At 50.1% G+C, this 48,299-nt stretch carries 34 protein-coding genes and 1 pseudogene (1 of these 35 only partly in view); 15 read left to right on the top strand and 20 right to left on the bottom strand.

The window, feature by feature from the left end:
- The first annotated feature begins 428 nt into the window (after window positions 1–428).
- Window positions 429–1,034 carry a recombinase family protein gene (locus GJR95_RS37955; RefSeq protein WP_162390823.1) on the top strand — a complete coding sequence of 202 codons (606 nt, stop codon included), beginning with the start codon at window positions 429–431 and terminating at the stop codon, window positions 1,032–1,034.
- A 148-nt stretch (window positions 1,035–1,182) separates the two neighbouring features.
- A complete protein-coding gene (locus GJR95_RS37950; protein WP_162390822.1) occupies window positions 1,183–2,226 on the top strand; it encodes a PDDEXK nuclease domain-containing protein in 1,044 nt (347 codons plus the stop codon).
- Window positions 2,227–2,581: 355 nt separating this feature from the next.
- On the opposite strand, the gene GJR95_RS37945 is transcribed toward GJR95_RS37950, so the two are convergent.
- On the bottom strand, window positions 2,582–3,364 hold the full coding sequence (locus tag GJR95_RS37945) for an NUDIX hydrolase (RefSeq protein ID WP_162390821.1): 783 nt from the start codon (window positions 3,362–3,364) through the stop codon (window positions 2,582–2,584).
- A 202-nt stretch (window positions 3,365–3,566) separates the two neighbouring features.
- Window positions 3,567–5,429, bottom strand: coding sequence for a beta-glucuronidase (gene uidA / locus GJR95_RS37940; RefSeq protein ID WP_162390820.1), 1,863 nt, complete (start codon window positions 5,427–5,429; stop codon window positions 3,567–3,569).
- 145 nt (window positions 5,430–5,574) lie between these two features.
- Here uidA and GJR95_RS37935 point away from each other — a divergent pair, with 145 nt between their 5' ends.
- From GJR95_RS37935 to GJR95_RS37910, 6 genes are all read left to right on the top strand, one after another.
- A complete protein-coding gene (locus GJR95_RS37935) occupies window positions 5,575–9,063 on the top strand; it encodes a ThuA domain-containing protein (RefSeq protein ID WP_162390819.1) in 3,489 nt (1,162 codons plus the stop codon).
- 100 nt (window positions 9,064–9,163) lie between these two features.
- Window positions 9,164–12,505 carry a glycosyl hydrolase gene (locus GJR95_RS37930; RefSeq protein ID WP_162390818.1) on the top strand — a complete coding sequence of 1,114 codons (3,342 nt, stop codon included), beginning with the start codon at window positions 9,164–9,166 and terminating at the stop codon, window positions 12,503–12,505.
- A gap of 112 nt (window positions 12,506–12,617) precedes the next feature.
- Window positions 12,618–13,865 (top strand): ABC transporter ATP-binding protein, encoded by a 1,248-nt coding sequence (locus GJR95_RS37925; RefSeq protein WP_162390817.1) that lies wholly within the window; start codon window positions 12,618–12,620, stop codon window positions 13,863–13,865.
- 935 nt (window positions 13,866–14,800) lie between these two features.
- Window positions 14,801–17,689 (top strand): TonB-dependent receptor, encoded by a 2,889-nt coding sequence (locus GJR95_RS37920; RefSeq protein WP_162390816.1) that lies wholly within the window; start codon window positions 14,801–14,803, stop codon window positions 17,687–17,689.
- A 77-nt stretch (window positions 17,690–17,766) separates the two neighbouring features.
- A complete protein-coding gene (locus GJR95_RS37915; RefSeq protein WP_162390815.1) occupies window positions 17,767–19,461 on the top strand; it encodes a TolB family protein in 1,695 nt (564 codons plus the stop codon).
- Between the two features lie 140 nt (window positions 19,462–19,601).
- Window positions 19,602–20,405: an SDR family NAD(P)-dependent oxidoreductase gene (locus GJR95_RS37910; RefSeq protein ID WP_162390814.1), complete on the top strand. Its 804-nt coding sequence runs from the start codon at window positions 19,602–19,604 to the stop codon at window positions 20,403–20,405.
- Window positions 20,406–20,656: 251 nt separating this feature from the next.
- Here the strand turns inward: GJR95_RS37910 and GJR95_RS37905 are convergent, their stop codons facing one another.
- The 12 genes and pseudogenes from GJR95_RS37905 to GJR95_RS37850 form a co-directional block, all read right to left on the bottom strand.
- On the bottom strand, window positions 20,657–21,070 hold the full coding sequence (locus GJR95_RS37905) for a cupin domain-containing protein (RefSeq protein WP_162390813.1): 414 nt from the start codon (window positions 21,068–21,070) through the stop codon (window positions 20,657–20,659).
- 17 nt (window positions 21,071–21,087) lie between these two features.
- On the bottom strand, window positions 21,088–21,837 hold the full coding sequence (locus tag GJR95_RS37900; protein ID WP_162390812.1) for an SDR family oxidoreductase: 750 nt from the start codon (window positions 21,835–21,837) through the stop codon (window positions 21,088–21,090).
- Between the two features lie 339 nt (window positions 21,838–22,176).
- Window positions 22,177–22,950 (bottom strand): carboxymuconolactone decarboxylase family protein, encoded by a 774-nt coding sequence (locus GJR95_RS37895; RefSeq protein WP_162390811.1) that lies wholly within the window; start codon window positions 22,948–22,950, stop codon window positions 22,177–22,179.
- 219 nt (window positions 22,951–23,169) lie between these two features.
- Entirely contained in the window at window positions 23,170–23,724 is a 555-nt protein-coding gene (locus tag GJR95_RS37890; protein WP_232540993.1) for a (R)-mandelonitrile lyase, read from the bottom strand.
- A gap of 8 nt (window positions 23,725–23,732) precedes the next feature.
- Entirely contained in the window at window positions 23,733–24,308 is a 576-nt protein-coding gene (locus GJR95_RS37885) for a DapH/DapD/GlmU-related protein (RefSeq protein WP_162390810.1), read from the bottom strand.
- A gap of 109 nt (window positions 24,309–24,417) precedes the next feature.
- A complete protein-coding gene (locus GJR95_RS37880) occupies window positions 24,418–26,655 on the bottom strand; it encodes a xanthine dehydrogenase family protein molybdopterin-binding subunit (RefSeq protein WP_162390809.1) in 2,238 nt (745 codons plus the stop codon).
- Window positions 26,656–26,657: 2 nt separating this feature from the next.
- Window positions 26,658–27,677, bottom strand: a complete 1,020-nt coding sequence (locus tag GJR95_RS37875) for an FAD binding domain-containing protein (RefSeq protein ID WP_162390808.1) — start codon at window positions 27,675–27,677, stop codon at window positions 26,658–26,660.
- Complete coding sequence (locus GJR95_RS37870) at window positions 27,674–28,321, bottom strand: (2Fe-2S)-binding protein (RefSeq protein ID WP_162390807.1); 648 nt, start codon at window positions 28,319–28,321, stop codon at window positions 27,674–27,676. Before GJR95_RS37870 ends, GJR95_RS37875 begins: the two co-directional genes overlap by 4 nt.
- A gap of 78 nt (window positions 28,322–28,399) precedes the next feature.
- Window positions 28,400–28,918, bottom strand: coding sequence for a cyclophilin-like fold protein (locus GJR95_RS37865; RefSeq protein ID WP_162390806.1), 519 nt, complete (start codon window positions 28,916–28,918; stop codon window positions 28,400–28,402).
- Window positions 28,919–29,440: 522 nt separating this feature from the next.
- Window positions 29,441–29,794, bottom strand: a complete 354-nt coding sequence (locus GJR95_RS37860; protein WP_162390805.1) for a hypothetical protein — start codon at window positions 29,792–29,794, stop codon at window positions 29,441–29,443.
- A gap of 67 nt (window positions 29,795–29,861) precedes the next feature.
- A pseudogene (locus GJR95_RS37855) lies at window positions 29,862–29,999 on the bottom strand (PQQ-dependent sugar dehydrogenase); the annotation flags it as partial.
- 154 nt (window positions 30,000–30,153) lie between these two features.
- Entirely contained in the window at window positions 30,154–31,287 is a 1,134-nt protein-coding gene (locus GJR95_RS37850; protein WP_162390804.1) for an XdhC family protein, read from the bottom strand.
- Window positions 31,288–31,760: 473 nt separating this feature from the next.
- Between GJR95_RS37850 and GJR95_RS37845 the strand changes: the two genes are divergently transcribed.
- On the top strand, window positions 31,761–32,708 hold the full coding sequence (locus tag GJR95_RS37845) for a helix-turn-helix domain-containing protein (protein WP_162390803.1): 948 nt from the start codon (window positions 31,761–31,763) through the stop codon (window positions 32,706–32,708).
- A 73-nt stretch (window positions 32,709–32,781) separates the two neighbouring features.
- Here GJR95_RS37845 and paoC read toward each other — a convergent pair whose 3' ends face one another.
- The 5 genes from paoC to GJR95_RS37820 all read right to left on the bottom strand — a co-directional run bounded on the left by paoC (window position 32,782) and on the right by GJR95_RS37820 (window position 41,087).
- Window positions 32,782–34,992, bottom strand: coding sequence for an aldehyde oxidoreductase molybdenum-binding subunit PaoC (gene paoC / locus GJR95_RS37840; RefSeq protein ID WP_162390802.1), 2,211 nt, complete (start codon window positions 34,990–34,992; stop codon window positions 32,782–32,784).
- Window position 34,993: 1 nt separating this feature from the next.
- A complete protein-coding gene (locus GJR95_RS37835) occupies window positions 34,994–35,944 on the bottom strand; it encodes an FAD binding domain-containing protein (protein WP_162390801.1) in 951 nt (316 codons plus the stop codon).
- 13 nt (window positions 35,945–35,957) lie between these two features.
- On the bottom strand, window positions 35,958–36,596 hold the full coding sequence (gene paoA, locus GJR95_RS37830) for an aldehyde dehydrogenase iron-sulfur subunit PaoA (protein ID WP_162390800.1): 639 nt from the start codon (window positions 36,594–36,596) through the stop codon (window positions 35,958–35,960).
- A gap of 374 nt (window positions 36,597–36,970) precedes the next feature.
- On the bottom strand, window positions 36,971–39,409 hold the full coding sequence (locus GJR95_RS37825; RefSeq protein ID WP_162390799.1) for an alpha-L-rhamnosidase-related protein: 2,439 nt from the start codon (window positions 39,407–39,409) through the stop codon (window positions 36,971–36,973).
- 16 nt (window positions 39,410–39,425) lie between these two features.
- On the bottom strand, window positions 39,426–41,087 hold the full coding sequence (locus tag GJR95_RS37820; protein ID WP_162390798.1) for a carboxylesterase/lipase family protein: 1,662 nt from the start codon (window positions 41,085–41,087) through the stop codon (window positions 39,426–39,428).
- A 148-nt stretch (window positions 41,088–41,235) separates the two neighbouring features.
- On the opposite strand from GJR95_RS37820, the gene GJR95_RS37815 reads away from it, so the two are divergent.
- The gene (locus tag GJR95_RS37815; RefSeq protein WP_162390797.1) at window positions 41,236–42,165 is read left to right on the top strand and encodes a LysR family transcriptional regulator; all 930 of its coding nucleotides are present in this window, start codon (window positions 41,236–41,238) and stop codon (window positions 42,163–42,165) included.
- A 284-nt stretch (window positions 42,166–42,449) separates the two neighbouring features.
- Here GJR95_RS37815 and GJR95_RS37810 read toward each other — a convergent pair whose 3' ends face one another.
- Window positions 42,450–43,160, bottom strand: coding sequence for a TetR/AcrR family transcriptional regulator (locus GJR95_RS37810; RefSeq protein WP_162390796.1), 711 nt, complete (start codon window positions 43,158–43,160; stop codon window positions 42,450–42,452).
- A gap of 120 nt (window positions 43,161–43,280) precedes the next feature.
- Between GJR95_RS37810 and GJR95_RS37805 the strand changes: the two genes are divergently transcribed.
- The 5 genes from GJR95_RS37805 to GJR95_RS37785 form a co-directional block, all read left to right on the top strand.
- Window positions 43,281–44,279, top strand: a complete 999-nt coding sequence (locus GJR95_RS37805; RefSeq protein ID WP_162390795.1) for an ABC transporter transmembrane domain-containing protein — start codon at window positions 43,281–43,283, stop codon at window positions 44,277–44,279.
- Complete coding sequence (locus tag GJR95_RS37800; protein WP_162390794.1) at window positions 44,272–45,624, top strand: HlyD family secretion protein; 1,353 nt, start codon at window positions 44,272–44,274, stop codon at window positions 45,622–45,624. The genes GJR95_RS37805 and GJR95_RS37800 overlap by 8 nt, the downstream gene beginning before the upstream one ends.
- Window positions 45,558–47,096 carry a TolC family protein gene (locus GJR95_RS37795; RefSeq protein WP_232540992.1) on the top strand — a complete coding sequence of 513 codons (1,539 nt, stop codon included), beginning with the start codon at window positions 45,558–45,560 and terminating at the stop codon, window positions 47,094–47,096. The genes GJR95_RS37800 and GJR95_RS37795 overlap by 67 nt, the downstream gene beginning before the upstream one ends.
- A gap of 74 nt (window positions 47,097–47,170) precedes the next feature.
- On the top strand, window positions 47,171–47,917 hold the full coding sequence (locus GJR95_RS37790) for a leucine-rich repeat domain-containing protein (RefSeq protein ID WP_162390793.1): 747 nt from the start codon (window positions 47,171–47,173) through the stop codon (window positions 47,915–47,917).
- A 335-nt stretch (window positions 47,918–48,252) separates the two neighbouring features.
- Window positions 48,253–48,299: the 5' end (the start) of a hypothetical protein gene (locus tag GJR95_RS37785; protein ID WP_162390792.1), read on the top strand. Its footprint extends 223 nt past the window's final position; the window shows 47 of its 270 coding nt (coding positions 1–47); the start codon lies at window positions 48,253–48,255; its stop codon lies off the right edge, out of view.

Here is a 48,299-nt window from a genome sequence, read left to right as displayed (position 1 = left end):
GCTTCCAGAGCCACTTTGGCTTTAAAGGCAGGCGAGTGCTGCTTGCGTTTTGCTTTCATTTTGAACCACTATTTACAGCTTGTTTTTCAACTTAGCTAGTGGTCCTAATTTGGGGGAGTACTATATTTTACCATTAATTTGGCGTAGAATAAACTGTCTTCTACCCTCATAAAATTTTGTACTTTTTATAGAAGGCGTTCAGGAAACGTAACCTTTTCGTGGACGGTTTCTGACGTGAATGATGACTGATCGGCTAGAACAATTATTTAAAGGCGATCCCCCCTCATTTAAGAGCTTAGGAGTATCCATATTTTTGTTAGCCTTAAAACCTGATAATTCTGTATATTCAACACCAACAACCTGCTTCCTAGATCGACAATAGATTTCTCACACTCACGGCAAGTACGTGAGATAGATACTACTACATCATGAAGTTAGGTTACGCCCGCGTCTCTACGCAAGATCAAAACCTGGCGCTTCAGCTAGATGCCCTTGATGCAGCCGGCTGCTCGAAAATCTTTCAGGAGAAAGCCAGTGGGTCCAAAACCGAACGGCCTGAATTAAACAGGCTACTCGAAATCATCCGGGAGGGGGATACTTTGATGATTTGGAAGCTGGATCTACTGGGCCGATCCCTAAATCACTTGATCGAGATTGTCACTCAGCTCGAAGGCCAACACGTTGGGTTAGTCAGTTTGAACGACCCGATCGACACCACTACAGCGCAAGGTCGGCTCGTTTTTCGTATTTTTGCCAGTCTAGCTGAGTTTGAGAGGGAAGTCATTCGGGAAAGGACTTTGGCAGGTTTGGCCTCCGCCCGTCGACGGGGTCAACTCTTAGGCCGTCGCAAAGGGCTATCCAAAGCCGGTGAGCAGAAAGCCCGCCTTGGTGAAAGTCTCTACAAAGAAGCCAAGTACCCGGTTGAACAAATCGCCCGCGAGTTACACATCTCCAAAACCACCCTGTATAAGTATCTCCGTCTACGCGGGGTCGAAATTGGCGCTTCAGTTGAAATCCCAATTGCCACATCGTAGAAAATTGTAGCTGTAGACTACTTAACATTTTTTAAACGACGTTTAGATTGATTAGTGTATTCGATTGCTAGTTGTCTACAATACCCTTATTTGATTCTTTACGTTTGTTGAAGACAAGGTGTCTTTCTAGGACGCCATTATTCAGTTTATGAATCCTATAGTACCTACCTCTGATCCGCTGCTTAATGATTTACGTAGTCTCATTGCTCAGTCACGTCAACAAATAGCCTCGGTTATTAATGCTGAAATCACCCGGTTGTATTGGGCTATTGGGAAACGAATCCATGAGGACATATTAAATCAGGGTCGAGCGGAATATGGTAAGCAAACGATCCGTCGACTCAGTGAGCAGTTGATCACTGAATTCGGCCGAGGATTTAGCGTCGCTAATTTGACCAATGCCGTTGAATTAGCCCGATTATATCCCGATGCGCAGATTCTTCAGACACTGTCTGAACAATTCACTTGGTCCCATTTTGTCACGTTTGTTACCATCAAAGATGAGTTGAAACGAGACTTTTATATGCAGATGGCGCGGTTGGAGCGCTGGAGTGTACGGACGCTCCAGAAGAAGATAGATGGTATGCTGTATGAACGTACGGCGATTTCACGGTTACCTGAAGAAACGATCAGACAAGAATTAGCCCAATTGCGGGAAGATAATCAACTCTCACCCGACTTAGTTTTTCGAGATCCCTATGTACTGGACTTTTTAGGACTAGAGAATAACTACTCTGAACAGGAGCTGGAAGATGCAATCTTGTCAGAACTTCAGAAATTTATAATCGAGTTGGGAAGCGACTTTGCCTTTATGGCCAGGCAGAAGCGCATTGTCATCGACGGAGAAGATCACCGAATTGACTTATTGTTCTATCATCGTCGATTGCGTAGACTCGTAGCTATCGACCTGAAGTTAGGTCGCTTCAAAGCTGCGTATAAGGGACAAATGGAGCTTTATTTAGGGTGGTTAAAACAGTATGAAATGCTTGAAAGTGAGGCCTCTCCGATTGGCCTAATTTTGTGCGCTGAGAAAACACGGGAGCACATTGAACTGATGCAATTGGACAAAGGTGATATCCGAGTTGCTGAATATTTAACTCATCAATTACCAACCACCGTATTGGAGCAAAAACTGCACTTAGCTATTGAACAAGCTCGTCTGCGATTAGACTTTCCGAAAGATGAGGAGTAGAATCAATCAATAGCAACATTGACTAATAGCAGAGAGCAAACGACTACTAAAGCAGCTAGCGCGACAAAATTCGTTCAGAAAAAGCTTGAAGCGAGTCAAAACCCTGAACTATTAAACTGAACGAGTTTATTGAACGCAAAAAGGGCCGTTTCTAACCCATTCCCTCCTACCCGACTACCGTTCAGAAAAACGTCCGAATAAAATCAGGACAAGACAAACCTTTAAATCGTTTTGGGAAGTCTAACTTGATGCAAAATCCTTAGCTCGGGGGATTGTTGGACCAGTATACACGCTGAAAGCAGACCCATGACTGCAAAAAAGTAGTAAGCAAATTTTATAATAGAGTTTATTTAGTCTAGTAATCAGCCAGTAAAGCTTCCTCAGAGGATAGCTGATTGTAATGCTCTTTATTGAAGCGGTATAAATAAGGGGCTTTGTTGGCGGCACCGGTGTACTTTTTCTCCAGCCGTTCCAATACGTTCAGGCGCAGAATTTTCTTGGGAAAGTTGTTTTGCGCAAAGCGTTTGTTGAAAATGGCTTCGTAGAGGTCCTGCACTTCCTGCATCGTGAAGGTGTCGGGAAGCAGGTTAAAGGCACTGAGCTTTTGGTCAAGGGTAAGTCGAAGCGTTTTCAGCGCTTCTTTAACCATCTCGTTATAATCCATGATCATCTTTGGTACTTGCTTGACAGGATACCATTCTATGGACTCATCGAGATTCGTTTTATGCGGAATGACTTTACTGATGTCCACCAAAGCGTAATATCCAATGGTTATAAACCGTCGGGTATACCAGTCATAGTCCTTTTGGCGCAACTCCCTATCAAATAGCAAGAGCGGATTGTCGGCATTCAGCTCAACAAGCCGGTCCAGAAAAGTACGACTGCTTCGATTGGCCTTACCCATGACCTGAAATTGCTCCAGAAACACATCGGTGATGCCCGTACGGTCGTAGAGTATACGCTTGGCTGCCGCATCTATGTCTTCGTCCTGATGAATAAAACCACCGGGAAGCCCCCAAAAATCACCTTTATAGGCGAGTTTAGGCACTAATACCTTTAGCTGCCGATTCTGATAACCAAAAATGACGCAGTCAATCGAAACCTGCTGGATATAGTTCTTATCACTAATTGAATTCATATCAGTAGTTAGTATTCTTTAAAGACATTCGGTTTACAGGGTCCGATTCACAGGAGATAGGAGTGGCCTACCAGTGTTAAAAAAGTGGGGCGGTATTGCCGTAGCACACCAGCTCAAATGAAGACGGTGTGCTACGGCAATCTTAAAACTACAACTTTTGCTTCATCCTAGAAATCCTTAGGTAGGTTTTCCAACGATCTCTTCATTTAGTCCAACGTGACCGTAAGTAGTGGGCTGCCGCCTTTGGTTTGCGGTCACGGGTGAATACTCCTTTGTAATTCATGCCGCCAAATCGGATGATCCCCTGTCCGGTTTTGAAATCCGAGAAGGCCCATACGTGCATACCCGTAATGTAATCGCGCGACTGGGCGAAGTCGAGGTACATCTTCAAAAAGTTGGCCTGGAACTCCTCGGTGAACATCTCGGGGTCATCCGCGTGCATACCCGGGTAGGTATCGGCTCCAAACTCCGTATAAATTATAGGCTTGTTATAGCGTTTGTGCAGGGCGTCAGCCTCCAGCCCTAGGATACGAGCGGCCCCCGCCATATCGCCTGCGTGGGAATACCATCCATAATAGCGGTTGATACACATGACGTCGCCCAATCCTACCCATTCCAGGGGTCCTCCCATTGCTCCTACCAGTGTAGCCAGCCGGGTGTTATCTTTCTGTTTGACTAATGCGAAAAGCTCTTTAAAGAGGTCAATGCTTTTCGGGGTAGCCGAGCGGTCAGCCGAACTGCCAGCCAAGGTTACCTCCTTTGGGAACGGTTCGTTGGCTACGCACCACATAATGACCGAAGGGTGGTTTTTGTCGCGGGTTATCAGTTCGTTAATGTACTGTTTGCACATCGCCTGCCGGGCGGCCAGATCGGTCGTATCGCCATGGAAATAAAGCCCCACCGCCGGAATTTCGTCGATAACCAGAAACCCTTCCCGATCCGCCAGGCGCATATACTCCTCGTCGTAAGGATAATGCGACGTACGGAATGAATTGGCACCCACCCATTTCATGAGCGAATAATCCTTGACGATAACCGGATTGGCTGTACCCCGGCCAAAAATCGGGAAATCTTCGTGCTTACCAAAGCCCTTCAGGAAGATGGGTTTCCCGTTGAGCAGCAACTGCTTGTCGTTGGCACTGATCGTACGTACGCCCGTTTCAAGCGTATAGTGATCGAGTGTTGTTTTGGTATCGCCAATGTTTACGTCAACCTGATACAAATAGGGGTCTTCGGGTGACCAGAGCCGAACATCAGGAATAGAAAGGGTTGTCGTAGCGGCATTGCCAGTAAAGCGGATCGGCGCTTCGTATTTCTTCCCATTTCCGGTAATGAGAATTGTACCCCGGCTGGCTTTGCCTTCGGTCAATACGCTGATCTCCACACTGCCAGTCGTACCCGTAAAGGTAGTTTTAACCGTGATGTCTTTAATGACCGTTACGGCAGGCACTGAATACAACCACACATCGCGATGCAAACCGGCGAACGGAAAGAAGTCATAGTTTGATTTGGGATAGTTCGTAAAGGGACTCCCGGGTACGTTACCCGTTGGTACCCGGGAGGGTTTAAGCATATTCTCAAGCTGAACCGTAATGCGGTTAGGGGCTCCCCAGTTTACGGCAGAACTAATGTCAAAGGCAAACGGCAGATTGCCTCCTTCGTGCTGGCCGACCGGCTTACCGTTAATCCACAGTTTAGCGGCATAGGTAGCTGAGCCCAAACGAATAAAGATACGCTGCCCTTTCCAGCTACTAGGTACGTAGGTTTCTTTCTGATACCAAACCATACCTAGGTAATCTCGGCTGTCGGTAAATTGCTCATTCCAACTACCTGGTACGGCAATGGAGCGAGTAGCCGTCAGGCCATTCTGCCAGCCTTCTTTTTCGCCCACCTCCATCGAGTCTTTTTTGAACTGCCACATGCCCGACAGGCTCAACGTATTTCGAAACTCATTCTGATGGGGAAATAGGGCAATATGTGCCGGATCGGCGTTAGCAAACGACTGAGCCAGTCCCGGGCTCCAACCAAAGAGGGCGAGCAGTACAAGTAGGTATCTTGAGATCATGTTGAAAAAATTAACGAATGGAACCGACTAGATGAACATTGCACTGCAAAGATATAGAATTGAAAAAAAATATTATCTACCAAGGTAGATAATAATGGAATTTTTTTTATACGTTTGTTGTGTCATTATCATATCTTCTGTTTATATGCAAGCTAAACGATTGTCTGTCAACTTTTTAATGGCTATGTTATGGCTACTTCTACAGGTTACCTTTGCCCAGACGCCAAAGACAAATGTGTTAGTCTTTAGTAAGACGGTCGAATTCCGGCATGAGTCCATCGAAACGGGAAAAAAAGCGCTGGCAAAAATGGCTTCTGAGAAAAGCTTTGGTGTAGTTTTTACCGAAGATGCGGGCCAGTTTAACGAGTCAAGTCTGAAAAAGTACAATACGGTCGTTTTCCTCAATACAACGGGTGATGTGCTGAACTCGGACCAACAGGTTGCTTTTGAACGGTATATTCAGGCCGGTGGCGGCTATGTGGGCGTACACGCGGCAACGGATACCGAGTACGGTTGGCCCTGGTACGGGAAGTTGGCGGGCGCGTATTTTCTGGATCACCCCACGCCCGATAACGTGCAGAAAGGGAAGTTTATCGTGGCCATGAAGAATCAATGGTCTACCAAAGGCATGCCCGATTCCTTTGAACGGGCCGAGGAGATCTATAATTTTAAAGACATTTCGCCAAAAATCAATGTTGTACTCACTGTCGACGAGACGAGTTACCGAGGGGGGAAAAACTCGAATTTTCATCCCATAAGCTGGTATCAGGAATACGACGGGGGGCGCTCATTCTACACGGCGATGGGTCATACGAACGAAGCCTTTACTGACCCGCTGTTTCTGGGTCATCTTTGGGCGGGCATTCGCTATACGACTGGTGGAGATGCACCCCAACCACCCGATTATTCGAAGGCTCGGCCCGAAGAGAACCGTTTTAGTAAAGTTATTTTAGCTGAAAAGCTGGACGAACCGATGGAACTGAGCGTACTGAATGATGGTAGAGTTCTATTCATTCAGCGGAAAGGGGACGTAAAGCTGTACAATACCAAAACCAACCAGCTTAAAACCATTGCTACAATTCCAGTCAGCTTAAACTATGTCAGTAAAGAAGGAAAGGAATCTACAGCCGAAGATGGGCTCTTAGGCCTCAATAAAGATCCAAACTTCGCTCAAAACCATTGGATTTATCTTTATTACTCACCGGCTGGCTCTGAACCCAAGAACGTATTGGCCCGATTTGAACTAAAGGGTGATGAGTTGGTCCTGGCGTCGAAGAAGATTCTCTTGGAAATAGCGACCCAGCGCGAAGAGTGCTGCCACACGGGCGGTTCAATTGCCTGGGACAAAGCCGGTAATCTGTACTTATCAACGGGTGACAACACCAATCCGCATGCCTCCAATGGGTATAGCCCAAGCGATGAGGGTGTAGGTCGAAGTGCCTGGGATGCCCAAAAATCATCGGCGAATACGGCTGACTTACGCGGTAAAATCATCCGCATTAAACCACAGCCCGATGGGACCTATACGATTCCTGACGGAAATCTCTTTCCAAAGGGTACGCCCCAAACACGCCCCGAAATATATACCATGGGCCACCGTAACCCCTTCCGCATTTCGATTGACCAGAAAACAGGTTACGTATACTGGGGAGAGGTAGGTCCTGACGCATCCAAACCAGATTCGACCCGAGGCCCTGCTGGTCAGGACGAAGTCGGACAAGCCCGAACAGCTGGCAACTTCGGTTGGCCCCATTTTGTCGGGGATAATAAAGCCTATACAAAATTCGATTTTGGGGCTGGTAAAGCCGGAGCTAAATGGGATGCCAACAAGCCAACGAATACGTCACCTAATAATACGGGTTTGACGGAGCTTCCTCTGGCTCAAAAAGCCTTTACCTGGTATCCGTACAGTACTTCTACCGAATTTCCACTGGTGGGAAGTGGGGGCAGGAATGCCATGGCTGGGCCTGTCTATTACGCCGATGAAGTCAAAAACACACCTCATGCTTTTCCTGCCTATTACAATGGAAAACTCCTGATTTACGATTGGATGCGGGGCTGGATTATGGCCGTAACGATGGATAAGCTTGGAAATTACCAGTCCATGGAGCGGTTCATGCCCAGTTATACCTTTTCCAACCCAATGGATATGGAATTTGCCGCTGACGGGGATCTGTACATGCTTGAATACGGATCAGGCTGGTTTACCCAAAACGATGATGCGCGCCTGATTCGGATTGAATACAACCCAGGCAATCGGAAGCCAAACGTACAGATGACGGCAAATAAACTGGGTGGGTCGGCTCCGCTGAATCTAAAACTCAGCGCCAAAGGAACCACTGATACGGACGGTGATCCGCTAACCTATTCCTGGCAAATTACTTCCCGGACTGGAGGGTCCAGGCGGTCAGCCGGTTATGTTGGAGGAGGCAAAACCGGCTTTGTTAAAGTAGCCAAAACATCCGATGTAAGCCTGACCCTTGCTAAAAAAGGCTTATACAAAGCCACGCTGACCGTCAACGACGGTAAGGGCGGCATTTCATCCCAATCGATGGATATTACTGTGGGGAACGAAGCTCCCCTACTGACCGTCAATATGCCCAGTGGCAATAATTCATTTTATATTCCCAACAAACCGTTCCACTATACTGTCAACGTAACGGATAAAGAAGATGGAATACTGGGTAAGGGTATCGACCCCGAACGGGTGGCCGTCACTATCAATTACTTATCCGAAGGATATGACAAAGTGGCCGTTGCACAGGGCCATCGTTCGGCGGATGTCGGCGCATTGTTGTCTGCTGGCGGAAAACTCACCGAAGCCAGTGACTGTAAAGCGTGTCACAGCCTGAATAAAAAGTCGATTGGGCCTTCCTACTTGGAGGTAGCGTCAAAGTACAAAGATGATAAAACTGCTTTGGAGCGGTTGACGAAGAAAGTTATTGCGGGGGGGAGTGGTGTCTGGGGCGAAACCGCTATGGCCGCTCACCCACAACTGTCAACCGCCGACGCAGCCCAGATGGTCAACTACATCCTCAGTGTATCGAGTGAAGCAGCTACCAAAACTACGCTCCCCGTGAAAGGTACTTATGTAGCCAATCTGCCTGCTGGTGACAAGGGTAAAGGAGTATATATCTTGCGGGCCGCCTATGTAGACAAAGGAGCCGATGGCCTGCCTACTCAAAAAGTGGAACAGACACTCGTGCTGAGAAACACCAGCGTTGATACGCACGGTTTTGATGACTATAAGGATGTTAGAAAAGTAGCTGGGGGCGGGGCCAACCTGCTTATCGCTTCTAAATCTGGTTCCTATATAGTTCTCCGACAGATCGATTTGCATGCCATTTCTGAATTGCGGCTTCGGGCTATGGCACCAAAAGCGCAAATCAACACCATTGGTGGAAAAGTGGAACTTCGCCTGGACAGTCCAACGGGTAAGCTGATCGGCGAATCTCAGATACTGGAAGCGGGTGCCAGTTTAACCCAGCTTCACGTTCCGGTCCAATTGCCGGACCGTTCCGACCAGGCCCCTCATGATGCCTATGTGGTATTCGTTAATCCTAAGCCGGAACAAGGTTCATTAATGATTGTGATGAGCACTGAATTTATCCTGAACGATCCTAAACCGGAATAGACCTGATGGGTTATTTTCAAATTTGTTAAATCGATGCTGATTAAAGACAAACAAAACCCAATAAACCTCCTCACCCTGACTAATTAACCTGATTCGATACATGAACCGATTTTATAGCAAAGGACTGGCACTTTGGGTCTTTATTCTGGCTCAGGGCTACAGCCAGGCACAGTCTAAAGGCCCCGATCTTCTCCAGCAAAACTTCATCACACCGAACCAGGCGGCCCGCCCCCGCGTGTGGTGGCACTGGATGAACGGGAATATTAGCAAAGGCGGCATTCATAAAGACCTGCTGTGGATGCACCGGTCGGGTATTGGTGGCTTCCAGAATTTTGACGCGGGAATGATTACCCCCCAGATCGTGACCAAGCGCTTGAGTTACATGACTCCTGAGTGGAAAGATGCGTTTCGTTACGCCACCCGGCTGGCCGATTCATTAAAACTGGAGATGGCCATTGCGGGCTCACCGGGCTGGAGCGAGAGTGGAGGGCCCTGGGTAACGGCCAAAGATGGTATGAAGAAATTAGTGTGGCGTGAGATGCGGGTAAAGGGCGGACAGTCACTGAGCGTCAACTTACCCAAACCCCCCGCCACTACGGGCGACTTTCAGAATGTTCCTCTATCAGCGCAGTCTTCCGGTCTGAGTGAAAAACCTCCTACCCCCCCGGAGTATTACGAAGACATAGCGGTGGTTGCCTACCGCCTGCCGGCTGCTGATATTTCGTTAACGGAACTGAATCCAACCATTACCACCAATGACGGCAGCTTCACCCTGGAGCAGCTTACTGACGGAGACCTGGCTACTACCAACCTGTTGCCCAGAGACTCGGTAGCGGGCTACGGCTGGATACAATTTGCGTTTGCCCAACCGCAGACGATAAAAGGGGTTAGTGTCGTGGGAGGAGGAACCCGGTCAGCCTTTGGCATAACCATACAAACGAAAGACCGGAGTCTGGAAGCCAGCGATGATGGCGTCAACTTTCGCCGGATCGCTTTTATTCCGCTCGGTATCATTGCCCAGCAGACCATTACCATTCCGCCAACAAGGGCCAAATACTTTCGGGTGACGTTCAAAAATCCATCAGCGGCTCCTGGCTTCGGGGCCATGATGGGGGCCAGCCGGCAAGCACCCAAGCCACCAGCGGGTACCTCCATTGCCGAGGTTGTGCTGCACCCCGTTACCCGTATCAACCATTTTGAAGAAAAAGCCGGTTTTGCCACCGCCACTGATCTCGCCAGCCATCTGACACCAGCCAGCGCTGATATTATTGCCGAAAGGGATGTGATCGATTTGACCGGCAAACTGAATGCCGACGGAGCCCTCAACTGGACCGCACCAGACGGAAATTGGAAGATCGTGCGGTTTGGTTATTCGTTGACGGGCAAACAAAACCACCCGGCCTCGCGAGAAGCCACCGGGCTAGAAGTCGACAAGCTCGACGGTCGCGCGATCCGGGACTATTTCACAACTTACCTGAACCAGTACAAAGATGCTACCGGTGGGTTGATGGGGGCGCGTGGGCTGCAATACATCGTCACCGACAGCTATGAGTCCGGCCAGAATAACTGGACACCGCTGATGGCGCAGGAATTTGCCAAACGGCGCGGGTATGAGCTACTGCCCTGGATGCCGGTCTTGACCGGCCAGGTTGTGAAAAGCACTGAAGCCAGCGAGAAGTTTCTGTGGGATTATCGGAAAACCATCGCCGAGTTGATCGTCGAAAACCATTATGATCAACTCACGACGATTCTGGCGAAGTACGGCATGAAGCGCTATTCCGAGTCACACGAGAATGGCCGTGTGTTTATCATGGACGGTATGGACGTGAAACGAACCGCAGCCGTACCGATGTCAGCGATGTGGACACCGGGGCCGGGTGGCTCCTCGCTCACGATGGCGCAGGCCGACATCCGCGAATCGGCGTCGGTATCGCACCTGTACGGTCAAAATCTGGTAGCTGGCGAGTCGCTGACATCGATTGGCTTCGGCGGCAATGCCTGGGCCTACTCCCCCGAACGGCTCAAACCCACGGCCGACCTGGAAATGGCCAATGGATTGAACCGGTTCGTGATTCACACGTCGGTGCACCAACCGGTCGACGATAAAATCCCCGGCCTAAGTTTGGCTATTTTCGGGCAGTGGTTTAATCGGCACGACACCTGGGCTGAGCAGGCCAAAGCATGGACCGATTACCTCGCCCGCAGTTCGTACCTGCTCCAGCAGGGCAAGTTCGTGGCCGACGTCGCCTACTACTACGGCGAGGACAACAACATCACGGGTTTATTCGGCGCCAAACTCCCCGACATACCGACGGGTTACAATTACGATTTCGTTAACCCGCACGCGCTCATCAACCTGCTTTCAGTGAAAAACGGCAAGCTCGTTACCCCTTCCGGGATGAGCTACCGGATGATGCATCTGGACAGCAATGCGCGGAACATGTCACTCCCGGTGCTCCGCAAAATCGCTCATTTGGTGAAAAACGGAGCCGTTATCAGTGGGGTGCGGCCGGAGAACTCCCCCGGCATGAATGACGATCCACAGGAATTTACCCGACTGGTGACTGAAGTTTGGGGGAGTAACAAGCCAAATGTGCATACCGGTAAAACGGTAACTGAGGTACTTAACGCCTTACACATTGTACCGGATTTTGAATACACCAAACCGCAAGCCACTACCCAGTTACTTTATGTACACCGTAAGGTAGCGGACGGTGATGTCTACTGGGTAAATAACCGTAGTGACCTACTGGAGACTCTGAAGGTTACCTTCAGAGTCTCCGGTAAAGTGCCCCAGATCTGGCACCCCGAAACAGGCCGGATGGAAGCGGCTTCGTACCGGATAGCGGATGGTCGCACGACGGTTCCCCTACATCTTGCCCCCAACGACGCCGTATTTGTGGTGTTTCGCACATCGACCACTCAGATGTCGGTTACGCTTCCTGAAGTGACCGAAAAAGAAGTAGCTACGCTCGAAGGGAGCTGGAATGTGACTTTTCAATCAAACCGGGGTGCACCCAGAGAGTCTACCTTCGACAAGCTAGCCTCGTACACGGAGAATCCTGACGCAGGAATCAAGTACTTCTCCGGTACGGCTACCTATACCAAAGCCATAACCCTACCCGTCACGGCCAACGGTAAGGGAGTTGAATTGTGGCTCGATTTAGGGGAGGTCAAGAATCTGGCTGAGGTTATTGTGAACGGGAAATCGATGGGTATTGTCTGGAAAAAGCCGTTCCGGGTAAACGTATCGAACACCCTTAAACCGGGCGAAAACAAATTGGAGGTTAATGTCACCAATTTGTGGGTAAACCGATTGATTGGTGACGCGCAGCCGGGCGTAACGAACAAGCTCACCTACGTCACCATGCCGTTTTACCAGGCAAATTCTCCCTTACAATCATCGGGATTACTAGGACCTGTGAAGCTCTTGTCCCGGTAACTAGTCAACTAACAGGTACTATCCATATGGTTAAGAAACCTACTGTATTGCAATGATTTGAGTCAGCATCTTTGCTCAGTTCATTACCATTAACCAACTATACCTCATCGCAATGTCTGTAATTATTGTAGAAAATGTAAGCAAGAAATACGTTATTGATCACAAAAAAGGTAAAGGTTCCAATACGTTACGTGACCTACTCGCAGAAAATGTCCGGCAGTTTTTTGGGGATAAGGAAAAAAAGAATGCTACCCAAGAAGAATTCTGGGCCCTTCGTGATGTAAACTTTGAAATTGAACAGGGGGATCGGATTGGTATTGTCGGTCATAATGGAGCGGGTAAATCAACCCTTTTAAAAGTCCTTAGTAAAATTATTGAGCCAACGAGTGGATCAGTCCGGATTCGCGGCCGGGTAGCCTCGTTACTGGAGGTTGGAGCAGGATTTCACCCAGAACTGACAGGCCGGGAAAACATCTATCTCAATGGGGCTCTGATTGGCATGTCGCGTAGTGAAATCCGTGCGCAATTCGATGCAATTGTCCAATTTGCCGGTATTGAGAAGTTTCTGGACACACCCGTTAAGCGCTACTCATCCGGGATGTATGTTCGTCTGGGGTTTGCCATTTCATCTCATCTCAACGCCGAAATTATGATCCTGGATGAGGTATTGGCGGTGGGCGATGCTGAATTTCAACGAAAAAGTCTGGCAAAAATGCGTGAAAACGCAGATAGTGGTCGCACAATCCTGTTCGTCAGTCACAACCTGACAGCGGTGCAGGCATTTTGCAATAAAACACTGTATTTTGAAAAGGGTCGGTTAATTGAGCAGGGAGAAACCAACCAGATTATTACTTCTTATCTCAGTAAAATTTCTCAATACCGACCCCTGCGCCAATGGGATACGCCCGAAGAAGCCCCTGGCAATGATCTGGTGCGCGTTAAACACATTGAATTGATTCCTGACTATCAGGAGGAGTTAACACACATTGATGTTCGGACGCCCATGAGGTTTCGGTTTGAATTCTGGAATAGGATGGATCGGGCCAACCTGAACCTGTCAATGCACCTAAATTCATTAACTGGCGAATGCATCTTCAACGTAGGCTCACGATCGCAGCCTTACGGCAAAGGGCTTATTGTGGGCGAATGCCAAATTCCGGGTTATTTCTTAAACGACGGGTCCTATACAATCTCGATCATGATTGTAAAAGATACCGTTACGCCTTTATTCACCCTGGAAGAAGGGATTACCTTCGAGGTTAAAGATTATCATGAAGGGATATTAGTAGACGGCAAATGGCCGGGCTATCTCCGACCTCAATTCCCCTTCACCATGGGGATGGTGGAACCTAGCACTTAGGGCTAAGTTTGGGTCAGTTGACCAAAACAGACAAAATCTCTGCTGTCCGTAAACGGCTCGCAGCAATTATCCATTTTGCTAGCCATATTTTTTGTTTATCTCAAGCGAATTTTTTGAACGGCTATCGACAGACTATTCAGCGGTTTTTAACCGATAAAATACGAAAAATTAGAGTCTACGATAGGTTTTAGGCTTATACGGTTCAATGATGCGTGCCTAAATTGAGGATCTGAACGGCCGGGTGACTTCTCAAATATTACTATAATAACAAGTGCCTGAAACACAAATAATAAGATATAATCTATATAAGAATTAAAAGAAAAAAATAAAATCTACTATGGTAGATAATAATGGTATTTTTCTTTTATATTTGTTGTGTCATTATAATATGACCGATTGAGATGCAAGCCAGACCCGTAAGCGTCAATTTCTTAATGACAGGTCTTTGGCTATTTGTTCTGGCGGCTTTATTCCTAGTGCCTAAAGTCATTGTGCCGGTCGTGTTACTAAAGATGACGGGCGGTCGGGCGATGTGTTGAACCCAGACCTGCAGGTCGCCTTTGAGCAGTGTATTCACATGGGTTCCTGTTCTACTAGGGGTAGCAACGTGATGAAATTACCTGAAAGCATTATACCGGTAACATTCGTATCGGCCGGGTGCCGGGTGACCTGTAATGATTTGGAATACCAGTTACGGTGTGTTCATTGGCTAATAGCCGAGCGAGGCTACTTTTTATTTAATCGAATTACTAAATGTAACCTACGCCTGAAATGACACTAACCTAGTACCTGATCCCCACGTCAATGTTTGGTATTGTAGACTGTTTGTAGCCTGCGGAGTAGGCTGATGGGGTGCTGTATGCCTTTTAAAAAGCTTTTTAGTCCAATTTATAAACTATATTATCGTTTTTGTTTATTTAATTTCCTTTTTCATTATGAACAAGCAACTCTATTTTTACTGGTCCAGAAAAGCGTTAAGGCCAATTTCTGGACTCATTTTCTTCCTGATTGTCAGTTGTCAGGTGGCCTTTGCTCAGTCATCTATTCGTGGAAAAGTAACTGACGCTAAAGGAGAATCTCTGATAGGCGTAAGTGTGAAAGTGAAAGGTAGTGGCCAGGGTACGGTCACCGATGCGACGGGTAGCTACCAACTTTCAGGTCTTTCTCCGGCCACAACCCTCGAATTCAGCTTTGTGGGTTTCGTATCGAAAGAACTACTGGTTGGTTCCCAGACGGCAATTAATGTAACGCTGGCCGAAAGTGCGTCCGATTTGGATGAAGTGATCGTCACCGGTGTATTCGACAAGCGGAGCCGGATGGAATCGTCTGTCGCCATATCCGTACTTTCGGCTAAACTCCTTCAATTGCAAGCTCCCCTGAGTGCAGCCGATTTGCTCAAAAACGTACCGGGCGTATTTGTCAACTCGTCGACGGGGGAAATCCGCAATACGGTCAGTTCACGGGGCGTGAACGTGGGCGGCAACGATGTCTCCAATGGGTATTACTATGTATCGATGCAGGAGGATGGACTACCCGTCACCAATGCAACCTACGGCAACTTTGGACCGGATTATTTTTTGCGTCCTGACCTTACCTTGGGTAAGTTGGAAGCCGTTCGGGGTGGCACCGCTTCCATCCTGGGAAATAATGCGCCGGGAGGCATTTTCAATTACGTTTCTAAAGTGGGTGGCCAAACGATGGAGACCCAGGCCCGGGTAAAATATGGCTTGGAAGGCAACGGAAAAAACCCGTATTACCGGGCTGATATGAATGTCGGCGGCCCCTTAAGCAAAGACAAGACGCTCACCTTTAACGTCGGCGGGTTCTTTCGGCAGAATGACGGTGCCCGCTATGCTGGCTATCCGATGAATAACGGCGGTCAGCTAAAAGCAAACGTGGTGAAGCAGCTAAAAAATGGCTCCCTGAAACTGTACGGTAAATATTTAAATGATCACAATACCTTTTTTGAACAGTTGCCAACGGTGGATTTTAACAATCCCCACCTGGCACCCGGCGTCGAGCAAACCAACTCCGTATTGATTCCTCCCGTTACGGCTGACTATACCATCAACCAAACCGGGGAACGAAGCACTTACAATTCCCGCGACAAAATTCACTCGAAAGATCTCTCTATTGGGCTAAATTTCGACCATAGCTTCGGAAAAGGCTGGACGCTGGATAATAAGATTCGCTACGCTTATAAAACCTCGTATTGGAACACTACCTCCATTCCTTACCCATTTGCAATCGATAACGTGACCTTTTACGGGATAAATACGCTGGCGGGCAAACTGGGGACCTATTCGTTCCGTGATTTAGCCACCGGAACCGAACTGGCCAACGTTACCCAGGGTATTAATATCGTAAACGGAGCACCAGCGGGGCTTAAGTTTACAGTCAACAGCAGCAACTTACCCGGTGCCCAGATCCAGAAAAATTCTCTGTTGTTCAACCCCCTGATCGTGTTCGACAATCGGGTGAAGGAAACGATTGAACAACTCACGCTTACTAAGCGGCTTAGCCACATGAGTTTTACCGGTGGCCTGTACTATGCCTACTCTAGTGTCAAACGGCTTAATCCGAGCGGAATCGGAAACATGTTTGGGCAGATGCTAAACCCGCGCCCTCAACCGACGGCCATCGTTTATACTGACATGACGGGCAAGGTCTATCAGGTTACCAACCCGGATGGCATAACAGGGGGCTCGGGCAAAAGCGTGGCTACGAATCTGTTCGATCTAAGCTTAAACCAATTGGCAGGCTTCTTTGGGCATAACTGGGAAGTTACGGACAAACTTAATTTCGACTGGGGCATTCGCTTCGAACGTATACGGGTAAGCGGTACCAACCAGATTGCCTCGGCAACCACGTCCACCGACGGGGGTACGGACAAAAATCCCCTGACGCTCTACGACAATATGGGCGGAGCAATCACTGCGACGGTGCCCTACGACAAAACGGTTAAAACGATTTCCTATTCGGGGGGATTAAATTACAAGTTCAGCGATCAATTGGCTGTGTACGCCCGGTATTCACAAGGCCGTAAAGCGCCAGATCTGGGTTTATATCTCAACGCTCAATCATCCGTCACCGCCGATTATCTGAACCCAATTGCCCAAAGTACCCAACAGTATGAAGTGGGTTTCAAAGCCAAAAAAGACCGGTTTTCGCTCTTCGTTACGCCGTTTTATAGTCTATTAGGCAACGTACCTCAGCAGGCTCTTGGTCAGGAATCAGCCGATGTAACCTCCACCTACACGACCCCAGTGCTTTACAATAAGTTTGAAACCAAAGGGGTTGAAATTGAGGGGAATTACAGCCTAACCAAAGAGTGGAGTGTTCGAGCTGTCGCTACGTTCCAGAAATCAACGGCCGTCGACTTTAATACCTGGGTGCTGAATGGTAATGGACGGGCTGACGATCAGATTCAAAGCTATTCTGGCAATGAAACCGATTTTTCGCCCCGCCAGATTTTGCGTATCTCCCCAACGTACACCTCGGATAAGTTGTACGGTTCGATTGACTGGACATACATTGGTCGGCGGGCCGGTAACGTAGCGGACGTGTTTTACTTACCGGGTTTTGACCAGACCAATTTGAATGTAGGCTATAACGTTTCCCGCAAATTCCAACTCCAGGCCAACGTTAACAATGTATTCAATCAGAATGGGATCATGGGTTGGTCAGCGCCGGGTGGTTTTCCTGCATCACTGAACACGCAGGGCTTTACGAAGGCCCAACTGGAAGCTAATCCCAATGCTGTGTATTTCAGCCTGAGTCTGCCTCCCCGCTCCTACTTTTTGACAGCGACCTACACTTTTTAAAAAATAGTCCGTCCTTCAGAGGCTATCCTTTCAGTCTCTACACGGCAAAATTAGTCACTCAAACCAACTCGTTTTATATGAAAATGATCAGTAGTGCAATCAGTGTTTACCTCGTGGTGTACGCACTATTTTGCCCCGCAATTGGTTTCGGGCAGAAGGCTCCCGTTCAGCAAAAAAATTATGCCCTTACGCCGAAGCTGCCACCGCCACCCAAGCCAGAAGCCTTCACCGTCTCGACAATTCCTTTGCCCGATAGTGTCCTCGACGCCGTTTTGGTCAATTACCTTCCTGATGCCAAACACATCGTTATGGAGGTTACGCTGGCGGGCGCAAAAAAATCGAACCTGGCCGTTATGAAGGACGACGGCAGCGAATTCAAATGCCTGACCTGCAACCTGAAAGAGACTATCGGCGGAGAGATGCCCGTACCGCTGCCGGATGGTAAGCGCGTTTACACGCCAACGGGTATTCTGGAATGTAGCCCATCCATTCTGGATTGCAAACAGGCCCGGATTCTCCCCCTGGTCTACCCGACCATTCCGGGCGGGAAAACGATTGCCCGGATTGCCAGTAACATGTCGCAGGATGGCCTCCATGTAGCCTACACCCTGCTGGTAACCAGACCGATGCCAGGGGCACTGGTACTGGTTAGCGAGTTAACCCGCATATCGGACGAAAAAGGAGAGCGTTACGAACTGACCAAAACAAAAGTTATTGCGGGCGATAAGACGGCTCTGCCAGGGGCACCTGATTTCCGGCCCTTCTCCTTTGGCGGGGGCGAGGTAAAAAGCTTTGCCGGCATGGGGCAGTATCTGACCACCATCAGTGCATTTGAAGCGGGTAACTTCGACATTGCCAAAATCGACCTGACGACCGGTGAGGTTAGTCGGTTCACCCGGCATTATAGTTATGATGAGGGAGTATACCCTTCTCCGGACGGCAAGTGGTTTATTTTCCAGTCTCACCGCCACACGACGCGCATGGATGCCTTTAGTCTGATTCCCCGCCCGCTCATTGTCAATAATGCGCTGGCACCGGGAGTTGCCGAATGGCGGAACGAAGAAATTGAGGGCTCAAGGGATGCCCGGCGGTATTACGGCCTTACGATGACCGACCTGTATGGTGACCGGGCCCGATTATCCGGGGAGGGATATACCGGCCAGAACCTGACAACGGCAACGGATAACCTGACCCAATACAATCATTTTGGTAATTTAACCTGGCATCCCAGCAGTACCAGGGGGATTTTCTGGGAGCAGAAAGACCCGCGACAGGTCAAAAAAGGGGAAGCCTGGGGCCGTCTACGCATGATTACGTTCACGGCCAGAAAACCAACCACTCCGCTTAAGATCGTGACCCCGACGATGGACTGGGCCATTAATTTAGAGGACATCAAGCCGCTGGATACATCCAAGCAAGCCGAAGGAAAACTGGTTGGACTCGTTTCGGGGTACGCCAACATAAGCACCCATAAACCAACCTCACCCTCTGGAGAAACGGTCCTTAAAGTCGAATACGTAAATTTTTCCGATGATGGCCAATATGTGCTGAATGGGTCCGAAACGATCAGTAAAAAAACGTTTTGGGACGCCACCTGGAACGCCGACATCCAGGTAACGGGGAAACACAAAGGGTTTCTTAAAGTCGACAACGCGAAGTTTACCGGCAGAAGTCAGGGATCAGGTACCATTCGGACGCAATTGGACGACCGGAAAATTGAGGTCAATCTGTCCAAGGGCCTGCCAACTGGAGTACCGGGTGAACTTCGATGAGTTCCACTACGAATGCTGATGACGCTCCCAGGTGTCATCAGCATTCGTAGTGAACGACAATCCCTACGTGCAAGCACGTATATAGCTCGGTAGCCAACAAGTGAGTAGGGGTTAATTAAGTTCATTCTAAAAAGATAATCATGCAACTAGCCAATAAAACGATTGTCGTAACGGGAGCCGGGGGCGGTATTGGCCGGGAGTTATGCCTGCAACTGGTGCAACGGGGTGCCAACGTAGCGGGGGTAGATATCAACCTCGCCACGCTTGATGAAACGGGTCGCCTGGCCGGGGTCGGTCGGGACCGTTTTGCCGGATTTCAACTGGACATTACGGATGGGGAGAAGGTAAGCTCATTACCAGCCGAGGTGCTTGCGCACTTCGGTGTGGTTGACGGGCTCATTAATAATGCCGGGATCATTCAACCCTTCAAACTCGTCAATGACCTGTCAATGGACGCTATCAACCGGGTAATGGCCGTCAATTTTTACGGTACGCTCTACCTGACCAAAGCGTTTTTGCCCCACCTGCTGGAACGCCCCGAAGCGCACATCGCCAATGTATCGAGTATGGGTGGATTTCTGCCGGTGCCGGGTCAGACGGTCTACGGGGCCGCCAAAGCCGCTGTCAAACTGCTCACCGAGGGGCTATACGCCGAGCTGAAGGATACAAACGTGAAGGTAACCGTCATTTTTCCGGGTGCCATTGCCACTAACATCATGCAGAACTCGGGTCTGGATGTCCCCAACGCTGATGCCGGTAGCGACTCCCAATTCAAAACCCTGTCAGCCCGGCAAGCCGCGGATCAGATGTTGGCGGGTATTGAAAAAAATCAGTTCCGGGTTGTAATCGGTCAGGATGCCCGGGCAATGGATAAACTGTATCGGCTTAATCCAAAATACGCAGCTGATCTGATTCAAAAGAAGATGCGTTCTTTGCTGCGCTAACTGGACACCGTATTACACTTTGGCTACTATCCACACCACAAACCCGAGTTGAAATGGTAACTAATTTTATTTATTAGACTATGTAAACGGCTTTTGATTAAGTACTTCTCTCAAGATCAACTTGAAAAAAAGCGTTCATTTATACCTCCGAATAAATCCTGGCAATACAAAAAATTTCTTGTTGGTAATACGCGTATACCAGCCAGAAATAAGTGGGCAATACTGCGTTTGTGGCTAGTGATGCATCTGGTCTACTGGTCCAGCTTATTATACGTTTCATCATCAACAGGCTCTAACCATTCCGGTTTACCGGCTGTGATGGCGATATGTTCAAACCAGCTGTCTTTGGTCGCACCATGCCAGTGTTTAACCCCATCATGAGTAACAATTACATCACCCGCTTTAAGAGACTGAGCCGGTTTGCCTGCTTCCTGGTACCAGCCTTCGCCCCCCGTTACTAATAAAAGCTGGAAACCATCCCGATGAATGTGCCAGTTATTACGGCATCCCGGTTCAAAGGTTACATTCCCAACGCTAACACTCACTTGGGGATCAGCAATTAACGTTTTCAGGTAACTCTGGCCCACAAAATACTGGGCATAGGCGTCGTTTTTCTCACCTACAGGAAAAATAACGCCGTCTTTTACGTCTTCGTGTTTTGCCATTGTCGTGTCTCCTAATTTTACCAGGGTTGAGTGGTTGGTCCAATGGTGAACTCACTAATATTGGTATCGTCTGGTTGTTCAATCGCGAAGGCAACCACGTTGGCAATTCGTTCCGGTGAAATGCCATGTTGTTTGTATAAAGCCGTCATCCCCTCGGAAGTCGTCTTATCCGTAATCGTATCCAACAATTCGGTGTTAATAGCGGCTGGATAAATCGTTGCGGTGCGGATGTTGGTGCCTTCTAAGGCCGATTCTATCCGCAACACTTCCATTAAATCACGTACCGCCCACTTGGTGGCGCCATAAACCCCGCTGCCTGGGTATGCTTTAAGGCCAGCGACGGATGAGGTGGTAATAATGTGGCCAGACTTTTGCGCGGTAAAGGTTGGCAATACCGCTGCAATTCCATTTAATACTCCTTTGATATTGACATCAATCATCGTTTCCCACTCGTCCGTTTTTAAGGCGGAAAGGGGGGAACTGGGCATAATGCCAGCGTTCAGGAAGATCACATCGACACGGCCATACGTGTCTTTGGCCAGTTGAACCAGTTGCTTAGTATCGTCCGCATTAGCTACATCGATCACTTTATAAATAGCTTGTTCGCCATTTGCTTGAATTTCCTCTGCTAATTTTGCCAAACGATCTTCACGCCTGGCACCCAGTACAACTTTTGCCCCTTTGGCCGCCAGTACTTTTGCTGTCGCTTCACCAATACCGGATGAAGCTCCCGTAATAATGACCACTTTGTTTTTAATAGTTGACATAATGAATCGTTTTTTACTGTTCAAGGGTAATTCCGTTTACACAAGCCAATGCGTTACTGTTCGGGAGAAATCCACATAGGGAAGGCAATGGCCATCTGTACGGCTAATCCTTTTTCTAGACGGGTTACTTCCTTTACCAGCTTTGGGTTTTCGATAGGCAGCGATAAATTCTCTTCGTTGATTATCGTATTGACTTCGTTGAACTCATTTAACGTTCTAGAAAAATTGATATAGGGAGTACTACGAATGGTTTTAGATCAAGATTTTTTGACATACCTATCCCATCCAGGAATAGCCCCGGGATCGACTTCATCCGTTTTAATCAAACAATGGAAAGCTTTATTTAGTCGGCTTGCGCGCGTCCAGGACCTTGGTCAGAACCTGCTGAACCGTATTGGCCTGTTGTTTTCCGACGCTGGTTTCAATCAGCGAAATCATCGCTTTCAGTTGCGATTCGCTGAGGCCTACCTGCAGGCCGGCTCCCAGGTGAAACTGCAACTGAGACTCAACACCGGCCATACTGGCAAGGCTCGAAATGGTTACCAGTTCCCGCTGTCGGTAGGTTAGCACGTCACGGCTGAATATATCGGCAAATAAGTGTTCTTTCAGAAAGGTATCGATGACTGGCGCGAAGGCATTGGCACCACTTTGGGCCGTTTTGTCCGGCTTGCCCATCAGGACTTCCAGCATTTTTTGGCCAACAGTGTACTTATTGGCCGTCGGGACTATTGGCGAAGCGTCTTTTCCCAATGAGTCGTTCTTACCCGCAGCTTTCCGTTGGTCAACAACGCTCATCAACGCATTGATGCCATTCAGGCTACGGGGAAAGCCGCAGTAGGCATAGAGTTGCACGAGCACTTCCTTAATTTCATTAATCGTCAGACCAGCCTCAAGCCCGGCGTTCAGCGCTTGTTTGAGCTTCGGAATGTCGCCCGTGGTAGTTAGCGCCGAAATAGTTACGATAGACTGCTGTTTGACATCTAAAGGTTCGGTAGACTTGGTTTGCGCGTGCATCGGGTAATTTATACTGACGAATAAGATGAACAGAATCAATACCAGAAGGGGTAAACTCCTCAGAATCCTAAAGGTTGATGTGACTTTATAATCGTGCATAACTGTATGGTAGCCACTTTTAGCTGTTAAACAGACAATTTCGGGACACCATTGGCCAACTTGACTTGTCTGATAGTTGGTTCTTAAGTGGACTAAGCCTGACCAGATCGCGAAACCTGAACTGCCACTAGCAGGTGAATAAAGGGCGAGGTTTCGCGATCTGGTCAATGTCTCGAATAATGATATCCTAGATAGATCGAAAGAGACTAGCTTGTCAGCTTACTTTTGGTCATATTCCTCATTCGTGACGGGCTGTAGCCATGTGACAATGCCTTTCTCCGTATTCGGAATAATATACAGGTGAGTCATCTTACTACTGGGGCTGGCTCCGTGCCAATGAACCACATTCGGCGGGCATTTAACCACGTCACCTTTCCGAATCACTTGCTTTGGTTCCCCTTTAATCTGATGATAGCCAATCCCATCCGTAACAATGAGGATCTGCCCGGCCGGATGAGAATGCCAGTTCGAGCGCGCACCCTTCTCGAAAGCCACACTGCCGGAAATAGTCGTAAAGATCGAGTCATTGGGGACAAGGCTCGTCACCCAAACGGTCCCCGTGAACGTGTCGGCGGGGCCTCGCGTTGCTGCCTGCGGACCCGTAACGATGTTAGCACGCTGACCCAGGATAGGTATACTAGCCATCAGGAAGACCATTAGCAGGAGACTATAGCGGCCTTTACTGACCATTTTCGAAGAGGATGCCAGATGTCCTGAAACGTGGGTTGTTCTGGTGGGGATCGAAATTTCCAGGATCGTTTGATTAGTTTTCATTGTTTCAATTACAGTGTCTTCACAACCTTTGCCGGTATGCCAGCAACAACGGTATTGGCTGGTACATCCCGACTTACGACCGCACCAGCGGCAACGATGGCGTTTTCACCTACGGTTACGCCGGGTAAAATAGTGGCCCCCGCCCCAATCCAGGCATTGCGTTTAATTACAATCGGCCGGGGAATTAACGTAGTTCGGTCGGTCGGGTCCAGCGGGTGGTTTTCAGAGGTCAAATTAACCCTCGGGCCAATCTGGACATCATCCTCAATCGTGATGCCGCCAATATCCAGAAACGAGCAGGCATGATTGATAAAGATGTTTTTGCCGAGCCGAATGAACTGGCCGAAGTTGGTATAAAACGGAGGAAATATCGTCGTCGACGCATCGATCCTAGTTCCGATTATGGTACTCAACTGGCTGCGTACCTGATCGACGCCCGTTGCCGTGGCATTCATCTCGACACATAGCCGGATGGTGCGAGAAACGACCTCGCCAAATTTGGTGTACTCCGGATCGTCCTTGCGTAGGAGTTCGCCGGCTAGCAGTCGTTGAAAAATATCGTTATTCACTTTTTTACTCAGCATTTTTTTTACTCAATAGGCCGCTGATTTTTAGGCTCAATAGGATTCAACTGATTTTTTCTGAATCAGAACGGATCATAGACATACTAAAAATCAGCGGTCAATTCTTTTTTTAAACAGTACGTAGCAACTTGTCTGGTGTAATAGGTAGGTCACGAACGCGCTGACCGGTCGCGTTGAAAACGGCATTGGCCACGGCTCCGGCAAAACCGATCAGGGCAATCTCGCCCATCCCTTTGGCACCCATCGGGTTGATAATCGGATCGGGCTTGTCGATCATGATCGTTTCAATGGCGGGTACGTCGGCGTGAACCGCTACGTGATAATCGGCCAGGTTGTTGTTCACAAACCGACCGAATCGGTGGTCGATGACCGCTTCTTCGGTCAGGGCCATGCCGATGCCACCTGCTACCCCGCCAATCATCTGACTGGCCGCCGTTTTGGGGCTTACGATACGGCCTGAATCGGCCACGCTAACCGCTTTGGCGACGCGCACCACGCCCGTCAGCGGATTGACGCGCACCTGGACGAAATGCACCGAAAACGAATACATCGAATACTTCTCCTGTTCCGGACTACCTTTCGAATCCCGAGTTTTGTCAATAACCGTCAGGTTGTTGGCCTGCATCAGCTCGCGTACGGCTATTTTTTTGCCTGGTTCCTTCTCGACCGAAAGCACCCCATCGGCCAGCGTCAGTTCGTCGGCCTGTCGACCAGCTAAGGGAGCACCCGCTTTGAGGGCCAACGCCATCAGGTCGTTTTTGACGCTTGTACAGGCATCATAAACCGCCGACCCCACCGCTGAGACGATGGCTGAGCCACCCTGCGTGGGCGCTTTGGGCAACGACGTGTCGCCGTATTCGACCTTGATGCGATTCATAGGCACGCCCAATACGTTATGCGCAATCATGGTCAGAGCTGTTCCGGTGCCTGGCCCAATGTCGGTCACGGCACTCTGAATAGTCAGTGATCCATCGGCTTTAAACAGAGCGCGGGCGCTGGCCTCCCAGCGGAAGGCGCTAAAAACGCCCGTACTCATGCCGTAGCCAATGAGCCAATCGCCGTCGCGGGTGCTGCCGGGCTGGTTCTTACGCTCTTTCCAGCCAATGGCGTCGGCCCCCCGCTGATAGGCTTCTTTGAGATTTTTGCTTGAATAGGGCCGGTTCCGTTCCGGATCGGTTTCGCTGTAGTTACGCAGGCGGAACTCGATTGGATCGAGGTTCAGTTTATGGGCCATCTCGTCCATGGCCGACTCCAGCGCAAACGCACCAGTGGCCTCACCGGGACCCCGCATCCAGATGGGTACGCTCCGGTCAAGCCGCACGATGCGGTAGCGGGTGCTCACGTTGGGGCAGGCGTACATGAACTTGGTCATGTTGACGGTCGCTTCAGTAAAGTCTTCGTAGCTGGCCGTTTCGGCGGTAGCCGCATGCGCGATGCCGATTAGTTTTCCGTCCTGGTCAGCACCCATGTTAATTGTCTGCACCGTATACGGCCGGTGACCCACCAGCGTAAACATCTGACTCCGGTTCATCACCAGTTTCAGAGGCCGATTGATTTTGCGGGCAATCGCGACGACCGCCGTTTCCTGCGGCCAGGTACGTAGTCCCATACCAAAACCTCCTCCCATGAACTCCGTATGCACGTGAATATTCTTCGGGTCCAGTTTAAAGGCTTGCGCCATGGCGTTTTGCGTAGCATTCACACCCTGCGTTTTGGCATAGATCATTAACTGCTTGTCGCCCGTCCAGTGGGCCAGAATGCCGTGCAGTTCCATGGGGTTGTGCACTTCCACGGGAATCGTATAGTTGGCTTCCAGGGTGACCGGAGCGGTTTTGTAGCCGTCGGCTGTTCCCCGCAAATAATTCCCTCCATCGGCTCCCCTGGGCGCCACACCTTCCGACACGTGTTTTTGCAGATTAGTGCGGGCTGTTTGTTTCGTATAGGTCGCTTTGACGAGTGAAGCTGCGTACGTGGCCCGTTCGTAACTGTCGGCTACTACCATGGCGATAGGCTGCCCATCGAACAGGATTTTGGGACTGCTTAGAATCCGGTATGTCTCCTCCGTTTTTGGTTTAGGGGGCGGCCCATCGGCTTCACCGCCAACGGGGGCATCCCAGCCCGGGATAGGTGGCATATTCTGGTGCGTAAATACACCCAGTACACCCGGTGCACCCTGCGCTTTTTTGGTATCAAGGCTAGTGATAGCTCCTTTGGCGATCTCGCTGCCGACGATGACACAATACGCCGTATTGGGTAGTTCAAAATCGGCGAAGTATTTGGCCCCGCCGGTCACTTTCATCCGCCCGTCGATTCGATCAATCGGTGGATTTTTTAAGTCTTTCGTCATGATCAGGCGGTTTTAGTGGCGGTTTTTAGGGCGTCAACAATCGAGTTCGGGGCCAGCGTTAGCTTGAAATCATTCTCACCGTAGCCTTTCGCTCCCTGCATGGCCAGCGAGGCCGCCTGTTTGAAGTTAGCTTCCGTGGCGGGTTTGCCTTTGAGAAATTCCTCAGCCGCCGTCAGTCGCCAGGGCTTGTGTGCCACCCCACCCATCGCCAACCGAACGTCCTGAATGGTTTTGCCTTTCATGTCCACTCCAACGCCCACCGATACCAGTGCGAAGGCATACGAGGCTCTATCCCTCACTTTCAGGTAGTGTGAATTATCCGCGAACCGGTTCGTGGGTAGATCGACCGACATAATCAGTTCGCCGGGTTGCAGCGTGTTATCTTTCTGAGGAGCGTCGCCAGGTAGCCGGTGAAACTCACTGAACGGAATAGTACGGTCGCCCTTGGGTCCCGACACGTTCACTGTCGCATCCAGTGCCACCAGTGCAATGCACATGTCGCTCGGGTGAACGGCAATGCACTTTCCCGACGCTCCAAAAATGGCATGCATTCGGTTGTGGCCACCAATGGCTCCGCAACCGGTTGGCCCATTGGCCTGCCCTTTGTCGGGACCAGCCTGAACGGGGCTTCGTTTATTGCAGGGCATCGACGTGTCGTAAAAATACGGGCAACGGGTGCGCTGCATCATGTTACCACCCACCGTGGCCATATTCCGGAGTTGCGCTGAAGCGCCCGCGTTCAGGGCCTGCGACAGGAGTGGAAACTGCTTCTTCACCAGTTCGTTATCGGCTACGGTTGAGTTTTTGGCCATGGCCCCGATCCGCAGACCATTGGCCATTTTTTCAATCGTCGCCAGGGGCAACTTGTTGATGTCGACCAGCCGTTCAGGAATGACGACCTCACGCTTCATCAAGTCGATGAGGTTGGTGCCGCCCGCCAGAAAGTAGGTGCCGCTTTCCTTTGTAATCGCCGAAATCGCGGCTTTTTGGGTCGTAACCCGCGTAAACTGAAACGGATTCATACCTTAGCTCCTCCCTTTTTTACGTCCATGATCGCATCGACAATATTGGCGTACGCTCCGCACCGGCAGATATTGCCGCTCATGTACTCGCGGACCTCGTCCGGCGTGTTGGCGTGCCCCTCGCGGATGCAGGCCACCGCCGACATGATCTGGCCGGGGGTGCAGTAACCGCATTGGAAACCGTCGTGCTTGATGAAAGCCGCCTGCATGGGGTGCAATGGAGCCGTTGCCGGGTCGCCGTCAGTTAGGCCTTCGATGGTCGTTACGGTGCTGCCTTCGGTGGTCATCGCCAGTGTCAGGCACGCGTTGACCCGTGCCCCGTCGACATGGACCGTACAGGCTCCGCATTGGCCGTGATCACACCCTTTTTTAGTGCCGGTCAGCTGAAGTTGTTCGCGCAGCAGATCGAGCAGGGTAACCCGCGGCTCGATGGATAACTGCCGCATCGTCCCGTTGATATTGACGTGAAGTGGCATTTGCTCAAACGCAGTGGCTACTTTCTCATCTAATCCGTTGTTGACTGCGGCCATAGCGGCTGGCGGAGTCATGACCAGCGCGGCCAGCGCAGAAGACTGCTTTAGGAAAATCCGTCGGGATGACGTTGAGTTGCCTAACTCGCTGTCCATGTCTTCAGTATCATTCATATAACAAGTTTTTAACGTGAGCAAACTACCGTTGGTGGCCTGGAGGCCAATACTTGAATCCGACTGATTTCGGTTGGTCTATAGCAAGTCAAAACTGACCGTCACACTGCCCGAACCTAGCGCAGTCTCCAGTCCGGCTGGCTTATCGATCTGCCCCAGTTTTGTATAACTATAGGCCGTAGGAAACGTTTTGTAAAAGAGCACCAGTGTACTGGACCCATACAGCATCAAATCGCCGGTTTGAATCGTTCCCGGATTTGATGAATTGGTGGGCAGCGGTCCCGCGTTCGGGCCGGTGGGAAAATTGTAGAGTTTTTCGTTCCCGTTTAACTCACTCATCGAGACCGTCATGGGTAGCCTGGCTTTAAAGGCCGTGACAGTCGCATTCTCCAGCAAGGTTGCGGTGAACGTAGTGGAGCCTACTCGTATTCTGAGCTTATTGCTGAGTGGCTTATTACTGGCTGTATCCGGCTCATTATTGCCACTGTTTCCGATCATAACGGGAGAAGGAGGCCCATTGTCATCCATTTTGCACGCCATAATTCCAACAAGAAAAAGTAGAAGTAAAGAAATTCGTGCCCCGTTAATTGATTTCATACTGATTCATTGACAACGTTGAACCTTAAGTAGTTGACCTGAAAGGAACACCTTTTAGTATGCAAAGTTACCCGAAAGACATTGGCTACTTTATAGCAAAACCACAGCCTTTTTTATGAATATCGCATCTCTTGTCAGGATAGATACAGGGACGGATTATTTTGCAGTATAGGGTTATTCTGGCTGTTAAAGCGTATCTACTAAGGGTTTAAGCATACATCAGGAATGGCTATTGAGTAGAAAGATGTTCATTGTAGGCTGAAAAGTACCCCTACACTTATGAAAATACGATTGCACTAGCCGTCCAACCATGGAGAACTGGTAAATCCTAACCCCTCACGAAAGTCTACAATATGCCGTCCATATTAACCCCTGGACATTACACCCCTAAACTGACTTTTGTACAAGGACATACGCACGATTAACAAAGAAATTATTCGTGTGTACCTGATCGATTGGTTTGACGTCTGCTTAGGAGGGGTATGGCCATAAACCGTATGATTCTTGAATGAAAATTGGTTGTTAATTAAGGCCAGCTTCAGGTTGAGCTTGATAAAGGCTTGATAAGACGGGGAGCGGTATGAGCATCCAGGCCAAAACCTTATTGACTGGTTCATAAGTCCATGCCAGGTTTTTATTGATGGCGTCAATGTTATTGTATTGGTCAAACCGTTTACCGGGCAAGCCGAAATAACGTTCGCAATTTTTGCAAAACTTGTTTTGTTTATGGTCATAAAAACCAGCTACTACGCCAACTAGAGCAATATTTAGAATGAGTTGGTAACTCATTTCTTCTTCCAGACTTAATTGGGGTGGTTTTGCGCTCGCTGGATACCAAGCATAGAGTCTGACTTTAGTTAAGAAATGGCCATTCATACGTATCGTTAGGTATGATGTATCTGTACGTTTTGGTAATTAGATTATGGTCATTGAACCCTTATCGTCAATCGATCCGATACAACCTTCCCTGATCTGTTAGGGTATATAACTCGCCATCCATACCTTGGGTGACATCCCGGAAACGCTGCCCCTCACCCGCCAACAATCGTTCTTCACCAATCACCCGATTGTTTTCGATCACCGGTGCAGTGACTATGTGTACGAGTGAACTGGTTATTCATTTTCAATTCTGTTGCGCAGGCTTACTCAGACAATGCGATGCACGTTGCTATTTCCTTTCGCACAATACATAACCGCTTCGCTTATAGGTGCACCGCTGCCATAAATTAGGCCGGTTAAATTAAAGTCTCCAACGCTACCGATAACTGTCGTTCATGGATAGGGCCTACTTTCTCTCTAAGAAAACCGCCTGTCCGCTGGCTAAAAAAAGCTTTAATTTCAGCCAGAATAGATAGCGCAATTTCATCCGGGGTTTCCGCCCCAAGGTCTAAGCCTATCGGCGAATGGACCCGATTCAAGTCCTGCGGTGAAAAATGATTGCCCGCTTTACGCCATTCAGTTTGCATTTTTTCATACCGTTTACGTGGCCCTAAAACACCGACATAGGGTACATCGGTAGCTAACAAGTTGGTCAGTACTGCCTGATCATACGTGTAATTATGGGACATTAAAACAGCGGCCGTTCGGTCGGTGATGTAAATTTTCTGGGTTACCATCTGAGCATCTGCATAGAGAACACAGGTGGCCTCGGGAAACCGCTTTGGCGACAGGTGCGCAATGCAGTCTTCAGTAATGGTAACCTGCCAGCCAATTTCGGTGGCCAAGCGCGTGAGCGGAATCGTATCATAGCCCGCCCCAAAAATGACCAGTTCAATCCCTGGATCAATCCGCTCAATAAATACGTCTACTAAACCACCCTCCAGAAGGTACGTCGTCGTCATTGGTTTGCCTAGGTCCATAACAGATTCCATATCCGGTTGAAGCCAGCTCGGTATACTGTCAACTAAATTACCAGTGCACACAAAACGGGTTCCAGCCGATAGTCTTGTGGCCGAATCACTTCGGTATACCGTAGCGATAACACGCTGATTCCGCCGTTGGACAAAGTCTCGTAAAAGCGCAATGGGGTTAGTCTTATCCGTAGGATTAATGGGTTCGATAAACACATCAATAATGCCATTGCAACCGAGCCCAATCCCTAAACTATTCGCATCATCATCCATCGTGTCGTAACGAACCACCATGGATTGCCCTTCGAGTATAACTTGCCGCGCTTTACGGAGCGCATCGCCTTCCAGGCAACCGCCACTAATAGCCCCTTCCCAGCGGCCATCGTCGCTAATAAGCATCCTTGCTCCGGGTCGGCGATATGCTGACCCTTCTACATACACAACGGTCGCCAGTGCCAGCTTTCGCCGGGACAAGTCAATCTGGTCGTAGATATGGAGTATCCCTTTAATCTCTTTCATGGTCAATCGTGTTGCCAATGAGCTTGTGTTAAGAAAGGGCTAGCCCAACGCGCAAAACCAGCATTTTTCAAGGGATCATTACCGTTTCTGGCTGAGAAATGACGTATAGCCTAAACGGTTTAGCTCGCCCAATTAAATCATCAAGACCTCAACCGTAAAGACGCCAGCTAATGGGTGACCCATTTACTGGCGGTTTACCGACTTTAAGCAGTAAAGCGTGTTAATAAATACAATTAAAGATAGACTATATACCCTCGCAAAATAACCTGAAATTGATCAGACACTTTATAGTAAAATCGAATCATTTTTTATGAAAAACGCATCTCTGGCAAAAAAGTCAAATTGAGTAATTCTTTCGCAATAAATTTAAGATGTTACCGTTAATAGCTGATAATCAGACTAGAGTGATCCGTTTTTATTTATAGTATTGATTAAACTAGATTAATCTAGTTTGTTACTTATAAATTGCAAGTATGAAAATGCGACGTGAAAGCCAGCCCATTACGATGGTCTATGATAGTCCATCAGAGCTACCACCCGGCAACACACCAGTAAGCCGACTGTACTACGAGGACTGGAATATCAAGATCGTTGATCGGGAAAAAAGCGGTTGTGACAACTACCTATCACCCAATCGTCGGGATTTCTACAAGATCATGCTCATGACCAGCGGCACGGGTTGCCAAACCATGGGGAAGGATAATTATTACATTGACGAACGAACCATTCTGTTTCTACACCCCAATGAAATTGTGTGCTGGCGTAATGCCCCCGAAACAGTAGGCGGAGGTATCTTTTGCATGTTCAAAAAGCGGTATCTGGATCAGCATCCCTCCCTGAAACTGGTCATTGACCGATACCGATTCTTTACCGAAAAAAAGATATTGCGCCTTTCAGTAGAATCGACCCGGATGATTCATCAGCTGCTCACTCAGATGAAGGCCGAAGCGGCATCGGGGGGGGAACTGGCCGAAGAAGCCATGCAAGCTTATGTTCAGCTCGTTCTGGTGGAAAGTCTTAAAGGAACCAACTACGCCCCAACGGGCGAGATTACAGGCGACTACCGACATGTGTATAATTTCTTTGAGTTGCTGGAATCGGAAACTAACCTTGCCAACCTGGACAAACCCATCCGGATACGAACGGCGCAGGAGTACGCCCAGAAACTGAACCTCAACCCTAGTTACTTAAACGGGTTAGTAAAAAAGCACACCGGGCAACCCATCAGTACGCTGATCAAAAATCGCTTAGTCGAAGAAAGTAAAGCACTGCTGATTCAGACCGATTGGAGCTTGCAGCAGATCAGTCAGATTATCGGCTTTGCCGATCAGCCAAATTTTAGCCAGTTTTTCAAGAAATACGTGGGGATTACGCCCAATGAATTCCGACACTCCCCGATCTCGCCAGCTTATGAGGATTGAGTCAGCCAAGTGACTCGTTTACGACATCTCTAAATCAATTACTTCAGGACAGCAAACGACTGTGTATTCATTATTAGCTAATTAAGCTTAGTTTACCGATCAGCTTATCGAGCGTAATGGGGTAATCACGAACCCGTATGCCTGTCGCATTATAAACGGCATTGGCGACCGCAGCCGCTACCCCAACGATACCTAGTTCACCGATGCCTTTGGCCTTCATGGGCGACATGGTTGGGTCAAGGTCTTCGAGCAAAATGACATCCTGATGTGGAATGTCAGCATGAACGGGCACTTCGTAGCCCGCCAGGTCGTGGTTGACAAAGAAACCCACCTGCTTGTCGACCACCAGTTCTTCCATCAATGCCGCGCCCACGCCCATTGTCATGGCCCCGATGACCTGACTACGGGCGGCTTTGGGATTCAGAATGCGTCCGGCATGACAAACCGCCAGCATCCGCCGGACCCGAATTTCCCCTGTGTAGCTGTTTACGCCCACTTCCACAAAATGAGCCCCGAAACTTTCCTGCGCGTACTCCCGGGAAAGGGTGCCGTAGGTCATTTCATCTTGAGCAACCAGTTCGGCGGCTTTGGCTGCGTCGCTTAACGGATAGCTACGATTGCCCGCTCGCACCTGCCCACCTACGAACTCGGCTTCGTCAACGCTAACACCCAGTGCCTTTGCTACGGCTTCGCGCAGTTTGACGCAGGCTGCGTAGACACCCGACGTGACGGAAGCCGCACCCCACTGTCCGGCGGAGCCCGGCGAGGTGGGAAACGAAGAGTCGCCCAGTTTGACAATTACTTTATCCAGGCCGACTCCCATCATCTCGGCCGCCGTTTGCCCAACAATGGTATAACTACCGGTTCCAATATCGGTCATGTCTGTTTCGACCGTAACGATGCCCTCCCGGCTCAGCCGCACGCGGGCCGCCGATCTCATGATGGGTGCTCCCCGGATGGCCGACGCAACACCCAACCCGATCAGCCATTGGCCCTCCCGGACGGTGCCGGGTTTGGTCTGCCGCTTGGTCCAGCCAAATTGTCCGGCTCCGGTTTGCAGGCACTCGACCAGTTTTCGGGTTGAAAATTTACGATTGGGTCTTTCGGGATCAACCTGGCTGTCGTTTTTGATGCGAAAGGCCACCGGGTCCATGCTTAGTTTTTCGGCCATTTCGTCCATGGCAATTTCCAGGGCCATCATGCCGGTGGCTTCTCCCGGTGCCCGCATGGCACTTCCTTCAGCCAGATCGAGCACCGCCAGCCGCATTTGCATAAATCGGTTGGCTCCTGCGTACATCAGCTGGGTCGGTGCGGTGGCCGATTCGGCACCCCCGCCGGACAGATTCCCCGACCAGCTTTCGTGCCCAATGGCGGTGATGGTTCCGTCGGCCGTAGCGCCAATTCGAATGCGTTGAATGGTCGCCGGGCGATGGATCGTATTATTGGCGATCAGCGGTCGGGGCAGGGCTACTTTCACTGGTCGACCCGCAGCCCGGGCCGCTAGCGAAGCGGCAATGATGTCGGACAGGGCGGTGCCCTTACCGCCAAAACCCCCGCCAATATAGGTCGCGATCAGCCGAATGTTCTCGGTAGGGATACCCAGAATGGTAGCCACGTCGCGCGCCCCCCAGTTGAGTTGTTGGATGCAGCACCAACACGTGAGTTTATCCCCGTCCCATTGGGCAATGGTCGCGTGAGGTTCCATCATCGCGTGAGTCTGGTCGGGGGTGGTGTAGGTTTCGTCCAGTTTGACCGGGGCTGATGCAAACGCCCCATCGAAATCGCCGACGTTCGTTTTGGAGAGGGGGCCCCACTGATGGCGGTCGAGGAGGGCCCCTGAGTCTTTGGCGGCTGCCAGATCGTAGGCTCCTTTGGTTTTGGTGTAGCTTACTATCAGCAGCGAGGCTGCTGCGCGTGCCTGCTCAAAGGTCTCGGCCACCACCACCGCGATGGCCTGGTGGTAATGGTCGATATCCGGCCCGGCCAGCAGCCGGTCAACGTAGAATTTTCCTGTCTTGAGTGGCCCGGCGCTCTCGGCCGTCACGATCGCCAGCACACCGGGTGCCGCCTTGGCTTTTGTCTGATCGATGGCCTTAATACGTCCTTTGGCAATGCCCGCGCCCACGACGTACCCATAAGCAGGATTGGAAACAGTGTCGTTACGCTCGTAGGCATATCTGGCCGTTCCCGTTGTTTTCAACGGGCCTTCGATGCGGTCGGTTGGTTTGCCAATGACCTTGAGCTGATCGATGGGATTGATTCCGGCAGGCGTTTCAAATTTCATGTCAGTGTTTGGCTTCGTTTAAAACGGCCGCTAAGGTTCGTTCGACCAGGGCTAGCTTATACTCGTTTTCGTTGGTAGGTCGGGCACCTTTTAACAGTTGGGCGGTAAACGCCTTTGCCCCTGATGGCAGCAGCGGTTCAGCCGTCTCAATCCGCCAGGGTCGGGGCGCTATCCCGCCAACGGCCACCTGGCCGGTACCATCTTTCTTGAGAATAGCCCCCACCGAGACCAGGGCAAAGGCGTAGGAGCTACGGTCACGCACTTTATGGTAGATATGTACCCCACCCACCGGTGGCGGCAGGACGACACTGGTAATCAGTTCGTTTTTCTCCAGCGTTGTTTCCAATTGCGGGGTTTGACCCGGCAGGCGGTAAAACTGGTCCAGCGAAAGGGTGCGTTTGGCACCGTTGGCCTTTACCGTTTCTACCATTGCGTCGAGGGCACGCATGGCCACCGCCATGTCGCCCGGATAGGTAGCGATGCATGAAGTACTAGTGCCAATGATGGCCAGTTGCCGACTAAAGCCAGCAATGGCCGCACAGCCGCTGCCGGGCACGCGCTTGTTGCAAAGCTGGTTGGTGTCGTAAAAATATGGGCAGCGAGTACGCTGCAAGAGATTACCGGCCGTGGTGGCTTTGTTGCGTAACTGCCCCGACGCCCCCGCCAGTAAAGCCCTGGACAAAAGCCCATAATCCCGACGCACGATGGGATGAGCCGCCAGATCGGTGTTGGTCACCAGCGCCCCAATACGCAGTCCACCGGCTGGCGTTGATTCAATCTTGTCGAGACCAATTTTGCCAATATCGATGATATGGGGTGGCGCTTCGATTTCCAGTTTCATCAGATCGAGCAGGTTAGTGCCCCCGGCCAGGAATTTAGCTCCCGGCGTTCGGGCCGCAGCAGCCGCAGCTTCGGCGGGTGTGCTCACCCGCTCGTACGTGAATGTTTTCATGGGCCTTAATGATTTAGGCTTGTTTCTGGGCCACTTCGCTCATCGCTTCGGCAATATTGGAGTAGGCCCCGCATCGGCAGATGTTGCCGCTCATCCGTTCGCGCAGTTCCGTAGAGGTGGCCTTTGGTTTCTCCAGCAAACTGGCACTGACGTGGCTGGGGATTCCGGCTTTGATCTCGTTGAGCACTGCGACGGCCGAGCAAATCTGCCCCGGTGTGCAGTAGCCGCACTGGTAGCCATCGTACTTGATAAAGGCTGCCTGCATAGGATGGAGACGCTCCGGCGTTCCTAGTCCCTCGATAGTGGTAATAGTATCGCCTTGATGCTGCAGGGCCAGTGATAGGCAGGAATTGATCCGCTGATTGTTAACCAGCACCGTACATGCGCCACACTGCCCGTGGTCGCAGCCTTTTTTGGTGCCTGTAAAGTGGAGGTGTTCCCGGAGCGTATCGAGCAAGGTAGTTCGGGTATCCATTTCCAGGTTTTGGGGTTGCCCATTTACCGTAAAGGAGACCTTTGCCAGAGAAAGTGGAACGGTATGGGGAGCGGCCTGCATACCTGTCACATTCGCCATGGTAATAGCGGCAATAGCAGCGGTCGTCCCAACAATCATTTCACGCCGACTCATCGTCGACTCATTTGACTCTTCCATCGTATTGCCGTTTTACGGGGTTAATCAATATCCACTCTTCAAACTAATCCTTCGCGTAGTGCTTCCGTCAAGATTGTACCTAGACTAGTGTTGTTTGCTTTGGAAATTCTCTATTTTAGGTTTGTCGCTAAAGTGATAGGCTGATCCTTGTCGGTGACTGCCATGGTATTTCTTCAGGACATAGATTCTACAAAGTTCGTCCCTTGTTAGGTAGTATGTTATACTAAAATCAGTGACTTTTTTATGAAAACCATAGATAATGGCGATAGTAAGGGCATCGTTGCTGAAGCGAGGTAGAACCAAAGAGGCTCATGTTATTGCCATTGAGCCAGTAGCTGCATTCTCGTTTGAGCCTGATTCCTATTTAGTACTCGCTACAAGGTCAGTTTATTTAGGCCGGGTTTTAACGCATAGGTTTTCCCTTTCCAGATAAAATTACCAGTCGTTTTTGCAGGCAGATTGATTTGAGCCTGAAGCTTATCTTGCTGTTGTTTATAGTTGACCGCCACAATGCCATTTGGGTGCGGTATCTCACCACTGATATCATTAATCGAACCCAAATGAGGGGTGATTTTTACTTTCGCAAAACCAGGCGCATCGCTGTCAATACCCAAAATGGTTCGGAAGAACTCGATATTCGGACTTGACCCCCACGCGTGGCAATCGGAACGGGAGGTGTTCACATCGGACGTCTCAGCCCAGGTCGACAGGCCCAGCGTCATGTTTTCCCGCCACTTTTCCAGCCAGTTCAGGTAATCATCACCCAGGCCCGCTTTGGTGAGTGCCTGGTGCAGGTAAAACTTAAAATAAATCGAGGCCGGAGCCAGCGACGTATCAGCCAACATTTGTTTGGCCAGGGCGGGAGCCTGTTGCGCCGACGCAACCCCCGACAAAATGGCTAACGAATTAGCGTGCTGAGAATAGGTATCCTTCGCTTCAGTGTCCGCATAGAGGTTCTTTGCCGAATTCCAGTATTTGCGCTGAATGGTTTGTTTTAACTGTTCCGCCCGGCGCAGGTATAAGGAAGATAACTCCGCAATACCCAACTGCTTTTCCAGGTCGGCGGCTAACTGATACGTCCACAGCAGTTGCATATCCAGCACCGCTGACTCCCCATGTTGACCGATGGGTGCCATGCCGAAGTTCCAGCCTTTACCCTGCGACCAGTCGGTGAAGACCCAGTAGGGTACGTTTTTTAGTGACCCATCCGCTTGCTGGTAACGCTCAAAAAACGAGAGTACCTGCCGCGCACCGGGTAGTTTGTCTTTAATGAACTGGCTGTCGGGCCGGTACCGATAATAATCGTGGAGCATGGCTACCCACCAGAGTGAGAACGTGGGTATCTGTTGATGCAAATCCGTTGGGTACCGGCTTAACGTGATGCCTTCCGGGATACGGGAGTGGTCCATTAGTGTCAAACCGTAACGCGCCAGGCGATCATCGCCAGCGTAGTACAGCGAAACCAGCGCCTGGATTCGGGCATCGCCAATGTATTGCAACTGCTCGTAGTAGGGGCAGTCCATATAGGTTTCGAAGGCGCAGAGCCGGGCCGTTCGCCAGCCAATATCCAGCATCTTGCTTAACTCCGGGTTTTGTGACTGAAATTTAGCCTTCGCCACGAAGGGGTAACCCGTGAAGGTGCCATAGAGGTCATCAATCACCAAGGGTTCGGCTTTAGTGTTAACCACCAACCGGATATACCGATAGGTTCGCCACCACAGTGGGGTATAGGCCTGATTAGCTGTTCCATCGGAGAGCAAGCTATCGGCTTTACCGATAAAACTCTTCCCATCCACTTCATTGCGGTTGCCTTTGCCCAGTGGGGCCGGACGAGCTGACCCGGTGCTGGCCGATCTCGGCGTATAAAGGGCCTCGGCATACCCCATCGACAGGGTAGCCTCCTGCCCACCGCTAAACAACAGTGTTGGGTAGGCATTCGTCAACGTTCCCTGATCCAGCAGGATCGTGGCCTTCGTATTGGCCGGTATCGTCACTTTAGTAGGCGTAGCCGGAAAACCCGTCGGCACCTCTACCCCCTCTGCTTTACGGGTAGAAGACAGGCGCAGCCGAGTCATCTCCATCGGCGGCAGTGGCGAGGGTACCAGCATCCAGCCCGTCGAGTTAACAGCCGTTGCTTTGGTTGTGCCCGCTCCGATCATGCGTGCGTTGACCCAGTTGCTGTCGTTGAAGGCCCTTTGTTCCCAACCCTTCAGGTGTTTACGCATGTCCACAAGCTCGGAGGGGCCCGCTACATAATAGCCCGGAACGCGTACGGGCAGGGGCTGATAGCTTTCGTCTTTGGCCGTTTTCCAGCTCTCGTTCGTGTTCAGAATTTCTTCCGCCGGGGTGTTTCCCTGCAAAATAAACCCCGTCAGGAAAGAAATCTGGGCTTCGGGTTTCTGACGGCCATCGTTCCAGACCACAGCCGCCACCAGGTTACTGCCCGCCTGTAAATAGGGAGCCAGGTCGATCGTTTCGTAATTCCAGAAGTATAAGTCGCCCCGGGTGGGTCCTTGTGCCACCTGCTTTTCGTTGACAAACAGCTTATAGCGGTTATCGCCCGACACATGAACGAGGAAGGAAGCCGGTTTAGCGGATAAATCAATCGTCTTCCTGAATTTAACTACGCCATAGTCCTTCAGGGAGAGGTCCGAGGTAGCCGTAAACCGATTAATCGGCTTGCCGGGCCCCGTGATCCACTGCGCTTTCCAGGGCTTTTGTAGAATATCGGCACTAATGGATTGAGCACAGAGCCGACCGGATAGATAAAATAGGGTGGTCAAGAGCCCCCCGACTAGAAACGTATTCCTCATGGCTATGTACATTCAGCTATAGTTTTCCGAGTGACCGCCACAGGGCCAGCTCCTGACTAAAACGGTTATCGATGACTTCGCAGGTGGCATCGATGCGCATGGTGGGACGGGTGTTGAGGTTGTAGGCTGGCCAAGCAGGAACATCTTTGGCGGCTGGCTTCCCCATCCGGGCGAAGGTGGTCCACAGCTCAGCGAAGTGGCGGGAAGCCACAAATCGCTCGGGCCGATTACCGCCGAAGAAACTCTCTTTGGGAGCTGACCCGTCGCGGGGGGGCAACTCGTTGTTGAATTTAAACGAAATATCCATCGCGTGGGGCGTACCCATCGGATAGTCCGTACCGGGAATCTTCTTTTCGGACTTATACCCAAAATTATACAGATACACGGGTGCTCCGCCCTGCTTGACTTTTTTCTCGGCTATATCGACGGAGCCTAGCCCCATCATAGTGATGGAAGAAACCGCAATAAAAATATCCGGGGCCGACGCATTTGGGTTTGCTTTACGGTAGGTATCGACAATCCGACCAGCGTCCGCTCCGTATTGGGCTTCCAGTTTTTTGGGTAAACTCTCGAAGTCCAGTTTGGCAAACTCGGTGTCTTTACGCTCCCAGGCGAAGAAAGTGTACTCGTCTTCGTTCCAGCCAACCAGCAACGGCTTGTTTTGTGAAATGGCAGGTGCAGTCGGGTCGAAGGGATGATGTGGGAGGACCACTCCATCCACCACCGGCCCGAACCCACCGTAATTACGGCGCATCATGCCCTGATTGCGATTCTTCTCCTGAAACGGCGGCACAAACGGCAACTTGTTCTGCATCGCCAGCAAATCAGCCGCCGGTACGTCCAGGAGCTTTCGCCAGTCTTTAGGCGCAATATTCAACTCCTTAAGTAGCATGGCCGTCGTTTCAGCGGCTACTTCTTTAGGTGTCATGCGAACCCCCGGCCCACTTTCGATAGACGCCTTATTGAAATAGGGAGCCGCTTCGGGCATGGCATAAAGGCAGGATGTTTTGGCTCCACCACCCGATTCGCCCCAGATCATCACGTTATTAGGATCGCCCCCAAACTGGGCAATGTTGTCGTGCACCCATTTCAAACCCGCCGCAATATCGAGCATCCCCATATTACCCGAACCAGCAAAGTCGGGACCGGCAATATCATCCAGGTAAAGAAAGCCAAAAAGCCCCAGCCGGTGGTTTGTTTCTACGACCACCACATCGAAGTTGCGGGCCAGGTTCGACCCATCTTGCCCACCTGATGCGCCAGAACCACCCACAAATCCACCCCCGTGACTGTAGAACATCACCGGTCTTTTGCGATTGTCGCTGGCCGGTGTCCACACATTCAGGAACAGACAATCTTCTGCGGGAGCTGGTTCATTGCGCCGGGGCGGCTGAATGGCGGGTGCGCCGAACTGAAGGGCATCCCGCACGCCCGTCCAGGGTTCGAGCAAAGCGGGCCGCCGAAAGCGCCGATCGCCCGAAATACGTCCCGCGTAGGGTATGCCCTTAAACGTAGTCACCCCCTCGCTTCGTGCCCCCTTCAGGCGACCGTGGGTGGTTGATACCTCGACAAATTCGTCGGCTCTGCTAACATTTGAAAACCCATAACGAGGTGTAGCCAAAGCGGCCGTAGCCAGCGTCAAACGGGTTAAAAAATCTCGTCGGTGTAAGCTGTTCATCAGGTTGGTCGTATAGTCGTCTATTTTTTATATCTAGTAAAGCCAATGTCTCCTACTTTATCTTATTCTATTTTCTAACATAGTGATAAGTAAAACTAATTACCTAAGTTATTTCGTTTATCATTGCCGGATAATCAGCGGTTAAGGGATGGATTTAAGACAGTTAACCTATTTTGTCGGGGTGGCCGAGACCCTGCACTTTGGCCACGCAGCCCGGCAACTATTTGTAAGCCAGTCGGCCCTAAGTCAGCAGATTAAGCTATTGGAAAGTGAACTGGGCGTTGACCTGTTTGATCGAATTAAACGAACTAAATGGCATCAGGTGGAACTGACCCAGGCGGGGGCACTTTTTTTGGTTGATGCCAAAAATATCCTTCATCTCAGTGAACAAGCGATTCAAAACGTTCGGCAAGTAGAAACGAAACAGTCGGCCGTCACGCTGGGCGTTTTCAAACTGATCCTACCTGAACGAATCGTGGGGATGCTCGACCTGTTTGCCACGCACTTCCCTGCGTTATCCGTCAAACTGGTCGAATTACCCAATACAACTCAGGTGCAGGAATGGGTGGCTACAGACCGGTTGGATCTGGGAATGACTGTGCTGCCATTAGTCCATGAAGGCTTGACGGCAACAACGTATGCCGAAATCAATTACACCATCCTGATGAACAGAAGCCACCCGCTGTCCACTCAAACGGGCATCCGTCTGGAGCAGTTACAGGGCCAAAAGTGGATTGATGTGGGGCGGGAGGCTGGGGTATTTTTTGGCCAGGCCGAGGAAATTTGCCGCCAGGCCAATGTCAATCGGGCTAGTAGCATCGTGCAGCATGTTCCTTCTTTTGAGTTGCTGAAAAGTATGGTTCGAATGGGGAAAGGGATTGCGTTCATACCGGCTTCGCTGGATCTGCAACAGGAACCAAATCTACTATCCATGCCCATCCTGAACAATGATGGAACGCCCTTCAGAAAGATCGTTATCCAGCATGTGCTGATCCACAAAACCGAACCATTAACGCCTTTGGTACAGGCTTTGGTTAGGTTAGTTAAGGTCCATATGGCTGTGACATATACCCCCTAACCCATCTACTTTAAAACGGGTTGTACCAATGATTTACATTTTCTAGATGATACGATAAGATTTAGGTCGTGTCAACCTTGAAATCGTTCAGGTAAAGGGTAACATAACTGAACATATTTAAGCTCTAATATATTGTAAATGAATACATTGAAATAAGCTTAAACATAGACAAAAATCGTTCACGAAAACGTCCGAATAAAATCAGGACAAGACAGTGTAAAAGGGGAATGTATTCGACGGATCGGATTTTATCCAGGGCTGCCTTTGCCAAAAAAACGCCGAATCTAATAGGTATTCGATTCCAGCGATGAGAATAACAGATGATTTAGAAAGTGGAGTAAACGGTCTTCCTGGAGCAATGGGTCTGTAGATTGGGGTCCAAAGTCAGTAAGGGAAGGCAGGTATTGCATGAAAAAAGCCTGGTAGTGAGCCGTCTCGATAATTGAACTGGCTCGTGAACGGGCGTAGGGGTAATTGGGCCGATATTCCAGGATAATACCGGCGATGCGACCACATAAATCTTTGTACGGTTTGAAGAGTTGTTGCCGGTTGTCTTCCGTAATATGGTGAGTCAAATAGGCTTTGCTCGCTTCATGGATAACAATACGATGAAGCGCCTGTATATTTATGGCGTCGGCATCGGACTTCGTGGTTGATTGCGCCGGCTCCTTAAGCAGCAAAAGCTTTACAATTCGCTCCAGTTTCTCTTTCGGATTAGTCAGATTGTTCGTCTGGAACATGAGTTGATATTCCAGCCACTGCCAGTACCAGGCTACCAGGTACACCAGCAGCCGGTGTTTATTCTCAAAATAGCGGTAAATACTGGCTTCCTTCGTGCCAATCCGGTCGGCTAGCTTGCGGAATGTCATCTCCTCAAAGCCAATTTCGGCAATCAATAAAATGGCCTGCCTGACAATTCGGCGACCCAGCTCTGAACTTTCCGGATCACGTAGAAACAACTTCTCGTTCATCCGTACAAGCACTGTGTATTCCATTTGTCTAGAGTATTCACCGTTGAGAGAAAAAACGGCTAGCAAAGAAACAAACTTATCGGGGATAAAAGTTATGTTTGCATGTATGATAGTATTACTATCAAAAAAATTAGCATTGCATACATGTCGACAATTTCATCGTATCAAGGCCCTCCCTCGTCCGTTCAGCGGTTACTTAGGTTACTGGGAACCGAGAAAAAAGACATTAGTTATATCTACCTCTACGCCCTGGTGACCGGCTTCATTAGCCTGTCGTTACCCCTTGGTATTCAGGCCATATTTAATCTGGTATCGGGCGGGCTCGTGTTCAGTTCAGTATACGTCCTAATTGGCGTTGTAATACTGGGCGTTTTGGCGACGGGCCTGCTGTTGGTGGGGCAGATGACGCTGGTTGAAGTGCTTCAGCAACGGATTTTTGCCAAAGCTGCTTTTGAATTTACCTACCGCCTACCCCGTATCGAACCGAGCGCTTTATCAGGCTATTACCCACCCGAATTGATGAACCGCTTCTTCGACGTACTGACCATTCAGAAAGGGCTGCCCAAACTACTTATCGACCTGACGGCGGCTGCCATGCAAATTCTGTTTGGTATCATCCTGCTGTCGTTCTATCACCCCGTATTTCTGGCATTCGGTTTATTTACACTGTTGTCTATTACGGGAATCAGCTGGATTTATGGGCCGCGGGGGCTGCGTACCAGTCTTGAGGAGTCGAAGTATAAATACAAAGTGGTTGCCTGGCTGGAAGATCATGCCCGCGATCTGCCCCGGTATCGCGGGCATGAGGATGCGCTGGAGCCAATTGATCAGATGGACGAATTGGTCGCTTCTTACGTAACGCATCGAAATGCGCACTTCCGGGTGTTAAAGCGGTTTTTCTACAGCGGAGTGGCCTTCAAAACGATCGTTACGGGTGGCTTACTGATTTTGGGGACGGCTCTGGTTGTTGGCCGGGAGATGGCTTTAGGCCAATTCGTTGCGGCTGAACTGGTCATCGTTCTGATTACCAGTTCGGTCGAGAAGCTCATCTCCGGCATCGACACCGTATTTGATTTACTAACCGCCGTTGAAAAGATTGCAACGGTAACGGATTTACCTTTGGAAACCGATACTCATGCTTAACCTATCGAATCAGCGGGTAGACGAACAGTTGTTTAACCATTATCCGCTCAAAACGCTACGTTCGCTGCCCCAGCCCGACGCAGGTCGACGGCTGGGGCGATGGATGCTTGCGCTTTTGCTTATTTGTCTGGCCGTGCTGTTTTTGCCCTGGCAGCAGACGATCAATGGGGAGGGGGGTGTAACGGCCCTAAACCCACAGGATCGCCCGCAAACGATACAAAATGCTATTGCAGGACGTATCGAACGCTGGAAAATTCAGGAAGGTCAGGCGGTAAAAAAAGGCGATACGTTGCTAGTTATCTCCGATGTAAAGGACGATTATTTTGATCCAAAACTCCCTCAGCGGCTCGATGAACAACTCGGGGCGAAACAAGGGAGCCTGACGGCAACAAGCGTTAAAATTTCAGCCCTGGAGGAACAGATGGCTGCGCTTCGAAAAGCTCTGACGGTTAAGCTCGCATCAGCCCGTAACAAAGTCCGTCAGAGTGAATTTAAAGTTGCCAGCGATAGTACGGATCTGATCGCCATCCGGAAAAACTATCAGATTGCGCTCGACCGGCTGGATCGCTTCGAAAAAGGCTATACAAACGGCCTGTTCTCCCTAACCGATCTGGAAACGCGTCGGCTGAAGGTGCAGGAGGACTATGCCAAAGTAATTGCGCAGGAAAACAAACTCAACGGTGCGCGGCAGGAACTGATCAACGCCCAACTCGATCTGAGCACCATTCAGGCCGATTATCAGGAAAAAATAGCGAAATCGCTGTCAGACCGCAGTTCGGCGGTATCGTATCAGGCCGAAGCCTCCGGCGAGATCGCTAAACTACGAAACAAAATAAGCAGCGTCGATGTCCGGCGCGGTCTCTACGTGGTTCGGGCACCCCAGGACGGCTACATCGTGCGGTCCCTGAAAGCGGGTATTGGCGAGATGATCAAGGAAGGCGAATCCATTGTTACGTTGCAGCCTGCTAATCCCTCCGTTGCGGTTGAATTATACGTCCGGCCAATGGATGTTCCCTTGATTCAGCGGGGGCGTATGGTTCGACTTAAGTTCGATGGCTGGCCGGCTATTCAGTTTTCGGGCTGGCCGTCCGTCGCTGTGGGCACGTTTGGGGGCGAGGTTGCCGTAATTGATGCCATCAATAGTGTGAATGGGAAGTATCGCTTACTGATTAAACCTAAAAGTCGGTCAGGCGATCAACCCTGGCCGAACCAGTTGCGCGTGGGTTCCGGGGTGTTTGGCTGGGTCATGCTCGATGATGTGCCCATTTGGTATGAATTATGGCGGCAGTTGAACGGCTTCCCGCCGAGTTTACAACAAGAGCCAAAAGAGGAGAAGAAGAAATGAGGACGTTTGTGATGGGTATAGGTTTGTTGCTGCTGGGTCGGCTCCCCTTGATGGCCAGTGCTCAATTGAGTGGACAATCAGTTGATAGCACCAATTCAACCGTTTTTTGGGTCGCCGATTTTTACCGGGCCATCCTTGACTATCATCCGCTAGTGAAACAGGCTTCTCTGCTGAATAGTGAAGCGCAGCAGGAAGTGCTGCAGGCACGGGGCGCTTTCGATCCCAAGCTTTTTTCAGCTTATGACCGGAAAGAATTTGGCAATAGCCTGTATTACGACAAGTGGCAGTCGGGCGTAAGCATCCCGATCCGCCCCGCTGGTATTGATTTGAAAATGACGTACGATCGGAATCGGGGCGAGTACGTTAACCCGGAAGATCGTGTACCTGAAACGGGTCTAGCTACGCTGGGTATTCGGGTACCGATTGGGCAGGGGCTGCTGATCGATGCCCGGCGAAATGCCTTACGTCAGGCACAACTGGCCGTGACGCTGGCCGATGCCGACCGATTGAAGCTGATCAACAAAACGCTCTATGAGGCCACTAAAACGTATTGGGAATGGTATCTGGCTCACCAACAGTTTCAACTGCTTCAGGCGGGCTACCAGCTTGCCCAAACGCGGTTTCGGGCGGTGCAACAGCGAGCCTTGCTGGGCGATGCCGCCGCTATTGACACCACCGAAGCCCTTATTACAACGCAGGACCGGCTTGTTCAACTCCAGCAGGCCGAGGTAAACCTGAACAATGCCCGTTTGCGGCTAAGCGTCTTTTTATGGAACAGCGATGAGGTGAGCGGACAGCCTAAACCAGTAGAAATACCTCCGTCAGTCGTGCCTCAGTCCATTTTAGTTGACCATATTCCCGACGATTTTCTGCATAACCTGCTTGGCCGAGCCATCGCACAACACCCGGAACTGTTAAAACTAACGACAAAAGGTCGTCAGCTTGCCCTCGAAGAACGCTTTCAGCGGTCGTTACTACAGCCCCAGCTAGCACTAAATGCCAGCCTTCTGAGTCGTACTCCACAGCCCGGCCTTGGCTATGACTGGACCAGCTATTACTCGTTTCGGACTGATAATCACAAGATTGGGGTCGATCTGACATTCCCTTTGTTTCTACGGAAGGAGCGGGGGAAACTTCGCCAGGTTCAACTTAAAACCCAGCAGCTCAAATTAGCGCAGAAACAGACCTTACGCGACATCGAAAACGAGGTGCAAACCTCCTGGAACGAGTTGAACGCGCTGAAAAGTCAAATCAGCATTCAGCAGCAAACCGTGCTGAATCAGCGTACGCTGCTACAAGCTGAACAACAGAAATTCGAGCTGGGCGAAAGTTCGCTTTTTCTGGTTAACAGCCGGGAATCTAAACTAATCGAGCTGGAAATAAAACTGGCGGAGTTACGAACAAAGCACCAGAAAGCGGTAGCTTCTCTGTGGTATTTGGCCGGAACGAATCCAGAAACGCAACTGCCTTAATAGGTATTGTATTGACGAAATGGTGCTATTTTAGCACTAATGGGTAGACGTATGCTAGGGATTATAGTTGACAGTTGACAAAAGCGGAGATCGAGTTAATCGACCTGTGGATTTCTACCGCGAATGCCGACGTCAAAAAGCGGATTGCTGACCTGCCCAAAAACGAAAAAGTTAACACCTGGCTGGCTCATTACAGGGCAGCACCAACAAACGAAGGTGGATCAGAAGCCGAACTTCCGACTGTAAGCCCCGGAAAGGTCAGCCAGACTGATCGCCAAAAAGCCGAAAATCAGGGTGTTGTGATTACCCCGATCACACCCGATCAGTCTTTCCTGGCCCTCGACAGGGTGAATACACCCCACTTCGGTGATGCACAGATGGCTCTTTTACTGCCTCTGAAAGAGCACATTGTCTGGCTGGATTTATCGGCTACCCAGGTTACCGGTAAATCGTTACTACAGATCGCTCAATTCAAAAATCTAACCCGCCTGAGCCTCGACAATACCCGCATCACCGATGCAGGCCTTTCCCAACTTCGAAACCTACCCGCTCTTCAGCACCTGAATCTCTACGCTACCTCCGTAACGGATCAGGGGCTGAAGACCCTCGAATCCTGTAAGAAGCTAAAGACCCTCTACCTCTGGCAAACCAGAGTGACGCCCGATGGCGTTGCTGGCCTGTGTATTCTGGCTTTCATGGTTAGCTGTCTGATCGGCAAATTCGATAAGCTGGCCACGTTACTCATGGCCCCCCTGTACGTATTCCTGATGATTCTTCTGGTTCACATTCCGCGAGCAGCCACCAACAAAACGACCTACTGAACATATTCCGAAATACAATGGTGGTTGGTGGCCTGTTGCTCTATGCCCGCTACGTTGCTAGAGATACGCGGGAACGGGCTGATTCGTATCTGTTTACTTTCTAAGCCCGATCACTAGAATAGTGATCGGGCTTTTTTGTTGAACCTGTTTTACCTTTCCCTTTTATAGAAAATAGTAGGCTGTTTTTTGTCCTTTCTCATGCCACACCGGCGGACCAGTCGAAATGACAAAAACCTATTCAGTTGTCATGAAAATCCGTTTGCTCACAAAAAAACGGAACCGCTCTGTAATATTTTGCGGGATTCAGCGACTAATAAGCTAAAGCTCAAAAAACTATGCAGGCTAACAATCAATCCACTAAATCGCTATCAGTTAAAGTTAA

The organism is Spirosoma endbachense, assembly GCF_010233585.1.
Classification (GTDB): domain Bacteria; phylum Bacteroidota; class Bacteroidia; order Cytophagales; family Spirosomataceae; genus Spirosoma; species Spirosoma endbachense.
This window is presented reverse-complemented; position numbering and strand designations above follow the sequence as displayed.

Coding starts and splice junctions, on each gene's coding strand:
- GJR95_RS37955 (WP_162390823.1), top strand. CDS start 429: ATGAAGTTAGGTTACGCCCGCGTCTCTACGCAAGATCAAAACCTGGCG.
- GJR95_RS37950 (WP_162390822.1), top strand. CDS start 1,183: ATGAATCCTATAGTACCTACCTCTGATCCGCTGCTTAATGATTTACGT.
- GJR95_RS37945 (WP_162390821.1), bottom strand. CDS start 3,364: ATGAATTCAATTAGTGATAAGAACTATATCCAGCAGGTTTCGATTGAC.
- uidA (WP_162390820.1), bottom strand. CDS start 5,429: ATGATCTCAAGATACCTACTTGTACTGCTCGCCCTCTTTGGTTGGAGC.
- GJR95_RS37935 (WP_162390819.1), top strand. CDS start 5,575: ATGCAAGCTAAACGATTGTCTGTCAACTTTTTAATGGCTATGTTATGG.
- GJR95_RS37930 (WP_162390818.1), top strand. CDS start 9,164: ATGAACCGATTTTATAGCAAAGGACTGGCACTTTGGGTCTTTATTCTG.
- GJR95_RS37925 (WP_162390817.1), top strand. CDS start 12,618: ATGTCTGTAATTATTGTAGAAAATGTAAGCAAGAAATACGTTATTGAT.
- GJR95_RS37920 (WP_162390816.1), top strand. CDS start 14,801: ATGAACAAGCAACTCTATTTTTACTGGTCCAGAAAAGCGTTAAGGCCA.
- GJR95_RS37915 (WP_162390815.1), top strand. CDS start 17,767: ATGAAAATGATCAGTAGTGCAATCAGTGTTTACCTCGTGGTGTACGCA.
- GJR95_RS37910 (WP_162390814.1), top strand. CDS start 19,602: ATGCAACTAGCCAATAAAACGATTGTCGTAACGGGAGCCGGGGGCGGT.
- GJR95_RS37905 (WP_162390813.1), bottom strand. CDS start 21,070: ATGGCAAAACACGAAGACGTAAAAGACGGCGTTATTTTTCCTGTAGGT.
- GJR95_RS37900 (WP_162390812.1), bottom strand. CDS start 21,837: ATGTCAACTATTAAAAACAAAGTGGTCATTATTACGGGAGCTTCATCC.
- GJR95_RS37895 (WP_162390811.1), bottom strand. CDS start 22,950: ATGCACGATTATAAAGTCACATCAACCTTTAGGATTCTGAGGAGTTTA.
- GJR95_RS37890 (WP_232540993.1), bottom strand. CDS start 23,724: ATGAAAACTAATCAAACGATCCTGGAAATTTCGATCCCCACCAGAACA.
- GJR95_RS37885 (WP_162390810.1), bottom strand. CDS start 24,308: ATGCTGAGTAAAAAAGTGAATAACGATATTTTTCAACGACTGCTAGCC.
- GJR95_RS37880 (WP_162390809.1), bottom strand. CDS start 26,655: ATGACGAAAGACTTAAAAAATCCACCGATTGATCGAATCGACGGGCGG.
- GJR95_RS37875 (WP_162390808.1), bottom strand. CDS start 27,677: ATGAATCCGTTTCAGTTTACGCGGGTTACGACCCAAAAAGCCGCGATT.
- GJR95_RS37870 (WP_162390807.1), bottom strand. CDS start 28,321: ATGAATGATACTGAAGACATGGACAGCGAGTTAGGCAACTCAACGTCA.
- GJR95_RS37865 (WP_162390806.1), bottom strand. CDS start 28,918: ATGAAATCAATTAACGGGGCACGAATTTCTTTACTTCTACTTTTTCTT.
- GJR95_RS37860 (WP_162390805.1), bottom strand. CDS start 29,794: ATGAATGGCCATTTCTTAACTAAAGTCAGACTCTATGCTTGGTATCCA.
- GJR95_RS37850 (WP_162390804.1), bottom strand. CDS start 31,287: ATGAAAGAGATTAAAGGGATACTCCATATCTACGACCAGATTGACTTG.
- GJR95_RS37845 (WP_162390803.1), top strand. CDS start 31,761: ATGAAAATGCGACGTGAAAGCCAGCCCATTACGATGGTCTATGATAGT.
- paoC (WP_162390802.1), bottom strand. CDS start 34,992: ATGAAATTTGAAACGCCTGCCGGAATCAATCCCATCGATCAGCTCAAG.
- GJR95_RS37835 (WP_162390801.1), bottom strand. CDS start 35,944: ATGAAAACATTCACGTACGAGCGGGTGAGCACACCCGCCGAAGCTGCG.
- paoA (WP_162390800.1), bottom strand. CDS start 36,596: ATGGAAGAGTCAAATGAGTCGACGATGAGTCGGCGTGAAATGATTGTT.
- GJR95_RS37825 (WP_162390799.1), bottom strand. CDS start 39,409: ATGAGGAATACGTTTCTAGTCGGGGGGCTCTTGACCACCCTATTTTAT.
- GJR95_RS37820 (WP_162390798.1), bottom strand. CDS start 41,087: ATGAACAGCTTACACCGACGAGATTTTTTAACCCGTTTGACGCTGGCT.
- GJR95_RS37815 (WP_162390797.1), top strand. CDS start 41,236: ATGGATTTAAGACAGTTAACCTATTTTGTCGGGGTGGCCGAGACCCTG.
- GJR95_RS37810 (WP_162390796.1), bottom strand. CDS start 43,160: ATGGAATACACAGTGCTTGTACGGATGAACGAGAAGTTGTTTCTACGT.
- GJR95_RS37805 (WP_162390795.1), top strand. CDS start 43,281: ATGTCGACAATTTCATCGTATCAAGGCCCTCCCTCGTCCGTTCAGCGG.
- GJR95_RS37800 (WP_162390794.1), top strand. CDS start 44,272: ATGCTTAACCTATCGAATCAGCGGGTAGACGAACAGTTGTTTAACCAT.
- GJR95_RS37795 (WP_232540992.1), top strand. CDS start 45,558: ATGGCGGCAGTTGAACGGCTTCCCGCCGAGTTTACAACAAGAGCCAAA.